Annotated in this window: 57 protein-coding genes (1 of these 57 running past the window's edge); 28 read left to right on the plus strand and 29 right to left on the minus strand. The window is 64.7% G+C overall.

Annotated features, from left to right (window positions below; all coding sequences use genetic code 11):
* Positions 1-520 precede the first annotated feature (520 nt).
* From AC1DCF_RS14425 to AC1DCF_RS14435, 3 genes are all read left to right on the plus strand, one after another.
* Positions 521-1,063 (plus strand): hypothetical protein, encoded by a 543-nt coding sequence (locus AC1DCF_RS14425; protein WP_477211626.1) that lies wholly within the window; start codon positions 521-523, stop codon positions 1,061-1,063.
* Positions 1,064-1,461: 398 nt separating this feature from the next.
* Entirely contained in the window at positions 1,462-2,232 is a 771-nt protein-coding gene (locus AC1DCF_RS14430) for an SDR family oxidoreductase (protein WP_477211627.1), read from the plus strand.
* Positions 2,233-2,284: 52 nt separating this feature from the next.
* The gene (locus AC1DCF_RS14435; RefSeq protein WP_477211628.1) at positions 2,285-3,430 is read left to right on the plus strand and encodes a low temperature requirement protein A; all 1,146 of its coding nucleotides are present in this window, start codon (positions 2,285-2,287) and stop codon (positions 3,428-3,430) included.
* Positions 3,431-3,500: 70 nt separating this feature from the next.
* Here the strand turns inward: AC1DCF_RS14435 and AC1DCF_RS14440 are convergent, their stop codons facing one another.
* The 5 genes from AC1DCF_RS14440 to AC1DCF_RS14460 all read right to left on the minus strand — a co-directional run bounded on the left by AC1DCF_RS14440 (position 3,501) and on the right by AC1DCF_RS14460 (position 7,453).
* Positions 3,501-4,544: a Mut7-C RNAse domain-containing protein gene (locus AC1DCF_RS14440; RefSeq protein ID WP_477211629.1), complete on the minus strand. Its 1,044-nt coding sequence runs from the start codon at positions 4,542-4,544 to the stop codon at positions 3,501-3,503.
* Positions 4,499-5,122 carry a YdeI/OmpD-associated family protein gene (locus tag AC1DCF_RS14445; RefSeq protein ID WP_477211630.1) on the minus strand — a complete coding sequence of 208 codons (624 nt, stop codon included), beginning with the start codon at positions 5,120-5,122 and terminating at the stop codon, positions 4,499-4,501. Before AC1DCF_RS14445 ends, AC1DCF_RS14440 begins: the two co-directional genes overlap by 46 nt.
* Positions 5,123-5,190: 68 nt before the next feature.
* Positions 5,191-5,610, minus strand: a complete 420-nt coding sequence (locus AC1DCF_RS14450) for a YciI family protein (protein ID WP_477211631.1) — start codon at positions 5,608-5,610, stop codon at positions 5,191-5,193.
* A gap of 173 nt (positions 5,611-5,783) precedes the next feature.
* A complete protein-coding gene (locus AC1DCF_RS14455; protein WP_477211632.1) occupies positions 5,784-6,659 on the minus strand; it encodes an alpha/beta hydrolase in 876 nt (291 codons plus the stop codon).
* A 335-nt stretch (positions 6,660-6,994) separates the two neighbouring features.
* Positions 6,995-7,453: a VOC family protein gene (locus AC1DCF_RS14460; protein WP_477211633.1), complete on the minus strand. Its 459-nt coding sequence runs from the start codon at positions 7,451-7,453 to the stop codon at positions 6,995-6,997.
* Between the two features lie 368 nt (positions 7,454-7,821).
* Between AC1DCF_RS14460 and AC1DCF_RS14465 the strand changes: the two genes are divergently transcribed.
* Positions 7,822-8,895 carry a DNA polymerase IV gene (locus AC1DCF_RS14465; protein ID WP_477211634.1) on the plus strand — a complete coding sequence of 358 codons (1,074 nt, stop codon included), beginning with the start codon at positions 7,822-7,824 and terminating at the stop codon, positions 8,893-8,895.
* 20 nt (positions 8,896-8,915) lie between these two features.
* On the opposite strand, the gene AC1DCF_RS14470 is transcribed toward AC1DCF_RS14465, so the two are convergent.
* Positions 8,916-9,824 (minus strand): arginase family protein, encoded by a 909-nt coding sequence (locus tag AC1DCF_RS14470; protein WP_477211635.1) that lies wholly within the window; start codon positions 9,822-9,824, stop codon positions 8,916-8,918.
* A gap of 136 nt (positions 9,825-9,960) precedes the next feature.
* Between AC1DCF_RS14470 and AC1DCF_RS14475 the strand changes: the two genes are divergently transcribed.
* Positions 9,961-10,395, plus strand: a complete 435-nt coding sequence (locus AC1DCF_RS14475; RefSeq protein WP_477211636.1) for a hypothetical protein — start codon at positions 9,961-9,963, stop codon at positions 10,393-10,395.
* A gap of 47 nt (positions 10,396-10,442) precedes the next feature.
* On the opposite strand, the gene AC1DCF_RS14480 is transcribed toward AC1DCF_RS14475, so the two are convergent.
* The 3 genes from AC1DCF_RS14480 to AC1DCF_RS14490 form a co-directional block, all read right to left on the minus strand.
* Positions 10,443-10,679 (minus strand): hypothetical protein, encoded by a 237-nt coding sequence (locus AC1DCF_RS14480; protein ID WP_477211637.1) that lies wholly within the window; start codon positions 10,677-10,679, stop codon positions 10,443-10,445.
* 82 nt (positions 10,680-10,761) lie between these two features.
* A complete protein-coding gene (locus AC1DCF_RS14485; protein WP_477211638.1) occupies positions 10,762-11,868 on the minus strand; it encodes a serine hydrolase domain-containing protein in 1,107 nt (368 codons plus the stop codon).
* Between the two features lie 182 nt (positions 11,869-12,050).
* Positions 12,051-13,031, minus strand: coding sequence for an NAD-dependent epimerase/dehydratase family protein (locus tag AC1DCF_RS14490; RefSeq protein ID WP_477211639.1), 981 nt, complete (start codon positions 13,029-13,031; stop codon positions 12,051-12,053).
* 17 nt (positions 13,032-13,048) lie between these two features.
* Between AC1DCF_RS14490 and AC1DCF_RS14495 the strand changes: the two genes are divergently transcribed.
* Positions 13,049-13,519, plus strand: a complete 471-nt coding sequence (locus tag AC1DCF_RS14495) for a MarR family winged helix-turn-helix transcriptional regulator (protein ID WP_477211640.1) — start codon at positions 13,049-13,051, stop codon at positions 13,517-13,519.
* Positions 13,516-14,445, plus strand: coding sequence for an alpha/beta fold hydrolase (locus AC1DCF_RS14500; RefSeq protein WP_477211641.1), 930 nt, complete (start codon positions 13,516-13,518; stop codon positions 14,443-14,445). Before AC1DCF_RS14495 ends, AC1DCF_RS14500 begins: the two co-directional genes overlap by 4 nt.
* Positions 14,446-14,592: 147 nt before the next feature.
* Here AC1DCF_RS14500 and AC1DCF_RS14505 read toward each other — a convergent pair whose 3' ends face one another.
* Positions 14,593-15,780: an alkaline phosphatase family protein gene (locus tag AC1DCF_RS14505; RefSeq protein ID WP_477211642.1), complete on the minus strand. Its 1,188-nt coding sequence runs from the start codon at positions 15,778-15,780 to the stop codon at positions 14,593-14,595.
* Positions 15,781-15,957: 177 nt separating this feature from the next.
* Here AC1DCF_RS14505 and AC1DCF_RS14510 point away from each other — a divergent pair, with 177 nt between their 5' ends.
* The gene (locus AC1DCF_RS14510; RefSeq protein ID WP_477211643.1) at positions 15,958-16,560 is read left to right on the plus strand and encodes a DUF1214 domain-containing protein; all 603 of its coding nucleotides are present in this window, start codon (positions 15,958-15,960) and stop codon (positions 16,558-16,560) included.
* A 1-nt stretch (position 16,561) separates the two neighbouring features.
* On the plus strand, positions 16,562-17,215 hold the full coding sequence (locus AC1DCF_RS14515) for a DUF1254 domain-containing protein (protein ID WP_477211644.1): 654 nt from the start codon (positions 16,562-16,564) through the stop codon (positions 17,213-17,215).
* On the opposite strand, the gene AC1DCF_RS14520 is transcribed toward AC1DCF_RS14515, so the two are convergent.
* Positions 17,210-17,839 (minus strand): TetR/AcrR family transcriptional regulator, encoded by a 630-nt coding sequence (locus AC1DCF_RS14520; RefSeq protein ID WP_477211645.1) that lies wholly within the window; start codon positions 17,837-17,839, stop codon positions 17,210-17,212. The two genes, AC1DCF_RS14515 and AC1DCF_RS14520, sit on opposite strands and share 6 nt — an antisense overlap.
* Before the next feature lie 121 nt (positions 17,840-17,960).
* On the opposite strand from AC1DCF_RS14520, the gene AC1DCF_RS14525 reads away from it, so the two are divergent.
* Positions 17,961-19,700 carry a CocE/NonD family hydrolase gene (locus tag AC1DCF_RS14525; RefSeq protein WP_477211646.1) on the plus strand — a complete coding sequence of 580 codons (1,740 nt, stop codon included), beginning with the start codon at positions 17,961-17,963 and terminating at the stop codon, positions 19,698-19,700.
* Positions 19,701-19,758: 58 nt separating this feature from the next.
* On the opposite strand, the gene AC1DCF_RS14530 is transcribed toward AC1DCF_RS14525, so the two are convergent.
* Positions 19,759-21,006: a S1C family serine protease gene (locus AC1DCF_RS14530; RefSeq protein ID WP_477211647.1), complete on the minus strand. Its 1,248-nt coding sequence runs from the start codon at positions 21,004-21,006 to the stop codon at positions 19,759-19,761.
* 219 nt (positions 21,007-21,225) lie between these two features.
* Between AC1DCF_RS14530 and AC1DCF_RS14535 the strand changes: the two genes are divergently transcribed.
* Together AC1DCF_RS14535 and AC1DCF_RS14540 are read left to right on the plus strand one after the other, a co-directional pair.
* On the plus strand, positions 21,226-21,720 hold the full coding sequence (locus AC1DCF_RS14535; protein WP_477211648.1) for a DUF1801 domain-containing protein: 495 nt from the start codon (positions 21,226-21,228) through the stop codon (positions 21,718-21,720).
* Between the two features lie 75 nt (positions 21,721-21,795).
* Positions 21,796-22,278, plus strand: coding sequence for a glutathione peroxidase (locus AC1DCF_RS14540; protein ID WP_477211649.1), 483 nt, complete (start codon positions 21,796-21,798; stop codon positions 22,276-22,278).
* Positions 22,279-22,310: 32 nt separating this feature from the next.
* Here the strand turns inward: AC1DCF_RS14540 and AC1DCF_RS14545 are convergent, their stop codons facing one another.
* On the minus strand, positions 22,311-23,855 hold the full coding sequence (locus tag AC1DCF_RS14545) for an FAD-dependent monooxygenase (RefSeq protein WP_477211650.1): 1,545 nt from the start codon (positions 23,853-23,855) through the stop codon (positions 22,311-22,313).
* 82 nt (positions 23,856-23,937) lie between these two features.
* Here AC1DCF_RS14545 and AC1DCF_RS14550 point away from each other — a divergent pair, with 82 nt between their 5' ends.
* Together AC1DCF_RS14550 and AC1DCF_RS14555 are read left to right on the plus strand one after the other, a co-directional pair.
* Positions 23,938-24,720, plus strand: a complete 783-nt coding sequence (locus AC1DCF_RS14550) for a TetR/AcrR family transcriptional regulator (protein WP_477211651.1) — start codon at positions 23,938-23,940, stop codon at positions 24,718-24,720.
* A gap of 75 nt (positions 24,721-24,795) precedes the next feature.
* A complete protein-coding gene (locus AC1DCF_RS14555; protein ID WP_477211652.1) occupies positions 24,796-25,341 on the plus strand; it encodes a dihydrofolate reductase family protein in 546 nt (181 codons plus the stop codon).
* Positions 25,342-25,949: 608 nt separating this feature from the next.
* On the opposite strand, the gene AC1DCF_RS14560 is transcribed toward AC1DCF_RS14555, so the two are convergent.
* A complete protein-coding gene (locus AC1DCF_RS14560; RefSeq protein WP_477211653.1) occupies positions 25,950-26,486 on the minus strand; it encodes a dihydrofolate reductase family protein in 537 nt (178 codons plus the stop codon).
* Positions 26,487-26,619: 133 nt separating this feature from the next.
* Here AC1DCF_RS14560 and AC1DCF_RS14565 point away from each other — a divergent pair, with 133 nt between their 5' ends.
* From AC1DCF_RS14565 to AC1DCF_RS14575, 3 genes are all read left to right on the plus strand, one after another.
* A complete protein-coding gene (locus AC1DCF_RS14565) occupies positions 26,620-27,042 on the plus strand; it encodes a DUF1801 domain-containing protein (RefSeq protein WP_477211654.1) in 423 nt (140 codons plus the stop codon).
* 159 nt (positions 27,043-27,201) lie between these two features.
* Entirely contained in the window at positions 27,202-27,828 is a 627-nt protein-coding gene (locus AC1DCF_RS14570) for a hypothetical protein (RefSeq protein WP_477211655.1), read from the plus strand.
* Entirely contained in the window at positions 27,828-28,589 is a 762-nt protein-coding gene (locus AC1DCF_RS14575; protein WP_477211656.1) for a PspA/IM30 family protein, read from the plus strand. The genes AC1DCF_RS14570 and AC1DCF_RS14575 overlap by 1 nt, the downstream gene beginning before the upstream one ends.
* A 43-nt stretch (positions 28,590-28,632) precedes the next feature.
* Here AC1DCF_RS14575 and AC1DCF_RS14580 read toward each other — a convergent pair whose 3' ends face one another.
* Positions 28,633-29,292 carry a dihydrofolate reductase family protein gene (locus tag AC1DCF_RS14580; RefSeq protein WP_477211657.1) on the minus strand — a complete coding sequence of 220 codons (660 nt, stop codon included), beginning with the start codon at positions 29,290-29,292 and terminating at the stop codon, positions 28,633-28,635.
* A 129-nt stretch (positions 29,293-29,421) separates the two neighbouring features.
* On the opposite strand from AC1DCF_RS14580, the gene AC1DCF_RS14585 reads away from it, so the two are divergent.
* Positions 29,422-29,838, plus strand: a complete 417-nt coding sequence (locus tag AC1DCF_RS14585; protein WP_477211658.1) for a nitroreductase/quinone reductase family protein — start codon at positions 29,422-29,424, stop codon at positions 29,836-29,838.
* A 39-nt stretch (positions 29,839-29,877) separates the two neighbouring features.
* Here AC1DCF_RS14585 and AC1DCF_RS14590 read toward each other — a convergent pair whose 3' ends face one another.
* Complete coding sequence (locus AC1DCF_RS14590) at positions 29,878-30,381, minus strand: ATP-dependent zinc protease family protein (RefSeq protein ID WP_441789238.1); 504 nt, start codon at positions 30,379-30,381, stop codon at positions 29,878-29,880.
* A gap of 24 nt (positions 30,382-30,405) precedes the next feature.
* Between AC1DCF_RS14590 and AC1DCF_RS14595 the strand changes: the two genes are divergently transcribed.
* Positions 30,406-31,602, plus strand: a complete 1,197-nt coding sequence (locus AC1DCF_RS14595; RefSeq protein WP_477211659.1) for a RimK family alpha-L-glutamate ligase — start codon at positions 30,406-30,408, stop codon at positions 31,600-31,602.
* 103 nt (positions 31,603-31,705) lie between these two features.
* Positions 31,706-32,662: an alpha/beta hydrolase gene (locus tag AC1DCF_RS14600; protein ID WP_477211660.1), complete on the plus strand. Its 957-nt coding sequence runs from the start codon at positions 31,706-31,708 to the stop codon at positions 32,660-32,662.
* Between the two features lie 74 nt (positions 32,663-32,736).
* Here the strand turns inward: AC1DCF_RS14600 and AC1DCF_RS14605 are convergent, their stop codons facing one another.
* Entirely contained in the window at positions 32,737-34,113 is a 1,377-nt protein-coding gene (locus tag AC1DCF_RS14605) for an NAD-dependent succinate-semialdehyde dehydrogenase (protein WP_477211661.1), read from the minus strand.
* A 208-nt stretch (positions 34,114-34,321) separates the two neighbouring features.
* The gene (locus AC1DCF_RS14610; protein ID WP_477211662.1) at positions 34,322-34,831 is read right to left on the minus strand and encodes a methyltransferase family protein; all 510 of its coding nucleotides are present in this window, start codon (positions 34,829-34,831) and stop codon (positions 34,322-34,324) included.
* A 204-nt stretch (positions 34,832-35,035) separates the two neighbouring features.
* Between AC1DCF_RS14610 and AC1DCF_RS14615 the strand changes: the two genes are divergently transcribed.
* From AC1DCF_RS14615 to AC1DCF_RS14630, 4 genes are all read left to right on the plus strand, one after another.
* Complete coding sequence (locus tag AC1DCF_RS14615; RefSeq protein WP_477211663.1) at positions 35,036-35,581, plus strand: PadR family transcriptional regulator; 546 nt, start codon at positions 35,036-35,038, stop codon at positions 35,579-35,581.
* A gap of 5 nt (positions 35,582-35,586) precedes the next feature.
* Positions 35,587-37,296 (plus strand): ABC1 kinase family protein, encoded by a 1,710-nt coding sequence (locus tag AC1DCF_RS14620; protein ID WP_477211664.1) that lies wholly within the window; start codon positions 35,587-35,589, stop codon positions 37,294-37,296.
* Positions 37,297-37,410: 114 nt separating this feature from the next.
* Positions 37,411-38,745 (plus strand): chloride channel protein, encoded by a 1,335-nt coding sequence (locus tag AC1DCF_RS14625; protein ID WP_477211665.1) that lies wholly within the window; start codon positions 37,411-37,413, stop codon positions 38,743-38,745.
* A gap of 9 nt (positions 38,746-38,754) precedes the next feature.
* Positions 38,755-39,702 carry a pseudouridine synthase gene (locus tag AC1DCF_RS14630; RefSeq protein ID WP_477211666.1) on the plus strand — a complete coding sequence of 316 codons (948 nt, stop codon included), beginning with the start codon at positions 38,755-38,757 and terminating at the stop codon, positions 39,700-39,702.
* A gap of 67 nt (positions 39,703-39,769) precedes the next feature.
* Here AC1DCF_RS14630 and AC1DCF_RS14635 read toward each other — a convergent pair whose 3' ends face one another.
* The 3 genes from AC1DCF_RS14635 to AC1DCF_RS14645 all read right to left on the minus strand — a co-directional run bounded on the left by AC1DCF_RS14635 (position 39,770) and on the right by AC1DCF_RS14645 (position 41,966).
* Positions 39,770-40,156, minus strand: a complete 387-nt coding sequence (locus AC1DCF_RS14635; RefSeq protein ID WP_477211667.1) for a UBP-type zinc finger domain-containing protein — start codon at positions 40,154-40,156, stop codon at positions 39,770-39,772.
* 259 nt (positions 40,157-40,415) lie between these two features.
* Positions 40,416-41,183 (minus strand): COG4705 family protein, encoded by a 768-nt coding sequence (locus AC1DCF_RS14640; protein ID WP_477211668.1) that lies wholly within the window; start codon positions 41,181-41,183, stop codon positions 40,416-40,418.
* A 147-nt stretch (positions 41,184-41,330) separates the two neighbouring features.
* Positions 41,331-41,966: a TetR/AcrR family transcriptional regulator gene (locus AC1DCF_RS14645; RefSeq protein ID WP_477211669.1), complete on the minus strand. Its 636-nt coding sequence runs from the start codon at positions 41,964-41,966 to the stop codon at positions 41,331-41,333.
* A 122-nt stretch (positions 41,967-42,088) separates the two neighbouring features.
* Between AC1DCF_RS14645 and AC1DCF_RS14650 the strand changes: the two genes are divergently transcribed.
* The 3 genes from AC1DCF_RS14650 to AC1DCF_RS14660 are packed head-to-tail and all read left to right on the plus strand — an operon-like array spanning position 42,089 to position 45,179.
* Entirely contained in the window at positions 42,089-42,880 is a 792-nt protein-coding gene (locus AC1DCF_RS14650) for an SDR family oxidoreductase (RefSeq protein ID WP_477211670.1), read from the plus strand.
* A complete protein-coding gene (locus tag AC1DCF_RS14655) occupies positions 42,877-44,100 on the plus strand; it encodes an acyl-CoA dehydrogenase family protein (protein ID WP_477211671.1) in 1,224 nt (407 codons plus the stop codon). Before AC1DCF_RS14650 ends, AC1DCF_RS14655 begins: the two co-directional genes overlap by 4 nt.
* Positions 44,097-45,179: a phosphotransferase family protein gene (locus AC1DCF_RS14660; RefSeq protein WP_477211672.1), complete on the plus strand. Its 1,083-nt coding sequence runs from the start codon at positions 44,097-44,099 to the stop codon at positions 45,177-45,179. Before AC1DCF_RS14655 ends, AC1DCF_RS14660 begins: the two co-directional genes overlap by 4 nt.
* 212 nt (positions 45,180-45,391) lie before the next feature.
* Here the strand turns inward: AC1DCF_RS14660 and AC1DCF_RS14665 are convergent, their stop codons facing one another.
* From AC1DCF_RS14665 to AC1DCF_RS14700, 8 genes are all read right to left on the minus strand, one after another.
* Positions 45,392-45,817: a thiolase C-terminal domain-containing protein gene (locus tag AC1DCF_RS14665; protein ID WP_477211742.1), complete on the minus strand. Its 426-nt coding sequence runs from the start codon at positions 45,815-45,817 to the stop codon at positions 45,392-45,394.
* Positions 45,818-46,633, minus strand: a complete 816-nt coding sequence (locus AC1DCF_RS14670; protein ID WP_477211673.1) for a thiolase family protein — start codon at positions 46,631-46,633, stop codon at positions 45,818-45,820.
* 139 nt (positions 46,634-46,772) lie between these two features.
* Positions 46,773-47,957, minus strand: coding sequence for a thiolase family protein (locus AC1DCF_RS14675; RefSeq protein ID WP_477211674.1), 1,185 nt, complete (start codon positions 47,955-47,957; stop codon positions 46,773-46,775).
* Positions 47,954-49,690, minus strand: coding sequence for a class I adenylate-forming enzyme family protein (locus tag AC1DCF_RS14680; protein WP_477211675.1), 1,737 nt, complete (start codon positions 49,688-49,690; stop codon positions 47,954-47,956). Before AC1DCF_RS14680 ends, AC1DCF_RS14675 begins: the two co-directional genes overlap by 4 nt.
* An 85-nt stretch (positions 49,691-49,775) precedes the next feature.
* Complete coding sequence (locus tag AC1DCF_RS14685; protein ID WP_477211676.1) at positions 49,776-51,242, minus strand: carotenoid oxygenase family protein; 1,467 nt, start codon at positions 51,240-51,242, stop codon at positions 49,776-49,778.
* Between the two features lie 18 nt (positions 51,243-51,260).
* Positions 51,261-53,003 carry an aldehyde dehydrogenase family protein gene (locus tag AC1DCF_RS14690; RefSeq protein WP_477211677.1) on the minus strand — a complete coding sequence of 581 codons (1,743 nt, stop codon included), beginning with the start codon at positions 53,001-53,003 and terminating at the stop codon, positions 51,261-51,263.
* A gap of 58 nt (positions 53,004-53,061) precedes the next feature.
* Positions 53,062-53,517 (minus strand): PaaI family thioesterase, encoded by a 456-nt coding sequence (locus AC1DCF_RS14695; RefSeq protein WP_477211678.1) that lies wholly within the window; start codon positions 53,515-53,517, stop codon positions 53,062-53,064.
* The gene (locus AC1DCF_RS14700) at positions 53,510-54,709 is read right to left on the minus strand and encodes a thiolase family protein (protein ID WP_477211679.1); all 1,200 of its coding nucleotides are present in this window, start codon (positions 54,707-54,709) and stop codon (positions 53,510-53,512) included. The genes AC1DCF_RS14695 and AC1DCF_RS14700 overlap by 8 nt, the downstream gene beginning before the upstream one ends.
* Positions 54,710-54,748: 39 nt before the next feature.
* Between AC1DCF_RS14700 and AC1DCF_RS14705 the strand changes: the two genes are divergently transcribed.
* On the plus strand, positions 54,749-55,690 hold the 5' portion of the coding sequence (locus AC1DCF_RS14705) for a class I adenylate-forming enzyme family protein (protein ID WP_477211680.1). 747 nt of this gene lie beyond the right edge of the window; only the first 942 of its 1,689 coding nucleotides appear in the window; it begins with the start codon at positions 54,749-54,751; its stop codon lies beyond the right edge, outside the window.

Consider the following 55,690-nt stretch of genomic DNA (forward strand, 5'->3'; position numbering starts at 1 on the left):
GACTCCTAATGCGACTGGAACTCCCCGGGCGATGAAGCGCCGAGGGAACTTCACAGCACGTAAGGGACGATTTGCGCTTTGGTCTCGGGGCGACCCAGGCACCGTCGACGCGCGAGAATGCAACACGCCAAAGGAAACGATGAACATAACGGGCTCAACCATCGTCAGGTTGTACCTGACCCGTATCTCATTCCGTTACGTCGAGACGCGCGTGCCGGTGAACAGGCACGGCCAGATTCCCGCTGTGCTGGTCGACCCGAAGAGTGTTGCTGGATCGGTCATCGAGGGAGTCTGGCTTGGAGAAAGCCGCGATTATGGCCCGGACGGAATCAACTACGTTCGCATAGGAGCGGGAGCGTCTTGAAGTTTCCATCAAGCCGAAGTCAGCGATGATTTCCTGCTTGGTGGATGCTGTCCAGCCTCCTGGCTACTCAGCGAGCGCTTCTCAACCTCTGCCGACCCGAAGATCCTGGCTCTGCGCGTCAAAGCTGACTGCCAGCAGCGAGATACGATCAAATTCATGGGGACAACCGCTCAGACACGTTTCGCTACCGCGCTTGTCTTAGCTCTGGGAACTGGTGTCTCTGGATGCGCCACCCTGACTCAACCCGACCTAGACGCTGAAAGCGCGTTGACAAGTTGTGACGAGATTATGCCGGAGAAAGTTGCGGCGGATATTCTCGGGGTGGGCGGTCATCTTGTGCAAGTCGAGGCAGAGGAGCCTAACGCTGTCAGTCCACTCGTCGACAGAATGGTCGCCGACGGAATAGCGTGCGGTGGCAGTGTCAATGGCACTGTGATTTTGGATGGCGCCGTGGTGATTGGCCAGCTTGCAACGAACGAGGAAGAGTGGAGCTCGATCCAAACTGAGTTCGCGGCCGACGGGCATCTGGTGACCGATGATTTCGGAATCTCAGGTTGGGTACCCGTCTCAAAGCCCAGCGACGACCCAACGTTGGGCAGTGGATTCGCCTGGCGCGACGGAGTGCTCTACTACCTGATGAACCCGATGATGCTCGCGTTCGTGCCAGCATTCGCTTCGGAATTCGCCGAAGCGTGGTGACCCCGCCCCCGTGAGCCCGGCTCCGCCGCGCGACTAGCCCTTCAAGTTCGACCTCTGCGGTGGCGTCGTGGCCGGGTAGGGACGCTGTGCGGATGACGCAGATGCGAGACGAGCTGGGCCAACTCAAGAGCTTGGTGGGAACGGCTCCCATGTTCGATATGGAGCACATCCCTCTCGACCCGCGCGCGCTTTGTTCTGGAAGACAGCGGAGAGTGCCGCTGTCGTGACGAGGTGAGACTTCCTCGGATGCAATGACGAATTGTCTCCGCCGGAAGCTCTCCAACTCGGCTCGTCCACGATGAGATACGGCAGTTCTCCGCGATGAATCAGAGAGTACGATCACGTCGATGTGTTCGGCCGTTCGGGCGCAACTCAGATCTGGCGGGAGGGGACACCCAATGGACTTCACCGGAAAGAATGTGGTCGTCACGGGATCCAGCAAGGGCATTGGCCTCGCTGTGGTTGAGGCATTTGTCGAGCTTGGTGCGAATGTCGTCGCCAGCGCACGGTCATCATCGGAACGAATTGACAGCCTCGTAGAGTCGGGGAAAGTCACATTCGTGGCCGTCGATTTGGGCGACCCCAATGGGCCGTCTCGCCTTGTCGAGGGTTCAGATCAGCCAGTTGACGTACTCGTGAACAACGTGGGTGCCGCGGCGGCCCGCCTGGGAGGGTTCCTTTCGATCACAGACGAGGAGTGGGTGCGATCGCTCGAACTCAATTTCCTCGCTGCGGTTCGAACCACGCGAGCCGTTATCCCGAAAATGATTGAGCATGGCGGGGCGATTGTGAACATCGTCTCCGTCAACGCGGAGCTACCTGATCCGACAGTTTTGGACTACGGGACCGCAAAAGCGGCGCTCGCAAACTTCACCAAGGGCATTTCCGCCGAATATGGTCCGCAGGGCATTCGCGCCAATGCCGTCAACCCTGGGCCAGTCGGAACGGACCTGTGGCTGGGCAGCGGTGGCATCGCCGAAACGGTCAGTCGCGGTTCGGGTTCCTCGGCGGCTGCCGTGCAGAACAACGCTGTCGCCGGGACCGCGACACGGAGATTCAGCACGGCGCAGGAGGTCGCGGCTCTTGTCGTGTTCCTCGCGAGCGACAGTGCCGCGAACATCACCGGGGCTGGATTCCGTATCGACGGCGGGCTTGTCAGCACGATCTAGCTCAACCAAGAAACCGGCGCCTATTTCATCTGGTTGGGATCAGAATGAGGTCATGACCGCTGCCAAGTCATCCGGACCTGTCGCGCGGACCGTGCGGATCGCATCGCGAGTGTCGACACTGGAGCTGCTGCTGGATCTCGTGTTCGTGTTCACGATCAGTCAGGTGGCGGAGATCATCGTCGCGCAGCCAACGTGGGAGGCCGTCGCGCAGGCCGCAGTAACGATGGCGCTCGTGTGGTGGATGTACGACGCATTCGTCTGGCTCACCAACCAGTCCACTCCCGATACGACGCTGATACGTCTGCTACTCATCGCCGGGATGGCCGGATTCCTCGCCATGTCGCTCGCGATCCCCGATGCGTTCGGCTCGGCCGGGCTCTTGTTCGGAGTCTCGTATCTCGTCGTCGTCCTCATACACGCAGGCATCTTCATCGCCCACGGAGGAACAGGGGCGCGCACGATGCTACGCGCGGGTCCGATCAACCTGGTCGTCTCCGCTCTGCTGATCGCATCCGGATTCGTGACTGGCCCGCTCGACTGGGTATTCTTCCTGCTGCCGCTCCCGCTCTGCTTTCTGGCGAGCACCCTGTCGACGCGGATCGGGCTACAGGTCGGCGCGGCCCATTTCGTCGAGCGGCACGGCCTCCTGATGATTATCGCCTTCGGGGAATCCATCGTCTCGGTGAGCGCCGGACTTACGGCGCACGAGGGGCAGCTTCAGCTCGCGCTTTCCGCGGTCGCGACCGTCGCGATCGTCGCTGCCCTCTGGTGGTGCTATTTCACTGGCGACAATGTCCGCGCTGAGCGAGCCTTCGGCCTGACGAAGACGCGTGAGCGTACGACCCTCACGCTGACCGCATTCTTCGTGTGCCACCTGGTGATGATCCTCGGCTTGGTCGGCCTTGCCGCCGGCCTGCGGCTCTCCCTCCCGCACGCGTTTGAGCCAGCATCCACGGCCGCCGCCTGGCTCATCGCGGGAGGTGTCGCGGTGTACCTGGTCGGCCATGCAGAGTACCGGCGGGAACTTGATCTCGGGCCATGGCATTGGCGTTTGATCGGCGCCGTCATCTGCCTCGCCTGCGGTTTTGTCGGGCCGCGCATCCCGGTGCTGGAGCAGTTGGCCGTGCTCACGATCGTCGTGGCAGCGATCCCTATGATCGAATCGATCCCACGAGCCCGCTCGTCGGAACGTACTTAGGTGCACATCGCGGGGAGCTCGGCGGAAAATGCGTCTCCTGTTCCTCTCCATGGGTCGACGATCTTGTCGGCTACCGTGAGGAACTCACCCCTGGCTCGTGTCTGGTTGCCCGACGCACGAGCGCCTCAAGTCGTTGGCTGTGCGCGCCGCGCCAGTACACCCAATCACAACTGGTGCACCGCGAAAACGAGCGATAGGTGCGGAGCGTTCCTGGCTCGAGCTGGGCCGCGACCTCTGCGGCGGGCACCTCCGCGAGGAGCGCCCCGCAGCGCAGGCACCGCGTCCACGGCGCAAGTCGCGGGGCGAAGCGACTGAGAACGTCATCCAGCTGCGCGTCCACGTCGCCTGAACGGATGAGCGCACCATCGTGCACGCTTCTGCGGAAGAGCAGTCCGCGGTCTCGGGTGAGCAGCTCCCGTTGCTCGGTTGCGGAACGGGCGGCCAGCTTGAAGTCATCGTCCTCAGGTTCATAGGCCGCATCGAGGCCGAGGAGCCGCATCCGGCGCGTCAGCGTGCCGAGGTGTACGTCGAGCAGGAAGAGACCGGAGCTCGGCTGCGGTCGTTCCCGAGCTTCGACGTCGATCGCTGACGAGGCTCCGATGTGCGTCGTACGAAGTGCCTCGTGACCGATCCTGTGGCCGTCCACGGATGCGGCCCCGACTTCAGTCACCGGCACGCCCAAGACTTGCAGGAGATGTGCCACCGTTTCTGTGGGAGCGGCGTCACGGACGACATGGTCCCCCCGGTCTCGCCTGGGCAGCAGGGACCGAAGTGTGGGATCGACCTCGACGATGACTTGCGGCACCTGGACATCGTGCCTGCTCAAGTTGGGCGCTCGCTGGGCCAACTGGCTGAACGGTTCGTCGCATCGGGCTTCCGATGCGCGGCTCAGCGATTTCAGTGGGCTTTGGGCGCGTCCCGGCGGCCGGATCACGAAACCACGTCCCCCAACTCGCCTGGTGTGACCAGTCAGTGAGTAGGTCCTTGAGCCTTGCTCCACCGGCTTCGGAAGAAACTGCGGTCGATTCTGTAGTTGCGTCTGCCCCAGAACGCGAACACAGAGCCTTTCTACTTTTCGTATTTCCAGAATCGACCCTTGCCTCCGGCGATCCATTCCAGGGCTTCATCTATTCGCCGTTGTCGTGTGCTTTCAGTCTTGGCACTTTCAAGCCAAACGATGTAGTTCTTGCGGAATGACGCTGATTGGTTTTCGAAAACCTGTTTGGCACCGGAGTTTGTCGAAAGTGCTTCTAAGAAATATGCCGGAGTCTCCACTGGTTTGCTGTTCGGTGCAGCCTTGGCTGTCTTGTCGAGTTTTATGCCTTTGTCATTTAGATCCATCGCTTCTTTGAAAAAGCCTGCGAGCTCTTCATCTGATGGCAGCTCGGACATACTCGTGATTCTGCTCAAAAATCGCTGGCCCGGCTTTACCTTTTTGCCGCCTGCAAACCGGGGATCGTTCATGAATTCAGACTTTATGAATGTGAGCGAACAGTGGTTCTTAGCTGAAGCCAGCACGCACATGAAATCGTCTTTGTAGTCAAAATGCGGGATAGCCCACTTAATTGACTCCATTACATCGGGGCAGTTTTCATGTGTCTGCTCTCTCAGATAATTGAGGATTGGTCTGGCGAAATCCTCAGAGTTATCGATGTACTGGGTGACTTGAGGGTCAGCATTCTTGAGTGACATTTTGTATATTCTCATTCCGGTACATTGTTGATTTGCTAACTTGAGCGACGCTCTGCGGGCCGACTCGATCAGAGCTGCCCGGTCTGCTCGCGCCAGGCCCGCTCTTTCTGAATCCACGGGTTGTCCTGCGGAAACTCGTCGATCGACGGCACGCGGCGGATCTCGGTCTTGCTGCCCGCCGAGAGGGGTGCCCGCTTGGCCCATTCGACTGCCTCCTGAATCGACGCGACATCGAGAATGTAGTAGCCGTTGAACAGTACTTTGGTCTCTCCGTACGGGCCGTCAGTCACGACCGGCCTCTCGCCAGTGAAGTCGACCACGACCCCGTTATTCGCATCGTCGAGGCCTTCGGCGGCCAGCAGCACGCCTGCCCGGATCAACTCGTCGTTGAACTTGCCCATCGCTTCGAGGGTCTCGGTGAAGTCGACGCTCATGAAGCTGGCGAACGATTCGTCAGTCGCGCGCATGATCAGCATGTATTTGGCCATCGTGTACTCCTCGCTTCTGGAAGGTCGCTGTTCGACCTTCTCACCAAGAGGTCGATCGGCGCGGCCCCAGATCGACACACGCGGAAGAATTCTTTGCGCTTTCCGAGCGCGACGGTTCTCAACCCGGCAAGCGACGGCTAGCCCGGGCCCAGCTTGGCCTCTATCGCCGCCGGTCACGCGTGCCTCGCCTCTATGTGCCGGGCCCACTCGACGATCAGACCTAAGCCGTCCGTAAAGTTCGGGTCTTGCGGACGGTTAAGGAAGGCATGGAAAGCCCCGGGGAGCACGTGGTAATCCACTGCGACTCCTGCCTCAGAAAGCTCCTGGGCGAACTGGCCGCCAGACGCGCGCATTGAGTCGCGATCAGCGTCAATCATCAGCGTCGACGGGAAGCCTTGCAGGGCGTGTCCGCCGGGAAACGCGTCGGCTTCAGCCAGGGCGGTTCGCTTCCCCGCGTAGTGGAGATTCGTCAGGTTGAGAAGCGGTGGCGTGTGAACGAAACGGCGCTTGCCACGAAGGCGACTTCGCAAATGGCGCGATCGTTTCGGAAGCACGGCGTGGAAGAAACCGTAGGCGAAGAAGACGCCTGCGAGATCGTTAGCTCCGTCCTCCGCCAGACGAAGTACCGCGCCGGCTGATAAGCACGCACCGGCGCTTGCGCCGCCCAGAATCACCCCGTTGGGCGCCTCGCGCTGCACGTCCCGTACCACGGCAACGACATCGTGAATTGGGACCGGATAGTGGACGGCCGGGACTAGCCGGAACCCACTCGAAGACAGTTGAAGCTTCGAGATCGTCGCGAGCCGATATGCAACTGTGACGACCCGAAATCCCACTGCGGCCAGCAGCCGTGCGACGTCGTGCGACTCTGGTTGGTCGAGGCCGCCTTTGAAGAACCCGCCTCCGTGGATCCACACGATCGGCGTGGAACTTACGGGAGTCGTGCCGCTTGGCGGCGAATACCAGCGCACAGGTATCGGGCCGTGAGGTCCTTGGATCGTGCTGTCGATCGCGTTGACAGATTTCGAGATCTGGCCGAGTGGCTTCACATTCTCACTTTTCTTGTGCTGTCGTCGGCTCAACGGTTCTGACGCGAACTCGAGATGCGCTGGCCAGAAGAACAATCAATCGGGTAGATGCACGACGGGCGAGGCCGTGCTCGTTGAGCGGCCCCAGCCATACCGACGATGAGTCCGCCGATGAGCAGGACCATACCGAGGCCCCAATGGCGAAGGGAAAAATGAAAGTCGGGGGCGATGCTGGCAAAGGCCCAGCCTCATCCAACCAGGTTCCATACTCGGTGCCATAGAAGGCGAGCAAAACTAGTACAGCCAACCCGATCGCAGCGGTAAGCCAACTCGAAATTGTTTCGATTCCGTGGCGATCAGTTCGACGAGTGTAACCATGCGGACCAATCACCTTCTGGGTCGGTCGTTTGGCCTACCTCGATCAGATGTCCGTCTGGGTCGCGGATGTAGCACCGGATCTCGAACTGGTGCTGTTTCGGCGGCGTCAGGAAGTGGGCACCACGGGCGCTCCATTCGGTGTACTTGGCGTGGATGTCTTCAACACGGATATTGAGAAAACTGCTGACCCGGTCGGGGTCGCGTGGCGTCTCCAGGGTCACGGTCGGCTTGTCGTCGGTCGGGCCGCCGCCGATGTTGATGATGATGAAGGTATTGGCCAGCGCGACGTAGGTCAGCTCTCCGGATCTGAAAGCCACCGTGCCGCCGAGCACTTCGGTGTAAAAGCGTCGCGAGCGTTCGACGTCGTCCGACACGATGAAGTGGGCAACCATGATTCCTTCGCCGGGGCCTTTTCCGGGTTGCGTGATTTCGGCCATGTGACACCTCCACTTGTTGGGCCTCACACCCCACTTTCGGCGAGGCCTGAAGCCGATCTGCGATGACTGATGATTCCCCTCTTGTGCCGCTTCCACAAGAGTCGAGTTCGACTACGTGTGCTGACAGTCACTCCCTCAGAAGTTCAAACCGGCCTATCGTTGAGTGTTGGCCAGCGCGGAGATTCTGGTCCTCACTGCGAATGTCGCTTCAGGGCTGGGGCCAGTGGTCTACATGAGAGCCGTCGCTTTTGGTGCCGCCGCCGCCTTTCTCCAGATCTGATGCGGATGTGGCCAGCGGGTCGCCAGCTCGGTCGCCAGCTCGGTCGAGAGCCGATGCTTGCGACGGAGAATCGGGGCACACTAGTGGCGTGAGCGGAATCCCATGGGTGCTGCACGTCGATCTTGACCAGTTCATCGCGGCCGTCGAAGTGCTCCGGCGACCGGAGCTTGCGGGCAAGCCGGTCATTGTCGGCGGTCGGGGTGACCCCACGGAACGAGCTGTGGTGTCGACCGCATCCTACGAAGCCCGGGCGTTTGGCGTGGGTTCCGGAATGCCCCTACGTATTGCGGCCCGGAAAGTGCCCGACGCGGTGATCCTGCCCGTCGATCAAGAGGCCTACCTCGAGGCGTCGGAAGCGGTGATGGCCACCCTGCGCGCGCGGCCCGACGCCACCGTGCAGGTGCTGGGTTGGGATGAAGCCTTCATCGGCATTGAGTCAGAGGACCCGGAAGCCTACGCCCGGCAGGTGCAGGCCGCTGTTCTGGAGCGAGCTCAGCTGCATTGCAGCGTGGGCATCGGCGACACGTTGGTGAGAGCCAAGGTCGCCACCGGTTTTGCCAAGCCGGCCGGCGTCTTCCGTCTCACGGCAGGAAACTGGCTGGATGTCATGGGCAGTCGGCCCACCAAAGAGCTGTGGGGCGTGGGAACCAAGGTGTCGGGCCGGCTGGCAAAACTCGGCATCAAGACGGTCGCTGAGCTCGCCGCGTGCGACCCCGAGGAACTGGTCCCAGAATTCGGCCCCAAGATGGGTCCTTGGTACGCGGAGCTCGGACGCGGGGATGGCGCCAGCGTTGTGGACGACACCCCCTGGGTTGCCCGCGGGCATAGCCGAGAGATGACTTTCCAGCGCGACCTGACCGACCCCGCCCTGGTGGATGACGCCGTGAGGGAGCTGGCAGCGCACGTGCTTGAGGATGTTGTGGCCGAAGGACGGCCCGTGATTGGGCTGACCCTCAAGATTCGTTACGCGCCATTCATCACCACGACCCGCGCGAGGAAGATTCCCGACACTTCCGACGGGAACGAAATCCTCGCGCGGGTCTTAGACCTCGCAGCCGAAATTGAGGAGGGGCGTCCGATCCGACTCCTGGGTCTGCGGGCAGAAATGGCCATGCCCGACGATGCCCGAAAGGGACATACGCCGACGCGCGGCGGTTGGTGACGGCGCAAGATGGAAGGCGCTCAGGTGAGCGCGGATCCGATTTCCCGGGCGAACCGAACGATCCTCGCGGCATCCTTGCGATTCACGTCCTGATCCGGGTCGTAGATGGCGACGCTCCAGCCGCGGCATCCTTCCATTCCGGCTGCGGTCACGGCGACGTCGGTGAGTTGCTTCCAGCTGAGTCCGCCTGGCTCGTCCTCGACGCCAGGGACGCCCTGGGACGTGAACTCGTTCGGGTTGAGCACGTCGAGATCGATGTGCAGCCACCAGTTCTCCGCGGTCGCTCGCACATGAGCAACCGCCTCCCGTGCGACTCTCGACGGGTCCGCGGCGATCTCCTCGACGCTTCGCTGCCAGATGCCGCGTTCCCGCAACGATCCCACGTTGAACTGGCGCCGCCACTCTTCGTCCCGTGGGCCGAGCATCGCGAGGGCATCCGGCTCGATCGCCGGCAGCCTCGCTCTGAGCGATTTTGGCGCGAAGCGACCGGTCAGCCCGAGGAGCAGACCGATCTCAGCGTTCGCTGCTTCCCCATCCTCGGATACGTCGAGCGGCATGGTGTCTTCATGCCCGTCAATGAACAAGAGCCCGCCGGTGCCGACCGCGTCTCTGAGTGCGGTGACCGAGCCCAGCAGCGTCGAACAGTCGGCTCCGTAGACCACGGGACAGCGCCCGCCCCTGACAGCGCGGGCCACCCGATCGTTGAGCGCATCGGTCATGGCGGTGAGGGCGCCCTCATTCATCAGCCCCGAACCGGGAGCTCGGTCGGCGTTCGGCTCGGGCAGGTCAAGGTCTCCCGCGTCGTTCACACGGTGCATCTCGAAGGCATCGACGAAGCCTGCCGCTCGCAGTGCGCGTGACGCTCGTGTCAGATTGCCGGGCCGGCCGTACCCGTCGAATGGGACGCCGATCAGTTCCAGCTCCGCCATGGGCAACATCCTTCCGCGCAGGCGACTTGTCCCTACCGGCGGAATCGATCAGGATTCGAGAAGTGCGCCCTGGGCCGCGAGCCGTAGTGTGATGGTAGGCCGGGAGCGGCCACCCTACAACGACAAGGAGCAAGACATGGCTGAGAAGACCGCGGGGCTGTCCACCGAAGAACGTGAGGCCGTCAAGCAGCGCGCCGCCGAACTGCGAGCGCAGGAGAAGGCCGGGAAGAGCCGTGCCGCAGGGGAGCAGGCGGTCCGCGAGGCGATCGCCGCGCTACCGGATGAGGACCGAGCTCTCGCCGAGGGGATCGATCGGATCGTCTCCGAGGTGGCTCCGCATCTCGTTCCAAAAACCTGGTACGGCTTCCCGTCTTATGCCGACGCGGATGGGAAGGTCGTCGTGTTCTTCAAGGCAGCCTCGAAGTTCACTACTCGCTATGCGACGCTCGGGTTCGAGGAGTCAGCACAACTTGATGACGGCGACCTCTGGGTCACGTCATTCGCTGTGCTCGCACTGACCCCGGAGACGGAGCGGACGATCGCAGAGCACATCCGCAAGGCAGCTGGCTGACCTGTCGGATTCTCTGGGGGAACAGCACGGTCCTAACACGGGCCCGACTACTCGTCTCCGGAACCCTCATCGTTCGCCGTTTTCTCGATCCAGTCGATTGCCTCATCCGAGAGGAAGAACCCCTCCGGAAGGTTGTCCCCAACCCAGGAAGCATCGGCAGCGGGTTCGCCTGCCACGGCCGTGATCTGGTTCAGAATGCTTGGCGGCACGACGTCACCGTTGTTGTCGATCAACCATTGCTGGGTTGACGAGTCCAGAGATGGCCACCAGTCTTCAATGCGCATGGCGTCATTCTGACACCGCACGTGCGGTTGGGGACTCTCAGCGGGAAAATGATCCCATCAGTTCGTTCTACCGGGACGGAGTTTAAGAACCGCTCAGCCCCTGCAGCTCGCCGAGCAGTGCGAAGATCCGCTCGTCCATCTCTACCTGCGTCATGACGATGCAGATCGTGCCGTCGGGATCCACGAAGAAATCGGTGCCGAGGCCGCCGGACCAGCCGAACCGGCCACGGTGCGCACCATCCGTCACGACGGACACGCCGTATCCCCAACCGGTGTTCTCCCAGAAGCCGGGGAAGAAGCGGTCGGGTGCCTTCGCTGCGCTCTGAATTTGGTCGCGGCGCAGTTCGTTCCGCAGATCGGAGCCGATCAATCGGCCGTCGAGCAGCGCCCGAAGGAACGCGTGATAGTCGGCGATGGTCGAGACCAACTCGGAGTGACTCACGTCGAACGGTGCCGGTGCCACGTAGAAGCCGGCCCCGGCGGGTTCGGACTGCTCGAGGCCGTCGGCCCCGTGCCGGAATGCTGCCGGCAGCCGACGCGCTTGCTCGAGCGGGACGGTGAACCCAGTGTCTGTCATGCCCGCCGGCGTGAACACCGTCGCTTCCAGCACGTCCTGCGTGCTGCGATCGGTCACGCGGCCGAGCAGAATGCCCAGCAGTCCGAACGAGTGGTGGTAGCGCCATCCGTCGCCCGGATCGAACGCGAGCGGCAGAGCAGCGAGTGCGTTGAGCCAGTCTTGTGCACCGCGATCCACCGGCTCGGCGCCGGCCTCCACCCCGGCGTCGACCATCGCTTGCCGTAGGGGGGAGTCGGTGGTCATCATGCCGTAACCGGACTGGTTGGTGAGTAGATGCCGCACGGTGATCGGGCGGCGTGCCGGTCTCGAGTCCTCGAGCGGAGCGTCGGGGCGGACGAGCACGCGCGGCTCGGCCAGCTCGGGCAACCAGGTGGCGACCGGATCGTCCAGGGCGATCACGCCGTCTTGCACCAGACGCAGGGCCGCTACGGCGGTGATCGCCTTCGTCATCGACTGGATTCGAAAGATCGCGTCGGTTCGCAGCGGCATCCCGCCCGGAGCAGCGAGGCCGACCGCGACCGGCTCGCACTGCGCCCCGATAGTGGCGACGGCGCCGGGCATCGTGCCCGCCTCGACGTGACGGGTGAGGAGGTCGTGCAGGGCGTCGGACACGTGGTGCTCCTTCGTTGGAAGACGTTGCGTTGGCCCAGGATACATTTGCCCACAAGCCGGTTCTCCACAAGACACATCCCGTGCGGCGCAGTCCCTGAAACGGACTCACTACTGAATGGGAAACAGTTCAGCAACCGTTCGAAGTGCGAATCCGCCGTGCACGTCTCCAGGAGTCCCGGACCCTAGTCGGCGTGAGGTTTCGCAAAACCAGCACGCCAGCTCGGGATGCTCGGCTTCCATCCCAGAACCTGCTCGGCGCGCGTATTGTCGGCGCCGCGCAGCCGAGTCGTGTAGGCCACGCCCCAACCGCCGACGGCTAGCCGGGCGATGGCAGCCGGGAAATGTTTCGGCTCGGGCGCTCCAAGTTGCTCGGCGAAATAGGGAAGCCATGTGCTCATGGGCGCGGGTTCGTCGTCGACGATGTTGAACGGCCCCATTGCGTCGGATTCCAACGCTGCGAGAAGAGCGATTGCGGCATCGTGGGCGTGGATGAAGGAAAAGGTGGCGGTTCCGCCGCCCACGATGGGTAGCTTTCCGGCGCGGACATCGGCAGCGAAGGAGCCGTCCAATGCATACATGGTCCCGGGGCCATAGAGGTGGCCGAACCGGAGGATCACGCCGTTGGACTCCCGAGTCCGCGCCTCAAGCTCCTGCAGGGAGTTCAGAACGGGGCGGAACTGAGCCGGCGGCCGGGCCCAGAAGTCGTCGTCCTCCACTGCCAGGCCGGCAGCATCCGGGTCGTAGCCATAGGCGAGGCTTTGGGTGATCACGCGCCGCACTCCGACCTTGTCCGCCGCGTCTAGTAGGTTTCTTGCGCCCTTGGTTCGCAGGAGGTTGGTCGCCTCGAATTGGCGGGCCATCTTTCGAGGATCTACCTTGGGCGGGATTGCGGTGGCGAGGTGGACGACGGCTTCGGGGCGCGAACGCTCAAGCGCCTGCACAACCGCGTTCCGATTCAACAGGTCGGCGATCGCGGCCTCGCCACCGAGCTCGCGCACTCGCGTTGCCCCTTGTTCTGTTCGAACCAGCCCGATGGTTTCGTGCCCGCTCGAGGTGAGAAGGGGCAGGATTTGACCACCAAGCACACCGCTCGCGCCAGCAACAACGATCTTCATGGGGTCCTCACTTTCTTGCCGAACCTTTGATGTCAGGGTGACTGACATGTGTTACGCTAGCACACATGTCAGATATGCTTACAACTCAGGTGCTGGATGGCCCTGGTCCAGACGCGAATCTGGGGTACCTGTTTCGTCTTGCCCATCAGCGTTTCCGCGCGCGGCTGGGCGACGCATTGGCAGACGTGGGGCTGTCCACGCAGGAGTACTCGATCCTGAGCCTGTTCGAGACCCGCGAGGAGCTCTCCACGTCCGAGCTCGCCCGCCTCGCACAGGTCACGCGGCAGACGATGCACACCGCGACCCGAGCGCTCGAGCAAGCCGGTCTACTTGAGCGACGAGCGGTGAACAAGAGGCTCGTCTTGATGTGGCCCACGCGCAAGGGCCGCGCCCTGCTCGCGTCGGCGACCGCACAGGCCAGGGCGATCGAACATGCGGCATTCGTCAGCGTCAGCGACGATGACGAACGAACGATTCGGGCGTGGTTGTCCCATCTCGCCGTGGTGTCTGCCGCCGATGAGAGCAGCGCGAAATGAGCGGGCACAACCACCTGGACGACCGCATCCGTGAGGCGGAGCGGGAGCTTTTTGCGAACCTCGGAGTCGAGGTGGACGAGTCCATGCATCGGCTCTCACGAAGCGGAGTGCGAGTGCGGATGCTCTCACATGGGAGCGGCCCCTCGGTCGTTCTGCTGCACGGCGTGGCATTGAGCGCCGCGGTTTGGGCCCCCTTGTTCGTCGCTCTCCCCAACCTCCGCCTGCACGCCGTGGACCTGCCGGGCCACGGCCTGTCCGACCCGATGACCTTCACGCGTGGAACGGTGCGACAACAAGCCCGGGGGTTCGTCGAAGACATCCTCGACGCATTGGAACTGGACGCAGCGCCTGTGGTCGCCCATTCCCTGGGCGGCATGTTCGCGCTCTGGCACGCCGCCACCGGCTCACGGCGGATCTCACGACTGGTCGTGACCGGTGCCCCAGCCGTCGCGCTTGCGGGCACGCAAGTGCGGATGCCGCTCGCGCTGCTGGACGTCCCCGGGCTGGGTGAGGTGATACTTCGGACGCCGATGCCGGCACGCGCCTATCAGCTCTTGCTGAAGCGAGCCCTCGGACGGGCCGAGTCGGCGGCACTGCCAGAACAACTCGCCGCGGCCCTCTCGCTCTCCTCGCGCCGTGCGGGGAACGCGCGATCGGTGGCGAGTGTCATGCACGCGATCAACCACTTTCGCACGCCCCGCGCCGAGAGCGCGCTCAACGAATCGGAACTCGCCGCGATCATGACGCCGACGACCTTCGTCCTTGGGCAGAACGACCCTTACCTCACCATCGAGCGCGCACGAGCCTCGATCCGGCGGATTTCGAACTCCACCCTCCACCAGATGAACGCGGGGCATGCACCCTGGCTCGCCGACCCCGCGGGCGTTGCACGGCTCATCGGCCACGCCCTCGCGACCCAGTCCTAGTAGCACTGTGTTACCTCGGCGCTCGACGCTGGCGCTCGGAGTCTGGACGGCGCGTGCACTTGCTCGGTCGATAGCCGAGGACGAGAGCTTCATTCTGCCCGTGAGCGGAACCATGTGGGTAACAGCACGCCCGGATCGGCCGGGCTTCTACGTTTTGGGCGGCTTCGGAGGGTTGGGATGCACCACACCGTCGGTCGGCGCGGGAAGCACACTGCCGTCCAAAGTCACGAGCGCCGGTAGTTGAACATCCAGCTGTCCCGGCCATGGTTGTGGTGCACCGGGTGTAGGTGTCGGCTGCGGCGTGGTGGGCTGGCTGATCGTCGCGCCCGGCACCGGAGGGATCGGTCTTCTCAGCGATGCGTCGACGAGGTGCGCTAGTGAAGGCGCGTCATCCACCCGGGGCACCCCCATCGACGGCAGGCCCAGGAGATCGATGATCGTTTTGGGAATGGATGCGTGCGAATGCCATTCCGGGTCGATGCGCTGTGGCACCATGCCGCCGAACATGACCAACGGAATCCGCGAGCCGCCGATGATGGAGAATCCGTTCGGATGCAGCTGATCGGGAACCGTTTCGATGACCGGGGTCGGGACCGAGTCGGCGTAACCACCCCAATCGTCCCAGGTAAGGATGAACGTGGTTTCTTCCCAGCCGCCCCCGTCAATGACCGCCTGGACTCGGGACCAGACCAGGTTCTGCCCTTTGGTCACATAGCCGGGGTCGCTCACGTGCGGCGGATGCTCGTCGTAGCCCGCCGGACTCCAGACGTAACAGACCTGCGGCAGGGTTCCCGCCTTCGCCATCGGAATAAACGCGTTCGGTGGAAACACGTTCGCATTGCCCGGTGCTTCACTCAGGCTCTTATAGAACTTCGTCGGGTACCCGCTTTGGTCGGGGAACGCAGCCCAGGACACCTTCGCCGCTTCCGCGACTGTGAAGATCGAGGGGATATCCCAAACCGGGCCCGGGCCGACGAACGGCGGATTCTTCAGCGTCGGCATCTGTCCGCCAACGGCGAGCATATGCCCCGGCGTGGAATTCGAACCAGGCCCGAAATGGTGATCGCTGAACACGAATTGCTTCGCCAACCAGCTGTAGAAGGGGATCACCGAGTCATTGTCAATCTGTGCGGCCACTGCTGGATAGTCGCCCATTGCATAGTGCACCCAAGCGTTGCGATCATGTGGCTGATCAAAATTCGGCGGTATGGCCAGAAGGTTGCCGTGATCGGCCACGTCGGCACCCCATGCCGCCATGGTCGGAAAATAGAAATCCGTGGTCTTGTTCTCCTGGAGGAACACGATCACCCGATGCCCAGATTTTTCCGCAGACATCACATCCCCTTCATACGGCCCGGCACGAGCGGTCCGCGATCCCAGCGAACCATGCCGGGCCGCAGATGGCCAGAGTGTGAAGGCTAAAAGCGAGGACGCTCGTTGGCTCGTCGAGAATCAGAAGCCGTGGCTCAGTCGCCAGGGCACCGCGATGTGGCGCAGTGCTACTGTGCCGAGATGGCAAGTGTCCTCGCATGGGTCTCACAGTCCGGTGTTGTGCAGGGGGTAATCATCGGCGCCACCCTCGCATTTCTGACGGCGATCGTCATCTTGAACCTCGCGGCACGGGCCATCACAACGACCGTCAATGGCTGGAGCAGCATCCGCACATGCGGCCAGCCCGGGAACGGGATCCTCGTACGGGCCGCCAGTGCGAAAGCACTCCCTGCCGTCAACGTGTTCGAAGAGGCGGCGTACTGGACGACCATGAAGGACGGCTCAGGGCAGACGCTCAGCGGCGGGCACGAGTACGTGCTGCATTTTGCGGCCGGGCAACTCCCACCGAATGATGCTTTCTGGTCGCTCACGATCACGGATGTCGTGGGATACATGGTGAGCAATCCGATCGGCCGCTCGAGCTTCAACGATCGTTCGAATCTCGCCGAGAATGCGGATGGTTCGGTCGACATCTACCTTCAGCACGCGGCTCCGACCGGGCACGAGCAGAACTGGCTGCCCACTCCTTCCGGCAAATTCAAGCTGATGCTCCGCGCGTATCTGCCCGGAGCGGCAGTTCTCGATGGCACCTACCGAGTGCCACCAGTGCTCAAGGCAGCGTGAGATGAACCGCCTCATTCTGAAATACGGATACCCCCTCACGGCCGTGATCCTGGTGGTCTTCGCGTGGGTTGTCTTTCAGCGGATCACTCACGGGAGCGACTTGACCCTGCTGATCGTCGCGGCAGTGATCGTGTGGGTATTCGGCACGTTGGCCTTCATCTACTTCTGGCCACGAATCACTGTCACGGGTTTCAAGAGAGCAATTGTCAATCGTGGATTCGGTGGCGGCCCGATCCCCGTGAACACCTTGTACGCCGAGCCCACGATCTCTTCAACGTCGGCGTCGACCGGGAGCTTGATGGGAACCGGGACCGACGACGTGCTCTACGTCGCAGGCTGGCTCGATGTGGGGGAGGGGGCGCTCGTTCTGCATGTGCCCGAGATGGATGGCCGGTACTACAGCGTGCAATTCACTGATCCGTCGAGCAGCGCCAATTTTGCCTATGTCGGCAAACGTACGACGGGAACCAAGGCCGGCGACTACCTTCTCAGCGGACCCGGTTGGACGGGAACGGTGCCGAACGGCATGACCCAGATCGCTTCGCCACACAATTCCGTGCTCGTCATCGGTCGCGTCTTCGTCGAGAGCGACAGCGATCACCCGACCGCGTACGCGCTTGCGCAACAGATACAGCTCGCTCCGCTGACTTCATAGCGGCTCGTCGTGATGGGGAACGAGGATCGCCTGAATCGCGGGTGCGACGACGGCGACGAGCCTCTCGGTATCGGCTTCGACCAGGACGGGGACGCCGATGATGCGCCGGCTGGTGACCAGACCGACGAGCATCGACGAGGCGAGGCCCGCCCTGAGGGCGGCGTCGGAGTTTTGGCCGGCGCGCCCTTTCGTCCCGTCCAGAAGCCGGGATTGGATGAAATCGGCCAACTGCGCGGCGGCCCGATCGTGGACGATCGCGCCGCGCAACATCGCCATGAGTGGCTCCGATTCGTCGGCCGGGCCCTCCCACGCACTCAGATAGGCACGCACAACACGCTCGCCGAGATGCGCATCCGGTCCCTCGAAGGCCGTGTCGAATCTCTCCAGTGCAGACTGCGGAACGGCCATGACAGCGGCGAAAAGTTCGTCCTTGGAACGGAAGAACTGCATCACCTGGGACGCGTCGACGTTCGCATCCGCTGCGACAGCGCGGATGGTCGTGCCGTCGAATCCGTCGACTGCAAACCGCGTCCGGGCCGCCTCGAGCACCGCCTGACGTGTGTTCGACGTTCCGGGGCGCCGGCCCCGACGCTGCTTGGGGGCGGAATCCTCCGGAATCGTCATGTGTCGAATATAGCGCTACCTGTGACGTTTCTCAACGCTTGTTGAGTTTAATGCGCAGGGAGCGTACGCTCGCATCGTTGGAAGAGCCCGAACCGGGCGAAGGAGACAAGAGGAGCTCGTTGTGAGCGAAGACCAGAAGATCTACACACCGTCCGGCCCGCTGCCGCCCGCGAGGACAGGGCTGTTGACCGAGTTCGATCCCGGCACCCGAATCCTGGAGGCGGGATTCCAGATCGCACCACCATTCCTTCCACTCCCGGTCGACATTGTCTTCGAGAAGGACGTTGCCGTTCGGATGCGAGATGGCGTGACGATCTACGTCGACATCTTCCGTCCGGCTGGCACGGAAAAGGTTCCCGTGATCGTGGCATGGAGCCCGTATGGCAAGGCGCAGGGCACCTCCCCGAGCGTCATGGGCGTCTTCGGACTGGTTGGCCTGTCGAACGGCATCGTCTCGGGACTCGAGAAGTTCGAGGCTCCGGACCCCGCGTATTGGGTCGCCCAGGGATATGCGATCTGCAACCCCGACATCCGCGGCACCGTGGATTCAGGAGGCGACAGCGTGCTGTGGGATCGTCAAGATGGCCATGACGCCTACGATCTCATCGAGTGGCTCGCGGAGCAGGAGTGGAGCGACGGCAAGGTTGGCATGAGCGGTACCTCCTACCTCGCCGTCTCGCAGTGGTTCACCGCCGCCGAGCAGCCGCCGCACCTCGCAGCGATCAACCCGTGGGAGGGTGTCAGCGACGTCTATCGCGACCTCGTGATGCGCGGCGGGATGCCCGACACTGGCTTCGCACGCCAGCTGCAGGAGGGCAGCTTCTTCGGCAAGAACCAGAAGGAGGACATCCTCAGCGAGGTCGAGCGGTACCCCCTCGTCAATGAGCTGTGGCAGAACAAGATCCCCGAATTTGACAAGATCACCGTGCCTGCATACGTCGTCGCCAGCTATTCGAACACGCTGCATACCGCTGGCACGTTCCGCGCTTGGCGGCGCATCGCCTCGGAGGAGAAATGGCTACGCATCCACAACGGACAGGAATGGCCCGACTACTACGACGAGGCGAACCGGGAGGATCTGCGCCGCTTCTTCGACCGCTACCTGAAGGGCGAGGACAACGGATGGGAGCAGACGCCCCGTGTGCGCTACTCGGTCCTCGACCTCGAAGGCGGTGACCAGGTCGGCGTCGTCGCCGACGAGTTCCCGCCTGCGAACGTCGTCTCGACGAAGTTCTACCTCGACGGCCGCACCCGTCGTCTGATCACGGAGGCCCCGACGGACAAGGTTCCGGCGGCCTATGTCGTCGCGTCGAACCCGAACGCCGTCTCGTTCATCACTGCCTTCGACACCGAGACGACGCTGGTCGGCTACCCGAAAGCCCACCTCTTCGTCGAGGCACGCGATTCCGACGACATGGACCTCTTCGTTCTCGTGCAGAAGCTCGACGCTCACGGCACTCCGCTGGAAGCATTCACCACGCCCAATCACAGTGCGATGATCCACGACCTCACCGACCACGGCGCCACGATCCTGAAGTACAAGGGATCTGACGGGCGTCTGCGTGCGTCGGCCCGTCATCTCGACGAGACCCTCTCGACCGATGAGGTGCCGGCTCACACCTTCGACCGGGTCGAGAAGCTCTCGCCCGGGGAAATCGTGGAGATCGAGATCGACCTCTTACCGGTCGGCCTGAAGTTCTACCCCGGAGAGCAACTCCGATTCATCGTCAGCTCGCGGAACCTCCTGGGCACGCTGATGCCCGCGATCGAGGAGTACGTCGGAGCGAACAGCGGGCAGCACGTCATCCATACCGGTGGCGAGCACGCCTCCTACCTGCAGCTACCCGTGCAGAAGGCCTAGTCGATATTGGCGCTTCGCGCATCCGGACTCACGATCCTCGAAACGCTTCAACGCGGGCCTAGGCGGCCGGCCCCGCCCCCAGCGTGACCGTCGCCGTGGCGGTGGCACCGGACGCATCCACCCAGGTGAGGGTCACACTCTGGCCCGGGGCGCAACCGGCCAGCAGCGAGGTCAGGTCGGATGCCGAGGTGATTGCCGTGCCGTTCAAACCCGTGATGGTGTCGCCGGCTGCCAGTCCGGCGTTCGCGGCCGCCGTTCCTTCGATGACCCCGCCGATCGTCGCTCCCGGCACGGTCGACCCCGGCATGCCAGCGTTGTCGCCGAAACCGTTTCCATCACCGGATGCCGAGGCGCCCGTTGACGGCATCACCTCGACGCCCAGGAATGCCGGGTAGCCGAGCGTGACCTGAGACGAGGCTTGCCCCGCCTCAATCTGGCCCGCGATCGACAGCGCGGTGGAAATGGGAATGGAGTAGCCGGCTACAGCGCTGCCTCCTGTCTCTGCAGCAGTGTCCATCCCGATGATCGAGTCGCTCGCGTTGTAGAGCGGCCCACCCGAGTCACCGGCCTGGATGTTGGCGCTGGATTCGATCAGTCCATTCAGGGTTTCGGATGCCGCTGACCCCTCCGCCTGCGTCGTGATGGTCTGGTCGAGGGCGGTGATCGTTCCGGTAGCGGCTGAGGGCGTCCCTCCGACTCCGCCGGCATTGCCGACCGCGGTGACGGCGCTTCCGACCGAGACGTTCGCAGAACCGTCGAAGGCGGCGGTCTGCAGCCCGGAGGCCCCCGAGAGTTGTAGGACCGCGATGTCGTCCGTGGCATCCGTTCCGACGACGGACGCCGTGTAGATCGCGCCCGTCGAGACGACAATGACGCTAATGCTTGTCGCTCCCGCCACGACGTGGTTGTTGGTGAGGATCTCACCGTTAGGCGTGACCACCATGCCGGTCCCCATGCCCTCCGCGTTGTCGTAGGTGAGCTGTGAGGTCACGTCGACGACGCCGACCTGTTGTGTGGCGGTGGCGGCTACGGGGGAGGTGCTGTCCGACCCGCCGGTGCCCGCGCCGGAGTAGGGATCACCATACCCGAACGAGAGACCGCCATAAGACGGCTCGCTGTAGAGGGCGGCGCTGCTGAAAACGGTGCTCGTGGTGGGCGGGACTGCGCCGAAAGCTGTGGCAACCCCGACCCCCGAACCCATGGCGAGGGCGGCTGCGGCCACAGCCGAGAGTACGGCCAGTTGGCCGGGCCGCCGAAAGCTCGTGCGCATGCGCGTGCTGGTGAGATCGTCCGTTGTGTTCATCATCCTGACCCATTCGCGCTCGAGGATTCTTCATTGATTGCGTCAGCACACTCCCCGACGCTATGCGAACCCTATGAGCGGGTTTCAAATTGGTTGGGAAGTACCCACCGGCACGCCTGATGAGAGCCAGGACCGATTCTTGTTCTCGCCGTCGGTTTCGTCGTTCTTAGATTTCCGCTTTGTCTTGACTATCCCGCGATGTATGAGGAATAGGATTCCGCCATGACCAGCGAGGAGATCGGCAAGAGCGAAGTTCAGAAGCCAGCCACGGGCGCCGCGTCACACGTCGACGCCGCCTGGGCGCTGCCGGAAGCCATGACCGGCAGGGCAAGCCCCGCGAAAGCGGCGGTCGGCGACAAGCCGGTCTTCGCCTACATCGCCAGCCTGCCGCAGCCGCAGCGCGGCATCGCTGAAGCGGTCGATGCGCTGGCAGCCAAGACGCTGCCCAACCTGCAGCGCTCCGTGAAGTGGGGCATGTCGTACTACGGCGTCGGCGACGGATGGAGTTTTTGTTGCGGAGGATTCGCCGGCCACGTCAAGCTCATGTTCATCAACGGAGCGGCGCTCGAGCCAGTACCGCCGGTGACGCCGGTGGGAATGGGTAAAACGACGCGGGGTGTGGAGCTCGAGTCCGTCGATGACCTCGACGAACGCCAGATCGCCGCGTGGATGAAGCAGGTCGCATCCGTGCCCGGTGTTGGCGGTAAGAAGCGCTAAACCCTGGGCGAAGGGTCGAAAGCATACTTTGTGCGCGGACGGAATGTCGAGCCTTCGCCTGATGTTGCAACTGACATGACCATTCGCGACATTCCCTTCATGACTATGGAGGGCAACGAGACCTCGCTCGCCGCATTCGACGGTAAGGCGCTGTTGATCGTCAACGTCGCGTCGCGATGCGGGCTCGCCCCGCAGTACGAAACGCTCGAGACGCTGCAGCAGCAGTACGGCGAACGCGGACTCCAAGTTCTGGGCTTCCCAAGTAACCAGTTCTTGCAGGAACTCGGTTCGAACGACGCCATCAAGGAGTACTGCTCCACGACGTATGGCATCACTTTCCCGATCTTCGATCGTGTGCGAGTGAATGGGCGTCATGAGCACCCTCTCTATGCCGAGCTGAAGAAGACCCCGGATGCGGACGGCAAGGCGGGCAAGGTGCAGTGGAACTTCGAGAAGTTTCTGGTGACTCCTGCCGGTGAGGTCCACCGCTTCCGCCCGCGCACGGTGCCCGACGCCCCGTCCGTCATCGCTGCGATCGAGGCGAGTCTGCCCTCCTGAACCGCCGAGTGAGTCGCGGGTGATCGTCACGTTCAGGAGAAAATGCGCCGGGCGGACTCGAGCGTTGCCGCCCATTCGCTCGTAGCAATGGCCGCGATGTAGCCGTCGGGGCGCACGAGGACGATCGCGTCGCTGGTGACGCCGTAGCGCGAACGCACGGTGCCGACCTCGTCGACGAGGGCGCCTCCACGGTTCGCTGGCCCCGAATCGACAATCTCGAACCGCCGCAGATCAGCGCCCAGGGGCGCCCACGAGACCGCGTCGACCGCCAGCTTCGCGCGCTCGCCGAAGACGAGCAGAGTGAAGTGCGGACCGCGGAAGGCGTCGAACAGGCGATGGACTTCCGCGCCAGCCTGAGTGCCGGTGTTCACCCCGAGGCATTGCGCGTCGGGCGCCCGGTCGCCGACGTGCAGAGTCGTCGTGGACATCGCATCGATGCTCGCGAGTGGCCCGCCGAGGTAGCTGAGCGACAGCTGCCGCTCCTCGTCGCCGCGCTTCAGCCCGCTCACGCTGCTGACGCCCCCGCGTTCGATACCGTCGTAGAGCTGGCTCGACCGAGCGAGTACGTGCGCCGCGATGGGGCGACGTTCCTCCTCGTAGCTGTCGAGCAGCGCTGTCGGGGCGCCGGCGATGACCTGTCCGAGTTTCCAGCCGAGGTTGTAGGCATCCTGCACGCCTGTGTTGAGACCTTGGGCACCGGCCGGCGTGTGGACATGCGCCGCATCGCCGACCAGGAATACCCGGTCGTTTCGGTAGTGCTCGGCCAGCCGCACATTGGGTCGGAAGACCGACGTCCAGGTGACGTCTCGAAGCGTGTAGCCGGTGAGCGAACGGAATCGCTCGACGAGGGCGCTCTCGGCGAGGTCGACTTCCTCGTCGGGATTCAACCGCATCATGATCTGGAACTGATCACCGTGTGGCAGGGGGCAGGCGCCGACGCCGCGACCTTTCGACTTCGCCCACATGTGCCACCGGTTTTGTGAAAGCCCCTCGACGCTCGCGTCGACGATGAGAGTGCGGTCTTCGGCGTTGGTGGAACCGATGAAGCCGATGCCGGCACCCTTGCGGACGACGCTCGAACCGCCGTCGGCTCCCACGAGATAGCGAGAGCGAACTGTCTCGCCGGTGCTGAGAGTCGAGGTGACGCCAGCCTCGTGCTGCTCGAATCGTTCGAGGGCAACTCCGAAATCGGGGGAGACGCCGAGACGTTCGAGTGCCCGGTGAAGGATGGCGTCGGTGCGGAACTGGGGGAGGAGCAGGATGTTCGGATACGGGATATCGTCGGTCGCCGTCGTGTGCTTCTGCATGCGCCAGGGGATGGTGAAAGGACCCAGGTGGAGGCCAGTGAGCGGGTAGTCCGAGCCCTGTGATTTGGCGTCGGTGATGGCGCCGAAGTCGTCGAGTATCTCCTGCGTGCGCGGCTGCACGCCTTTCGCGCGTGAGCCGTCGAAGGCGTGTGCCGCCTTGTCGATTACGCGGACATTCGCGCCGCGCCTGAGGAGGTCGACCGCGAGCGCCGATCCACTCGGTCCGGCCCCGGCAATGAGTACGTCGATGTCGTTCGTGGCGTTCTCCACGATGGTCCCCCTTTTTTGGCTACAGTGTATCCGTATTGGCTACACTGTATCCGAAAAGGACGGGATGCGGAAGGATGGGGTAATGCAGATCGATGGTCCGGACGCCGCCGAAACCTCCAGGCCCGGTCGGCCGTCGATGCCACGCGAGCAGATCGTCGCGGCAACGCTGGAACTCGTCGACGAATACGGCGCCGATGACTTCAGTCTGCGATCCCTTGCAAAGCGCCTGCACTCGAGCACCGCGACCCTGTACCGCCACTTCGCCAGCAAGGAGGTGCTGCTCTCCGCCGTTGGCGAACTTGTGCTCGGCGAGGTGAGTGAGGCGCTCTCGCGGCAGCCTGGCGGCGGAACGGACGGAACCGAGTCGGGCGATGCGCCCCGGTCCGACTCCCTGTCCGGCATCGCTGGCGACTCCACGGACGACCGCTGGAGGAAGGATCTCGTCACCGCGGCAGATGCGCTCTACCGCGTGTTCGAGGCGCACCCGCACATGGTCGCGGTGCTGGGTGACGGCATCGCGCTCGGTCCGAACGCCCTCGTGCTCCGGGAGCATGTGCTTGCAGGGCTCATTAGCGGTGGATTCACGCCGCAGATCGCGAGCAAGGCATTCACTTCGGTCATGCATTACACAATCGGGTTCTCCGCCCAACTGGGACGACCGGACCCGTCGTCCGGCGATTCCGGTCGTGAGTTGCAAGAGTTCTTCGCCAAGCTCGACCCAGTCGTGTTCCCTGCGGTCACGGCGTCAGCCGCGTTTCTCCCCGTCGTGCTGCGCGATGAGTTCCACTTCGGGCTGACCTGCATCATCAGTGGGCTCGAGCCTCTGCGGCGCCGCGAGGGGGCGCATCCTCGGAACCGCTCCTGAGGTGCCGCCGTTCGGAACCGATCTCGGAGAAAGACAAGTCAGCGAGTAGCATCGACGCCAATCGGAGGTGTCGGCGTGCGAAAGATCGTGGTGTACGAGTTGTTGTCCCTCGACGGGGTTGCCGAGAACCCAGACAGTTTTTTCGCCGACTGGGATGACGCGATGGACGCCAACCTTGCCGCAGTGATCGCGACACAAGACGCGGTCATTCTCGGTCGGCGGAGCTACGCCGAGTGGGCGCAGTTCTGGCCGAGCAGTGAGATCGAGCCATTCGCGACGTTCATCAACGGGGTCAGGAAGTACGTCGCGACGTCGACCCCACTTGACCAGGACTGGGCCAACGCGACTGTGATCGATGACGGGCTGGTCGATTTCATCCGAGACCTCAAGCAGCAGGATGGAGGCGATGTCGGCGTGCACGCAAGCATCTCGGTCGCGCAGTCGTTGCTCGCCGCTGACGTCGTCGACGAACTCCGGCTCGTGATCGCGCCGAAGATTGCCGGCCGCGGACGACGCCTCTTCGATGGCTTGCCGTCGATTCCGCTCGAAACGATCAGAAGCGAGATGTCGCCGACTGGCTCTCTGCTCGTCGACTATCGCGTTGTGAGGCTGGTGATGTGATCGAAGCTGCCGCTTTCGAGATTCGTGCATGGCAGCATGTCGTGCACTTAGTCACGGAATCCTTTCCTCCGGCAGACCCAGTGGCTGCCTTGCAGGCGGCGATTCGCGGCGACAGGCAGGACTCGTCGCTGATGGTGCCCTTGGTTTTCACAGGCATATATGCGGGCCCCATTGACTTGACTGTCGAGGCCCTCGATGCGAGACCGGAGACAACCGCGCCAGGGTGGGAAGACATCCACGAGCTGTCCCTGATGCTCCCGGAAGGACGGGCCTACTTCAGTGATTTGGCAGACTTCGAAGAGAAGGATGTCGGGACAATCAGGGGTGATGAGAAGGGCAGCTACCGTGCGCGGCTCCACGCCACCGGGCGGGACGCGGCCTATGACGCCGTCGTGGAATCAATCTTCGAGCGGCACCTAGTGCAGTTTTGGAAGGAACCGCCATCACCCGTGTCAGTTCTGTCGTCGGAATCAAAGCAGGGCCGGACCCTTCCGCGTTTCATCGAAATGTGGCAGGCACCGCCCGCCGCCACGCACCGCACCGAATCGCTACCCATTGCCGTGCGTGCTTCGGAATCGCCTGGCCCTCCGCGTGAGGCCCCCAGCGTGTCAGCGAACCGGTACGTACTGAGCGGCGATGATTCCCGAGTCGTAGCTCTGCACCTCGAGTAGGCGTAGGCCGACGGGATGGGGTGTGCGCAGCCGAATCTCGGCGTTGCCCACCATGAACGGATGGATGCCGGCGTGAATCTCGTCGACCAGCCCGGCGTCGACGAGCGTGGCGGCCAATTCGCCGTAGCCGTGGGAGACGATCGAGTCGTACTGGTCGCGGAGGCGCCGCACCGTCTCGGCCACGTCTCCCTCGATGAGTGTCGCGTTCCAGTCGAGCGGACCCGAGAGCGTGCGGGAGGCCACGTACTTGGGGAGCGCGTTGTAGTGCGCGGCGAAGCCACGGTCGTCGGTCTGTGCCGGCCAGTACTCGCGAAAGAACTCGTAGCTCTCCCGACCGAGCAGGACTGCGTCGGCACCGAAGACAAGTCTGTCGGAGGCTCGCTGCACCCCGGGGTCATTCGGATCGAACCAGCGCTCCATCTGGTCGAACACCCCGTCGAGAGTCATTTCAAAGGAGACCGTCACTTTTCCCATGCGCCCAGTATTTCCCGATCCTCTCCGGATGTCTTGGCTCTTGCGCCGACCAGCCCAGGCAGCCACATCCGCCGCGGCACAGCTGTGCCACCGCAGTACGCTGGGTCATCCAACACGATCGTGAGGAGCCCCCATGGCAGCGAAGCAGCCCGCGATGTCGCCGTCCGACCTGCCGGTCACGGAGGTGCTCGACCGGGCCACGGGTCCCCGGCGTGCCGAAGCCGACGAACTGCTTGCTCTCTTCAGCGAGATCAGCGGTGAGCCGCCGGTCGTGTGGGCGGGCCGCATCATCGGTTTCGGTGAGTTCGAGTATCGCTATCAGAGCGGGCACGGCGGCCGCTCACCGTTGCTCGCCTTCGCACCAGGCCCGACAAAGCACACGATCTACCTCCCCGAGAACTTCTCGGAGCGCTGGCCTGATCTCGTGGCCAGGCTCGGCAATGCTCGCGCGAGCAAGGTCTGCCTCTACCTCACGCGGTTGACGGGAGTGGATCGCGGCGCGCTGCGCACGCTGCTTGAACTCTCGCTCGCTGAGGCGCGATCGCAGGCGCTCTGAGCAGCAAGCGTTGCGCGTGTGCGATTCCGCGGATGCGGTTCACTTCGTCACTGAGGATCTGTCGAGACTTCTTTCATTGGCGCCGCCACGCGCGTAAGTTGAGTTATATCGCGATTGCGACAGTGCGGCCGCGGCGGAGACTTCACGGAGGTGCAACTCATGGACATCCTGTTCGGGATGCTGTTCTCATTCGCAGCCATCATTGCCATCGCCGCTCTCTCCTGGATTGCCTTCTTTTTGATCGTGCGGATGCTGTATCGCCGCATCCGCCGCAGTCGCGCGGTCAACGGGGCGGTCTTGAAGAGTCGCGCGCAGATGAGTTGGGGTCCACGACGCAAGGTCTTCGCGTTGCAGCTGCAACTCGACGAGGCCCTCGACAGCGGACGGGCGGCCATCGATCTCGCCGTTCGCAGTAACGGCCGTCGCGGCGACCTTCCCCGGTTGTTCCGGCGCATCGAGGCGGAGGGGGCCGCGCTGCAGGCGCAGCTACTTCTGATGGAGAGCGAGACGGATTCCGGCGCACTGACCGATGAGCTTGCGGCAGCGGGCCTGGCGGTCGACCAGATCTCCGACATGATCCGCGAGCTGCGGGCAGCCGTCGCCGACGGGCTCAGCGACTCCACCGGGGCTGCGCTCTCTTCCCTTCGTGCCGAGGTCGACCTCGAGGTGACTGCCCTGCACGCGGGTCTGGTGGAGTTGGCGCACCTGAATGGCGGCGACGCACGCGCCGACACCACCACCCAGTACCGATCGAATGATCCTTTCCAGACCAGAGGAGTCCAGTGATGAGCGACAACACCGCACGGATGCGCACCATCTTTCGCACCAAGACCTCCAAGGCACTCAACCGCATGGAGGACCCGCGCGACGCCCTCGACGACAGTTACGAGCAACAGGTGAAGCTGCTCCACCAGGTGCGCCAAGCCGTCGCCGAAGTCGCCACGGCGAAGAAGCGGATCGAGCTGCAGGGCGAGGAGATGGGCGCGCGCTACGGGCGCCTGGGCTCTCAGGCTCAGGAAGCGATGGAGCAAGGGCGCGAGGATCTCGCTCGCGCTGCCCTCGAACGCCGCGCCGGGCTCGAAGGACAGGTGGGCAAGCTGCAAGCGCAGCACAGCTCGCTGCAGAACCAAATGTCCCAGCTGCAGGAGCGGGAACGTCGGCTGGCCGAGCAGATTGCCGCGTTCCGCGTCGAGAAAGAGACGATGAAGGCCACCTACAGCGCCTCCGAAGCACAGGTTCGGGCGAACGAGGCAGTTGCGGGGATCGGCGCGAACATGAACGATATCGGCGCCAGCCTCGATCGGGCGCGTGATCGCGTCGCCCAAATGCAGGCCCGAGCGCAGGCCACCGACGAGCTGCTGTCCAGCGGCGCCCTCCAGGACCTGACGGCGGCGCCGGATGCCGACATCGAGCGCCAGCTGGCCGAGTTGGCGTCACGTTCCGACATCGAGCGTCAACTCAAGGCAATGAAGTCGAATGGGACCAGTGCGCCGGGAGGTTCTTCCGACGGATGGCTCAGTATCGGGCAGGGGCCGACGGCGCCGTAGCGGCGCCACGGAACTACGCAGAAGAAATCGCTCCTGTTACTCGTCAGGGGCGATTTCTGTTTCGTTGGAAAGTGACATGGATGATGCCACTCTCCGCGACCTCGGAACTGACGTCGTAGTTCGACTCGAGTTCCCGGAGGTCGTCCCAGAGGCGAATGCCCCGGCCCAGCAGAATGGGGTTGATTGCGACGTGGAGTTGGTCGATGAGTCCCGCTTTGAGGAAGTCACGCACCACCGTTGCACCACCGCCGATCCGCACATCCTTGCTGCCGGCCGCATCCCGTGCCCGTGCGAGCGCGTCGATCGGTGTGGCGGAGAGGAATTCGAACGTTGTGCCGCCGGCCATCTCGATCGGTGGGCGTTCTGTGTGCGTGAGCACGAATACGGGCACCCGGAATGGTGGCTCGTCGCCCCACCAGCCGCGCCAGTCGGGGTCGTCCGGAAAGTTGTGGAGTCCAAACATCCCGGCGCCCATGATCTCGGCGCCAACCTCGGCGAAGTAGGCCTGTGCGTAGCGGTCGTCGACTCCGGTCGTGCCCTCGCCGCTCTGGTCGTGCAGCACTCGCTCGCGGAAAGTGCGAGTCGCCGTGTAGGCGTCGACGAGCCGGCCCCAGTCGAGGCCGAACGGATTCTCGGGGGTTTGATCGGTGGTGGTAGCGAACCCGTCGAGCGAGATGTTCAGGTCGGCGCGGACAGTCATCATTTCTCCTTCGAGTGTGGTTGCAAGGCTGCACTCACTGTAGTTGCGGAAAATAGTCAGTCAAGGAGCGGAATGGATGCCGCAGGCCTCGGCGTTTGAAATATCTGCGGCGCTCGCCGGGTTGAGTTCTATATGGGGAATTGGAACACACCGATTATCGAGGAATTCCGAGCGAACGACGGCAAGGTCGGTGGCTACTTCGCCGGGGCGCCGATCGTGCTCGTGCATCATCGCGGACGCAAGAGTGATCGTGAGTTCGTCACACCGATGATGTACTTGGCCGACGAGCAATCGGACACTATTTATGTCTTTGCCTCCAAGGCCGGCGCACCCACCAACCCGGACTGGTATTGGAATTTGGTTTCTGCCGGCCAGGGTGAAGTCGAGATCGGCGTCGAAACCTACCCCGTCACAGTGCACGAGCTGACGGGCGAGGTGCGCGATCGGGTTTATGCCGAGCAGGCACGTCGCTACCCAGGATTCGCGGAGTATGAGGCGAAGACCGCCGGCATTCGCACGATCCCCGTTTTGGCGCTCAACCGCGCATAGCTAGGAGGACGTGGTCATTCTCGGATGCCTCAGACGGCGTCACGAGGCGCGAGGAGCGCGATTGCGGCGGCGCACCTCTTTCGGTGCTCGTCCAGCGAGAAATGACTTGCCGGCATCCACCAGGAATCCCTGGCTCAATGCCTCCCGGCCGATGAGCATCCGGAAGCCCATCTGATCGCGATTGCTCAGCGTCGTCTCGGCCGTGATCGTGCGCCCGAAGAGCTGGATGTCGAGCAGCACGACGATGCGTTCCTCGCTGTGCCCCGAGGAGCTGCGCACCACGCGGCGATCGTGCACCGGGCGTTCGACAACGGCGACGTCGTTCACGGACCGCTGCCAGGGTCGCACCCGAAAGCGCACCCAGTCGACGGCCGCGCCATCCGTTTCGCTCGTGCGGACGAATTCCTCGACGTCGAAGGCGTGCAGGGCCGAACTGCGTGCGCCGGTGTCGAGCTTCGCTTTGATCCAGGGCACGTCGATGCCGGGTAGGCCGACCCACTCTCGCCAGCCCGCGATGGTGGTTGAATAGATCGGTTCGCTCACTCGTTTATTTTGGCAGGTTCATCGATGAAATTGGCTATCCTCTCGCGCGCCCCACAGTCGTATTCGACCCAGAGGCTCAAAGCGGCAGGATTGCAGCGCGGTCACCAGGTGAAGGTGCTCAACACGCTGCGCTTCGCGATCGACCTGTCGGGCCCGGAGCCTGACCTGCAGTACCGCGGTCGGCTGTTGTCGGACTACGACGCCATCCTGCCCCGCATCGGCAACTCGATCACCTACTTCGGCACCGCCGTCGTTCGCCAGTTCGAACAGATGGATGTCTACACACCCAACACCGCGAACGGCATCACGAACGCGCGCGACAAGCTGCGGGCCAGTCAGATTCTGTCCCGGCACGACATCGCCATGCCCGCGACCGCGTTCGTGCACAGCCGAGCCGATGTGCGCCTGGCCATCGAACGAGTGGGCGGGGCCCCCGTGGTGATCAAGCTGCTCGAGGGCACCCAGGGCATCGGCGTGATCCTCGCGCCGGAGGTGAAGGTGGCCGAGGCGATCATCGAGACACTGCACTCGACGAAGCAGAACGTGCTGATCCAGAGCTTCATTTCGGAGAGCCGCGGTCGCGACATCCGTGCCCTCGTCGTCGGCGACCGCGTGGTGGCGGCGATGCGCCGGGTGGCCAGCGGCGATGAATTCCGCTCGAACGTGCACCGTGGCGGCACGGTCGAGCCGGTCGAACTGACCCCGGAATACCATCGGGCCGCCGTGCGGGCCGCGCAGATCATGGGCCTGCGCGTCGCCGGTGTCGACATGCTTGAGGGCAACGATGGCCCGCTGATCATGGAGGTCAACTCGTCGCCGGGTCTCGAGGGAATTGAGCGGGCGACGAACCTGGATGTCGCCGGTGCGATCATCGACTACATCTCCGATCAGGTCGGCTTTCCCGAGATCGACGTGCGCCAGCGTCTCAGCGTCTCAACGGGATATGGCGTCGCCGAGATCATCGTCTACAGCAACGCCGATTTCGTCGGAAAACGGTTGGCCGACTCCGGATTGGGGGAGCGCGACATCACCGTGCTGACGCTGCACCGCGGGGCCACCGTCATGCCCAACCCGAAGGGGGATCTCGTGCTGGAAGACAGCGACAGGCTGCTCTGCTTCGGCAAGCTCGACGAGATGCGCTCGATGGTGCCCGAACGACGTCGTCGCCGCACCAAGGTGCGGAAGCTCCCCACCGAGCCCATTCCCGCCGCCGAGGTGTAATCCGACGTACCGCGGGTGAGGCCAAAATCTGTCAGCAATCGTCGTACGTTCGGAGAGAAATGTGACAAGTCCGGATCCTGATGCCATCGAGGTTCGGCCTCCGGTGAGCAGTTCGACAGTCACTCGGGCCGACGTCGTGCTCGTCTGGGCAGCCCGGATTGTGTCCACGCTCGGTGTGATTGTGACAGCGTGGGCGGCCGCTGCCACGGGATCGATGCTCGTGCACGGGCATCCCGCGTATGTGGTTCTGCTTGCTGCCGTTTTCCTGGCCAGCGCCGTGTCTGCTGTGCGTTTCTGGCTGAAGCCCGCTGCGACCCACCGAAAGCTCAAGGTTCTCCGGTGGGCTGCGATCGTGGCATTCTCCGGGATCCTGGCTCTTGTCTGGTGGATCGTCCCGTCCGCGGCAATTGAGCCGGCCCTCGCCGCCATGAAGTCGGATGCCACGGTCACCGTCACCGAGACTCCGACCCAGATCGTGATGACTCCGACCAAGGACGCACGGGATGTCGGGGTGTTCTTCCAGCCCGGGGCCCGCGTCGACGCCCGGGCCTACGCGGCGGTTCTGCGGCCGCTCGCGGAGAACGGTCATACCGTCGTCATCCCGAAGCAGCCGTTCGGCATCGCCTTCTTGTCCACGGGCGCATTCGCCGCCGCACGTGCCGACCACCCTCCGGTTGACCGGTGGGTGGTCGGTGGCCATTCGCTGGGAGGCGTCGTATCCGCGATAGACGCGGAATCCTTCTCGGCAGCACCGATTGATCCGGTCGTCGGAGTGTTCTTCTATGCTTCCTATCCGGCAACCGACATGAGCACGCTGGAGGCACAGGTGCTCTCGCTCTCCGGTTCGAATGACGGGCTGGCAACACCGGAGAAGATCGATGCTTCGAGAGAGTTGCTGCCCAAGGACACCACTTTCACCGTCATCGAAGGTGGTGTCCATGCGAACTTCGGGGACTACGGACCCCAGGCGGGCGACGGCCAGCCGACGATCACCCGCAACGCCGCACGCACAGAAATCACTGATGCGACCCTCGCGTTCGTGGATTCGTTCAACACGTAACGCCTGACGGTCAGGCGGGAAATAGAACGAGGGCCGCAGGAATCCTGCGGCCCTCGAAATGCTTCTACTGCGGGTTATGCGGAGACGAAGAACAGTCGCTTGTTGGCGAACTCGCCAATGCCGACCGGACCCATCTCACGGCCGAAGCCGGACTGCTTCACGCCACCGAACGGCAGTTCGGCCGACTCCGCTGCGATCGTGTTCACGTGCGACATGCCGACCTCAAGCTGCGAGGCAACGCGCGTCGCGCGAGCGACATCGGTCGAGAAGACCGAACCGCCGAGGCCCAGCGCGCAGTCGTTCGCGAGCTCCAACGCTTCTTCATCACTCGACACCTTGTAGACGGTCGCAACCGGCCCGAAGATCTCCACGCCGTACGACTCCGAGTCGCGCGGTACGCCGGTGAGCACGGCCGGCGAATAGTACGCGCCCGGACCGTCCGACAGAACGCCGCCCGCCTCAAGCGTCGCTCCTTCTGACACGGCCTTCTGCACCTGGGCGTGGACCGTCTCGGCTGCGACGCGCGACGACATCGGTGTGAAGGCGCCCTCGGGGAGGTTCAGCTGATCGCCCGGCACCAGACCCGTGGCGAGCTTCTTCAGCTCGGCGACGAACTCGTCATAGATGTCATCCATGACGATCAGGCGCTTGTTCGAGTTGCACACCTGGCCGACGTTGTAGACGCGGAAATCCCACGCCTGCTTGGCCACGGCCGCGACGTCGTCAGAGTCGAGCACCACCATCGGGTCGATGCCGCCGAGTTCGAGCACGCACTTTTTGAGGCTCTTGCCTGCCTGCGCACCGATGATCGCGCCGGCACGCTCGGAGCCGGTCAGCGAGACGCCCTGTACGCGCGGGTCCGCAATGATCGTTGCGATCTGATCGTGCGAAGCGAACACGTTCTGGTACCCGCCGACGGGCACGCCGGCATCCTCCATGATCTGCTGGATAGCGAGGGCCGAGCCGGCACAGATGTCTGCGTGCTTGAGCAGGATCGTGTTGCCGAGCACGAGGTTCGGCGCTGCGAAGCGGGCGACCTGGTAGTACGGGAAGTTCCACGGCATCACGCCGAGCAACGTGCCGACTGGGCGGTGCTCGATGTAGGCCTTGCCCGGAACTGTGCTCGGGATCTCGTAGTCGGTGATCAGGCTCGGGCCGTGCACCGCGTAGTAGTCGATGATGGATGTCGCGAACTCGACCTCGTCGATCGATTCGGCAATCGACTTGCCCATCTCGACCGCGATGAGGCGCGCTAGCTCGTCCTTGCGTTCCTCGAAGAGCTCGGCAACTCGTTTGACGACGGCGGCGCGCTCCTGCACGCTGCGCTCCCGCCACTCTTGGTACACGGCGTCGGCGCTAGTCAGCGCCTCTTCGATCTGCGCATCGGTCGCGTTCTCGAATGTCTCGAGAACTTCGCCCGTGGCAGGATTCTGCACCCGGTACTTGGACATGCTTATCTTTCCTCCAGATAGGGGCACGCACGACACGCGACGAACCATGGCTATCGCCGGTTGCTGTCGCTTCTCTGCGGCTGCGTGTCTTGTGCGTACCGATGGTTTGAGGTTAGTGGAAGAACGACATCGGCCTTGCAACCGCTGCTCGATTGGTCCCGATGTTTCCGGCGTATTCCCCATCGACGCCAGGCTCGCGAGTGCGCGGTCACCCTTGCCACGGCGTGACCCGCGGCCACCACCCCGGCACATTGCGCCGGTAGTCGAGATACTGTTCGCCGTAGGTGCGGGTGAGGGTCGGCTCCTCGTAGCCCTTCACGAACGCAAAGACCGTGCCGAACACCATCGCGGCATAGAGCAGGAGCCACCAGTTGCCGAACAGCAGCGCTTGACCGAGGATGATCGCCAGCACCGCCAGGTACATCGGGTTGCGCACAAAGCGGTAGACCCCGGTCACAACGAGCGTCTCGGTCGGGGCGAGCGGAGCAGGCGTTCCGCGGTGCAGGGCGAAGAGTGCGAAGGCGTGCAGGAGGAAGGCCACCCCGACGGTGATCGCGATCCAAGCGATCGGCACGACGACCCACGTCGCACCGCCCCATGTGAACCGTTGCCAGTCAGAAATGAGCCAGGGAATGAGGCCCGCAACGACGCCAGGCGCGAGGAAAAGGAAGACAATCGTCCCGATCCATGCTCGTGCGGGCGAGGCTGCCTGGACCATATGCATCACGCTAGCCCGATTCCTCCGGCCTAGTGCAGCACCTAGTGCAGCACCTAGTGCAGCACCTAGCGCTTCGCGCCACGACCGTGCGCGGTCGAGGCCCGACACGAGTAGACCTTCTCACACGCCCCTATCGCAAAGCCGCCTCGCGACATAGCGTTAAGTATCGTTCGCAGTTCACGGAGGAATTCACGGGAGGTCACCATGGGCAGTTCGTTCCCAACCAGCGGGTTTTCACCCGGCGGTCGCGGTGAAGGGATGTGGCAAATGATGGAGCAGCTGCGCTCAAACTTCGAGAAGCGTTCGGGCAGTCGCATGGGCCGGGGCGACGTGCGCGCGGCAGTGCTCGCGCTGCTCGCCGAACAGCCGATGCACGGCTATCAGATCATTCGCGAGATCGAGGAGCGCAGCGGCGGCCGGTGGAAGCCCAGCGCAGGTTCCGTCTACCCGACGCTGCAATTACTCGCTGATGAGGGTCTGATCAGCGCGGAGGAGTCAAACGGTCGCAAAACATACGCACTCACCGACGCGGGTCGCGCGGAGGCTCCCGCAGCAAGCGCAACGGCGCCGTGGGCGACCATGGGCGCCGATGACGGCTCCGGATTCACTGCTCTGCCGAAGGCCGGTTTCGAACTCGCCCAGGCGGCAGCCCAGGTTGGTCGCACCGGGACGCCGGAGCAAATTCAGCAGGCCGTGACAGCGCTCGACGAAGCGCGTCGTCGGATCTACTCGATTCTCGCGCAGGACTGACGAGGGTGGCGTCGGTTCGCCGGGAGCGCGCAGATTCGATCCCCGGCGCCGGAAACACCCGCGCTCGCTACCGCCGCATCCTGCGCTTTGCCGGCCGGTACCTGGCGCAGACCTGGTGGTATGAGCTGGTCCTCCCGCGCATCGGACTCGCGAGCGTCGCCGAACGCACGCGCACGAAGCGGTTGGGGGGCTTCGCGCAGCGGTTCCATCTGCTCGCGGTTGACCTGGGTGGGCTGATGATCAAGGTCGGTCAGTTCATGTCATCGCGGCTCGACATCCTGCCGCCCGAGATCACAAAGGAGCTTGAAGGGCTGCAAGACGAAGTGCCGCCGGTGCCGTTCCCGGCCATCCGTGCGCTCGCCGAGGCGGAGCTGGGTATGTCGCTGGAGCGCGCGTTCGCAGCGGTCGACGAGACGCCGGTGGCCGCGGCATCTCTCGGTCAGGCTCACCGCGCCTGGCTCGCGCCGCTTGATGCCGCCGAGACCGGCATGGACCGGGTGATATTCAAAGTGCAGCGGCCGGGCATCGACAAGATCGTCGATGTCGACTTGGCGGCATTGCGCAAGGTGGCCGGCTGGCTCAGCCGGGTGCGACTGGTCTCCGACCGTGTCGATATGCCTGCCCTCATCAAGGAGTTTGCGTCGACGAGCCTCGAGGAGATCGACTACCTGCACGAGGCGACGAGCGCCGAACGCTTCGCGGCCGACTTCGCCGGTGACGATCGGATGGCCGTGCCCGCGGTCGTCTGGGAGCGAACGACCCGGCGTGTGCTCACCCTCGAAGACGTGACGGCGATCAAGATCACCGATGCCGCGGCACTGCGCGCGGCGGGCATCGACCCAGCCGAGGTGGCTCCCGCTTTCGCGACGGTGATGTTCGACCAGCTGTTCACCAACGGCTTCTTCCACGCCGATCCGCATCCCGGCAATATCTTCGTCACCCCGGCTGCCCACGGAGCCGGCGGCCGGCCGTGGAAACTGACATTCATCGACTTCGGCATGATGGGTGAGGTGTCCACCGGCACACGCAGAGGCCTGCGGAAGCTGCTGATCGCCGCCGCCTCGCGCGACGGCAAGGGCTTGGTGGATGCGATGCGCGACATGGGAGTGCTCATGCCCTCCGCCGAAACGACAGAGCTCGAGCGGGCGATGGTTCAGCTGTTCGCCCGTTTCGGCGGTATGGGCTTCGCCGAGCTGCGCGATGTCGACCCGCGCGAGTTCCGCGACTTCGCGATGCAGTTCGGTGACATGGTGCGCTCGCTGCCGGTGCAACTGCCCGAGAACTTTCTGCTGATCATCCGGGCGATGTCCCTCACCTCCGGCGTGTGCAGCGCCCTCGATCCCCAGTTCAATGTGTGGGACTCCATCGAGCCCTACGCGGCACAGCTGCTGCGGGAGGAAGGTGGCAACGTGGTGTCGGATGCCGCGAAGCAGGCAATGGAGATGGCCGGCGTGGTGTGGCGCCTGCCGAAGCGAATCGATGGGATTCTCACCCAGCTCGAGGACGGCACCTTGTCGGTGGCGATCCCCAGCATCGACCGCCGGATCGACCGGCTGGAGCGCACCGCACGGCGGGCGGTGTCGGCGCTTCTCTTCGGAGCGCTTCTCGTCGCCGGCTCCCGGCTGCGCGCCGACGACATCGTGTTCGGCACGGTGGTACTGGTGGCGTCGATCATCCCGTTGATGCACACGCTGTTCTCGGGTCGCCGCAGCTGATCCGATCGCCAAGCAAAATCAACCGAACTAGCGCAACACGTGCACAGAGGGGTTTATCGGTCTCACGCGAAGTGGGTGATGGCGGGCCACGCACCGTCTGGATAGGGTCACTCCGTGTCTTCGACCACGACCCCGTCGCCTGATCCGATCGCCGTACTGAGATCCAAAAGCTATCTCGGGCTGCTTGTTTTGGCGGCGCTCATCGGTGTTCCCATCTCGGCCGTGGCCTACTACTTTCTTGCGCTCGTCGCGGCCTTGCAGAAGCTGTTCTTCACCACGGTTCCCGAAGCGCTGGGCTCCGGCACCGCGCCCATCTGGTGGCCGTTCATTCCCCTCGCGGTCGCCGGGGTGCTCGTCGCGCTGGCGATCCGCTACCTGCCCGGCAAAGGCGGGCATTCCCCGGCCGACGGATTCGTTATGGGAGGCCCCCCGAGTGGGCGAATGCTCCCCGGCGTCGTGCTCGCCGCACTGGCGACCCTGAGCCTGGGCGTTGTGCTCGGCCCCGAGGCGCCATTGCTTGCCCTCGGGGCGGGACTCGGCGCTCTCACGGTCAGGCTCGTCAAGCGCGACGCACCGCCTCAAGCGCAGACGATGATGGCCGCCGCGGGCAGCTTCGCCGCCATCAGCACACTGCTCGGCTCGCCGCTCACCGGCGCGTTCCTGCTCATGGAGGCGTCGGGACTCGGCGGCGTCAGCCTGGGTCTCGTGCTCATGCCTGGCCTCCTGGCAGCGGGGATCGGCTCGCTGGTCTTCATCGGCCTTGACGCCTGGACCGGCTTGGGAACGTTCTCGCTGGCGATCACCGACATCCCACCCTTCGAGGCCCCGAACGGTGTGCAATTTCTCTGGGCTGTGGTGATCGGGCTGCTCGCCGTGCCGGTCGGCGCCGGAATCCGCTGGCTGGGTGTCGCTCTTCGTCCGCACATCGAACGTCGGATGGTGCTGCTCATGCCCGTCGTCGGCCTGGGCATCGCGGCGCTGGCCGTCGGTTATGCCGTGATCAGCGGAAGGAATGCGTCGGAGGTGCTGTTCTCGGGACAAAACGCCCTCGGACCGTTCGTCGCCAATGCGTCCGACTACACCGTCGGCGCGTTACTCCTCCTTATCGTGTGCAAGGGGCTCGCCTACGGCCTCGCACTCAGCAGCTTTCGCGGCGGGCCCACCTTCCCCGCTCTCTTCATCGGAGCCGTTGGCGGGGTCGCCCTGTCACACTTGCCGGGATTGCCCATGATCACGGGCGTCGCCATGGGCATCGGGGCGATGTCGGTCGTCATGCTCAAACTGCCACTCACCTCCGTCTTGCTCCCGACGCTGATCCTGGCGGCGGACGGGCTGACGCTCATGCCCCTCGTGATCGTCGCGGTCGTCGTTGCCCATGTCGCTTCTGCGCGGTTCACACGTCGGCCGCCCGACGGCCTCGAGAAGCAGGCTCGCGTCGCCGCGACGTAAGATCGACCGGTGCCTCCTCGTTCCCCCTTGCCGCAGCGTCACGGCCTCGACGCCGCGTGGATGCGCACCCCCGATCACGACATCGAACGACCGCGCCCGTGGGCGACGATGGGGGAGTGGCTGCTGTCGCGGCTGCACGAGTTTGTGGATGTCGATGGCCTTCTCCGCGACGGCCGCTTCGTCTACGAGAATGGCCGGGTCGTGACCGTCCGCGACGAATACGGCCCGCACACGTTCGTCTGGTTCCATCGTGACCTGTCTGAGGAGAAGCACGTCCCCGGCGACATCCATGTCGTGCATCGCGACGAGCGGATCGTCGTGATCGACAAGCCACCGTTTCTCTCCACCATCCCGCGCGGCCGCCATGTGCAGCAAAGCGTCGTCGTTCGGCTGCGGCACGAACTCGGGCTGCCCGAACTGGCGCCGCTGCACCGGCTCGACCGGGTGACCTCCGGTCTGCTGTTGCTCGCCACCGAGAAACGCTGGCGGGCGCCATATCAAACGATGTTCCAAGACGGTGTCGTCACCAAGACCTACCGAGCTCAGGCACCGCTCCGCCCCGAACTCGCGTTGCCGGCAACTGTGCGCAACCACCTCGCCAAGCATCGCGGCCAGCTGCAGGGCGTGGTCGTACCGGATGCCCCGGTGAACGCAGAGTCGCTCATCGAGCTGGAGTCAGACCTGGGCGACGGTACCGCCGTCTACCGGCTGAGCCCGCGCACCGGGCGCACCCACCAACTGCGTCTGCACATGCTGAGCCTCGGCATCCCGATCTGCGGCGACCCGCTCTACCCGGTGGACCGGCAGACTCCACTCGACGACTTCAGCACGCCGCTGCAGTTGCTCGCGAGCGACCTCGCCTTTGTTGACCCGATCGACGGGAGCCCCCGTCAATTTGGGAGTGTGCGTGCGCTTCCGTTGCGGAGCGCGGATGGGCACTCCGAGCCGTGTAGCTAGCGCCAGTTTTTTGCCTCATGCGCGCCGGTCGAGGGAGGCCGACGGCGCTGCAGGCCACCGAGGACACTTACCGGTCCGGAGCCTCTCTTGCTGCCCGGTTCCGGTCGGCTGCGAGCTGCTCGCGCCAGTCGGAAGGGAGCCGGTCGGCAGGGCCCGGCACGGTTTGATCAGTCGGATGGCTGTCCGGGGGAGCGAGGTCGGGCCCGCCAACGAAATCGTCGGCGTCGTAGTCCCAAAACCACTCCTCGCCTGGTTCGAAACTTCGAATCAGGCGATGCCCTGTGGCGTTCGCGTGTGCTGTGGCATGGCGGTTCAGTGAGTCGTCGCAGCATCCGATGTGCCCGCACGATACGCACCGTCGGAGGTGCACCCACCAGAGCCCCTCTTGCTCGCACTCGACGCAGCCGGTACCGCTCGGGGGATTGGTGGCCAGGTTGGGGAGATCGTCAGTCATGATCGTGAATTCGATGAGTCTTGCCACCGGATGTCTGCTCTGTCACGATCGCCTTCTTCCTCGGTGAATGCAGGAGCAGCGAGCTGGGGCGCCGCTTTCGCAGCATACGTGTCATGCGCGGAGTTGACCATCGCAGTCGCCATGTTCGATGTGTTGGCTGTCGAAGGCTTTGATTCCATTCACCGCGATCGCGGGACCACCATTCCGGGGCGTCACCGATCGTGACGCCCCAGAGTGCGAGCGCATCCGCGAATTCGGCCTAGACATCGACTGCCTGCGCACGAACCTGCACGTCACGCCGGGTCACCGAAAGGTTGGCCACGAGCGCGGCAATTGCGAGCGTGAGCACGAGAGCCACCAGCCCGGACCCCACCCCGAGGCCACCCTCGGCCACGGGCTTTCCCAGCCAGTCGGCGACGGATGCGCCGAGCGGCCGGGTGGCCACATAGGCGAACCAGAAAGCGAAGATCGGGTTGAGGTTGAACCATCGATAGCCGATGGCGGGCAGCGCGATCAGAACGGCGAAGATGATCGCTGACGTCAGGTAGCCGAGGTGGAAGGCCACCGCGGTGAGGTCGCCGACAGCCGTGCCGAGGGCGAACGTGGCGATGACCGCGAGCCAGTAGAAGATCTCGCGCCGGAAGGTGTCGATGCTGTGGATTGAGAGGGTCTTCTCGGTCGCCCGCCAGGTGACGAAGACCGCCGCGAGAACCACGGCGAAGAAGATGCTGGAGGCCAGGTATCCCACTCCGAATCCCACATGCAATACGTCAGCGGCCATGGTGCCGAAGACGCCGACCATGACCACGGCGAGCCAATATGACCACGCCAGATACCGGCGGCGCGTCAGCTGAATGATCATCGCCACGACGAATCCGACGAATCCAAGGAGAACGGCCGGCACCGGTCCGATCGACCTGACCAGGAAATCACTGGTGGATTCGCCCATGGCGGTGGAGAGTGCCTTGACGATCCAGAAGTACGCCGTGATTTCGGGAACCCTCAGCATCGCCGTTCTTACGCTCACGCAGTCCAACCTCCATCGACCGCCCACGTGACGGTCTCGGCTTTGAGACTATGAGGCGTCACCTGTGCGGCATCCAATTCCGGTAGGTATCGCTCCTTCCAAGATTCTCAGAAAGCCGGATGCGACCTCACCGGATGGATGGGCCAACTACAACACTGGCGGGCCCGGCCGACGAACTATGCGGTGCGCAAAGCGCATGTAGTCTTCCGCGATCGCCGCGGCAGACAGCGGGCCGGTCGCGTCGAACCACTGGGACACCCCCGTGCACATGGTGATGAGCGCACGAGCAACTTGACGGGGGTCGGCCGCGTCAAAGACGCTGTGTTCAGCACCTTCAGCCAGAATCTCCACGAGAAGACGCTCCTGACGGTCACGCGCTGCGATGTGCTGAGCACGCGCGTCGGGTTCGAGACTGCGCAGCTCGGTCGCGGCGAGGAACGCGAGCTCTTTCCGGTGGGCATGGAATAGGGCGAGGCACTCGATGTGCAGGGCCAGCTGCCGCTCCAGGTCGGGCCCCGCCTCGGCCTGCGCCGCGCTGCTGCGGCACCAGAGATCGTCCATGGCGTAATCCATGATGGCCACGATGATCGCCTGCTTCGAGGCGAAGTGGTGGTAGAGACCGGGCACCGACATGTTCGCGGCTGCCGCCAGCGTGCGCGTGGTGGTTCCGTGATAGCCGTGCGTCACAAAGGTCTGCACGGCCGATCGAAGCAGCGGCGGCAGGGAGTCGTCATCGAAGTTGCGCCAGTCCACCTGCACGGCCGGCTCAGCGTCGCTGCCCATAGCTGCCCATCGCCATCCTCCGCCTGCCGGATCGAATCGTGCCGGGAACACATGCTTGACGCCTCGGCTGCGCCACTCCACACTTGAGCTTACCGAGCGCTCGCTCGGTTCGAGAATAACGGATGCTTATGAACAACGACAACGCAGTCAACGCTCATCGCCTGGCCGGCAAGACCGCCCTCGTCACCGGTGCCAGTCGTGGCATCGGCCTGGCCGTCGCTCAGCGGCTCGTCGCCGAAGGTGCCCGCGTGTGCATCACCGCGCGCAAACCGGAACCGCTCGCCGAAGCCGCCGCATCATTCCCTGCGGGGAGTGCGATCTGGGTGGCGGGCAAGAGCGATGACCCCGAACACCGTGCCGAGGTCATGGACACGATCGCGCGCGAGTTCGGCGGCCTCGACATCCTGGTCAACAACGCCGGGATCAACCCGGTCTATGGCCCGCTGATCGACCTCGATCTCAGCGGTGCGCGCAAGCTCGTCGAAGTCAACCTGCTCGGCACGCTCGCCTGGACCCAGGCCGCCTACCACCACGACGCCCTTGGCTTCACAGCACGGCGCGGGTCGGTGATCAACATTGCGTCGGTGACCGGAATCGTGCCCGCCGAAGGTATCGGCATGTACGGGATCACGAAGGCCGCGCTCATCCACCTCACACGCACGCTGGCCGTGGAACTCGGACCCGACATCCGTGTCAACGCTGTCGCACCGGCCGTCGTCAAAACCCAGTTCGCTCGCGTTCTGTACGAAGGCAAGGAAGACGAGGTTGCGGCCGCCTATCCGCTTGCCCGACTCGGCACGCCGGAGGATGTCGCCGGTGCCGTCGCCTACTTCGCCTCCGACGACGCGTCCTGGGTGACCGGGCAGACCCTGACTCTCGACGGCGGACTGCTGTCGGCCGGAGGAACAGCATGAGCGCCCTCCCTCCCGAATGGGAAGCGCTCCGCGTGCGCACGCGCGATTTCATCCGCACCGTCGTCGTGCCGGTCGAGCCCGGCCCCGACCTGCGCCTGAGCGAAGAACTGCGCGCCACGCTGATGGCGGCAGCCAAGGAAGCCGGCGTTTTCGCTCCACACGTTCCGCGTGAATTCGGCGGCCAGGGGATGCCGATCGAGCACTGGTCGGCCATCTTCCAGGAAGCCGGCTACTCGCCGATCGGGCCGATTGTGTTGAACTGCATGGCGCCCGATGAGGGCAATATGCACATGCTCAGCATCATCGCCACGGATGCGCAGAAGCAGCGCTACCTTGCGCCCCTCGCAGCGGGCGAGATGCGCTCGTGTTTCGCCATGACGGAGCCGCACCCGGGTGCGGGATCCGACCCCGAAGCCCTGCAGACCGAGGCGGTGCGGGTTGAGGGCGGATGGCTGATCAACGGCCACAAACGGTTCATCAGCGGCGCGGAGGTGGCCGACTTCTTGATCGTGATGGCCCGGAACGACGCCAGCGACGGTGTGCCGGCCGGAGCGACCATGCTGCTGGTCGACATGGACAACCCCGGCGTTCGCATCGGCGAGCAGATCTATGCCATCGACCGTGCCATTGCCGGCGGGCATCCGCATGTGCATTTCGAGAACTGTTTCGTCGCCGACGACGCCGTGCTCGGTATGCCGGGGGAGGGCTTCCGGTACGCACAGGTGCGGCTGGGCCCCGCCCGGCTCACGCACTGCATGCGCTGGCTCGGGCTGGCCCGCCGCGCCCTCGACATCGTGCTGGACCGCACGAACGAGCGCGAGATCTTCGGGCACCGCATCAATGAGCTGGGCATTGCGCAGGACATGCTCGCGCTGTCGGTCATCGACATCGAGACGAGCGATGCGATCATCGCCAAGACGGCGGCCCTGCTCGAGACCGACCCGAAGGCCGGATCGGCCCTGTCGTCAATTGCGAAGGTGCACTGCTCTGAGGCCATCTGCCGGGTGATCGACCGCGCGATTCAGCTCTGCGGGGGTGACGGCGTCACCGACAGCCTTCCGCTCGCCTCGTATATGAACGAGGTGCGGCCGTTTCGCATTTACGACGGTTCGAACGAGACGCACAAGTGGGCGATTTCCCGCCGGGCCTCCTCGCGCCGCCGCAGAGAGGTGGCGGCTGGCGCCGCACGGATGGACATCGTGGGTGGAGCGGGTTCGTGATCTCGACACCCGACGGGGTGGAGGTCGTGGCGACGCGAGCGGATGCCGTGGGCCTGGAGCATCCGCCGCTGCTGGTTCTCGACGCGCTCGCCGAGTTTCTGGATTCCGAGGGGCTCGGCTCAGGCGCGATCGCGTGGCAGCGCATCGGTGACGGGCACTCGAATCTGACGTACCTGCTGCGTCGCGGTGAGCGCTTGCTCGTGCTTCGTCGTGGTCCACGCCCGCCGCTGCCGAAGTCGACACATGACATGGTGCGCGAGTCGCGCATCCAGTTGCTGGTGAAGGCCGCGGGCATTGCGGTGCCGACCATCGTGGCGGTGTGCGTCGGCGAGTCGGTGCTCGGCGTGCCCTTCTACGTGATGGACTACCTCGACGGTGCCGTCATCACCGACATCGAGCTGGCGGGGTTCGACACTCCCGAGCAGCGTCGAGCGACAGCCTTCGCGGCGGTCGACACGCTCGTCACTCTGCACGCGGTCGACGTCACGCGCGGCGGCCTGGAAAGGGTGGGTCGGCCCGAGGGCTATCTGGAGCGGCAGGTCGCACTGTTCTCGTCGCTCTGGGACGCGACGACGCTGCGTTCTGTTCCGGAGATCAGCTCGGTGGCCTCCTGGCTCGCAGCGAATGTGCCGACCAGTCAGCGGGCCTCGGTCGTGCACGGCGACTTTCGACTGGGCAACCTCATGTTTGAACGCTTGGCTCCGCCCCGCGTGCTGGCGATTCTGGACTGGGAGATGGCGACGGTCGGCGACCCGCTCGCCGATCTCGGCTACTTTCTCGCGACCTATGCGGAGGCCGGGGCGACGAGCACTCCGCTTGAGCTCACGCCGGTCACCCGACTCGAGGGGTATCCGACGCGGGCCGAACTCGCGGAGCGCTACGGCACGGCAACGGGCCTCGACCTGTCGGAGCTGCGTTGGTATCAGGCCTTGGCGCTCTGGAAAGCGGCGGTGTTCTGCGAAGCGATCTACACGCGCTGGCTGAACGGTGAGCGTCCGGGCGACCGGTTCGCCCCGACCCTCGCCGATGGAGTGCCCGCGCTGGTGAGGGAATCGGCCCGCCTGATCGAGATGGGCTAAGGCTGCTCGGGGCGACCATGTCGTTGGTCGAGGAGGCCGCCCGCGGCCGTCTCGAGACCTCGTGAGCCGAACCTCAAACGTGACCCACGTCTGAACATCGGCTCGCGTGGTCACTTCGACAAGCTCAGTACACCGCTCGAGATGCGCGCTCCTTCGTCGCGAGCTCCTCGACCAACGAAATGGTGAATTGGGACGGAGGGGGAGGACGAGGGTTAGTCCCGACCCACCACGAAGCTGGCCACCGTCGCCACACTGCCGCCGAAGTTCAGGGTGGCCACATTCTTCGCACCCTCGACCTGCATGGCGCCAGCCCGGCCGATCACCTGACGACGCGCATCGTTCAGCATCCGTACCCCGGTGGCGCCCACCGGGTGGCCACCCGAGAGCAGCCCGCCGGAGGGATTCACCGGAATCGATCCGCCCATCTCCATGCGGCCGTCTTCAATCGCCTGCCAGGCTGCGCCCGGCCCGGTGATGCCGAGGTGATCGATCGCCAGGTACGAGCTGATCGAGAAACAGTCGTGCAGTTCGATGGCATCGAGGTCGTACGGGCCCGCGATCCCGGCGCGCCCGTAGCTGTCGGTGATGGCGGCCCGCAGATGCGGAAAGAGATACTCGCTGTCGGCGGATGCGCGCAGTTACTCGTCGAGTGCCATCGTGGAGGTCTTATGCCCCCAGCCCTTGATCCGCGGCGGCATGTCGGCGTGTCCGTGCCGCGCGCGCCAGCGTTCGGCATAGTCGCGGCTGGCCAGAATGACGGCACTCGAACCGTCGCTGATCCGGCCGCAGTCGCTCTTGCGCAGAGACCCCTGCACGAGCGGATTGGTCTCGTCGTCGTCGGCGAAGGAGGCCGCGGTTTCGATCCAGTCGCGTGTCTGCGCCAGCGGGTTGTTGCGCGCGTTGGCACGGCTGTTCTGCACGAGCCGGGCCAGGTGCTCGGTTGTCATGCCGCCGGAGCGCCGCGAGATCTCGTCGGCGACGCGGTCGAATGCGGTGGGCCAGGCCAGCTCGCCGAGGTCTTCTCGGGAACGCCAGCTCGCGCAGCCGAGGTTGTTCGCGGCGACGATGCCGGGGACATTGCGCATCTGCTCGACGCCGAGCACGAGAACGACGTCGTAGAAACCGGCCTCGATGTCGGCCATGGCGCCGAGGGCGGCCATGCTGCCGGAAGCGCACGCCGCCTCGTGGCGCGACGATGGCAACTCGCGCCACTCCGGCCGCACTGCCGGGAGCATGGCACCGAGGTGGGACTGCCCGGTGAAGATCTCGCTGGAGTGGTTGCCGACGTGCGCGCGCTGAACATCCGCTGGGTCGATCTCGGCATCCGCGATCGCACCGAGTGCCGCCTCCTGAATCAAGGAGAACACCGCGTCATCGACGCCTTCGGTGGCGAGGTTGCGTTTGAAATCGGTCTGGGTCCCGCCCAGGAGATACACGCCGCGCGAGTGGTTCATGTGCGATTCCTTCCTAGCTTCGGTGGTTGAGGAGCAGCCGACGGAGTCGGCCGCGTCTCGAAACCGCGTGAGCTGATCTCGTGGTTGTGATTGAAGGCTGGCTTGCGAGGTCTCGACAAGCTCGACCACCGGGATGGTTTTATGCGAACGCCTCGATGACGACAGCGGTGGCCAGGCCCAGCGCGGCCGGGATCGTCACGAGCCCGAAGCCGCCGCCCTGGCGGTACAACTGGTCGAGCGCGTTGGCGATGAGGATGCCGCCGGTGGCGCCGAGCGGATGTCCGACCGCGATGGCCCCGCCGTTCGGGTTGATCACGTCTTCCGACACGCCCAACTCGCGCATCAGCAGCAGCGGAGTCACCGCGAACGATTCATTCACCTCGACGATCGACAGGTCGCTCGCCCGCAGGCCGGCACGAACCAATGCCTTCTGGCTGGCCGGAACAGTGGCCTCAAGTCCGGGGGAGCGAACCGCAGCCTGCGCCCAGCCGAGAATCTGACCGCGCGGCTTCTGATCGTGCTCCTCGACCCACGCCGCCGAGGCGAGCACCACGGCCGCCGCGGCATCCGCGAACTGGGGAGCCGTGGCTACCGTGTGCCGGCCTCGCTCGTCGCCGCCGTTCATGTTGAGGCGGCGCTCCACGCGCTCCCAGAGTGGGTCGTCGGCGAACAACGGTGCAAGCGCCGCGACCGACTCGAGAGTGGTGTCGCCGCGTGCGCCCTCGTCGTGGGCGAGCACGGTACCGGATGGCGTCGTGACCGGCACGATCGATTCCCAGGTCGGCGCGGCGCTCGCGCGCTGCTGGGAGCGCACCCCATAGGCGTCGAGTTCGGCGCGGGAGATTCCGGCCCGGATCGCCGTGGCATCCGCCGAGACGCCGATCGAGACGAACCCGGTCGCCTCTCCGACCAACGGGTCGAGCGCAAATGCCGGCTGGTCGGCGAGCATCGGCACGCGCGACATCGACTCGACCCCGGCGGCGACGATCAGATCGGCGCCGCCGGAGACGATGTGTGCTGCACCGGAGCTGAGAGCGTCGAGACCTGAGCAGCAGAGGCGCGAGGTCACGCCGGCCGGTACCGCATCCGACCAGCCGGCCAACAGGGCAGCCACGCGCCCGACGTTTCCGCCCTGTTCCCCGACGGTTGTGCTCACTCCGACGATCAGGTCGTCAATGCGATCGGCGGGCAGCCCGCGCTCAGCAAGTTCGCGCAGCACGACGGCCAACAGCTCGGCCGGCGCCAGATCGGCGAGTGTGCCGCCGCCCCGCCGAACCCGCGCGCGCGGGGTGCGAACGGCGTCGAGGATCAGGGCGTTGTTCACGCCTGCGCCTCGGCCAGCACCTTGCGCAGCTCGTTCTTGACGACCTTGCCGACGGGGTTGCGCGGCAGAACAGCGATGATCCGCAAGTTCTCGGGCAGCTTGTACGACGCGATGTGTTGTTCGCGCAGGAACGCCACGAGTTCCGGCAGATCCAGGGTCGTGTCCGGGTGCAGCGCGACGAAGGCCGCGACCTTCTCGCCAAGCGTCTCGTCCAGATCGCCGACGACGGCGACATCCGCCACAGAGGGGTGACGCAGGATGAGCGTCTCCAACTCGACGGGAGCGATATTCATGCCGCCGCGGATGATGATGTCTTTCGCACGATCGACGTAACGCAGATACTGGCCCTGGTCGCCGGCGATCTCGAAGATGTCACCGGTCTTCAGATAGCCAGCCTCATCGAACGGGTGTGACAGTGTCTCCGCGTTGAGGTACCGCGCGAACAACTGCGGGCCGCTGATGTGCAGCTCGCCGGGGCGTCCGGGCTCGGTGATCTCCTCGCCGGAATCCAGGTCGAAAATCTTGACGTCTGCCCACTCCGACAGCTGCATCGACCAACTCGTCCCCTCCGCGCCGTAGCGGGGGAAGAACCGGGCGCGGTCGTCGGGGCTCGGCAGGTCAACGCTGCTGGAGAGCAGGCCGACGCCCTCGTTGGAACCGAAGAAGTTGATGATCGGGATATTGAACAGCTCCTGCCATCCGCGTACCATCGCCGGGTTGAGCGGAGCGGAACCCGAGCCGATGCGGGTCAGGCTGGTCAGGTCGATTTTGCTCAGCAGGTCTTCGTTGTGCAGCAGCATCGAGAGCAGGGCGGGCGGGGCGAGCGTGTAGGTCACGCGCTCGCGAGCGATCTGGCCGAAGAACGTGGGGGCATCGAACGGATGGTGCTGCACGAGCACGCAGCCCGTGCGCACCCAGGGCAGCAACATCGCACAGATCCCGGCCATATTGATCATCGGGAACGCATTCAGGATGACGTCGTCTTCGCTCGTCGCCGAGGCGTCTTGGCAGACCTGGCTGAACACGAGCCAGTCGTAGTGCGCCCGCATGACACCTTTCGGCACCCCCTCGGTGCCCGAGGTCCAGCAGATCGTCACGCAGTCGTTTGGGTCGTTCGGGTGGGTTTCGCGGTAGGCGGCCACGGTCGCTTCATCCGCGGCGGTGGCCGCGGCCGGGAAGAGGTGGGTCACGCCGGTGCTGTTCTCGCAGAGGGCGTCGCCGGGCAGACCGTAGCTGAACACGCCGCGCACGGTCGGGAGCTCGTCGCGCAGACGCGCGAAGTCGTCGGCCGGGTGTCGCTCGCCGAAGGCGCGGGCGGCGACCACCCAGGTGAACTGGGCGGCATTGCCCATCGTGGTGATCTCGTGGTCGCGGTACTGCATCGCGAGGGCCGACACCGTTGCGCCGAGAGTCCAGGCGGCGAGGAGCATCTCGGTGAGCTCGATGCCGTTGGCGAGCTGCACACCGATCGTGTCGCCACGACGCACCCCGGCCTCGGCCAGGTGTGCGGCCAGCGCCGTCACCTCGCTGTCGACCTCGCGCCAACTCAGGCGCCGCGCTGCGTCACCGGCCAGAGCAGCGCGGTTGGCAGGATCGACGAGTGCGAGCGCATCTCCGCGCCGCGCGGCGGTGGCACGGAACATCCCGTCGATGGTTTCGGATGTCCACTGGCCCCCGTCAACGAATTGGTCAACACGGGACTGGGGGTGCAGGTTCAGACGGCTGTCGGACATGGGTCTCCTTGCGTGTTCGGTGATGGTTCTGCCGGGCGACAGCCTTGTCGCCAGGCAGAACACGGTGATCAGGTGGTACGTCGGGTCAGGAAAGCTGCTCTGCTCGGATCCACGTGGCGTGGAACCCTGCCGGTACAGACTGGGGGAGCTTGATGCGGGCGACGGGGCCGGCGGCCAGGTCATCGGCGGCGAGCACGAGAATCTCGCCGCGCCCCTCGACCTCGTCGTTGACGAAAGTCACCAGGTAGCCATCGCTGTCGCTCGTGGATCCGTCGCGCGGGGCGAACGGGCTCTCCGAACCCCAGCGTCCGGCCCCGAACTGGTAGCTCTCCTTCTCGCCGGTCTGCGAGTCGTAGCGCACAATGCCGTCGAAGAGCAGAGTGGGCTCGTTCGCCAGGCTCATGTTGTAGGAGTAGCGGTGCTTGGTGCCGACGATGCGCTGGTCCATGCTGGGGAACTCGATGTTCTGATCATCGATCGGGCGCTCGGAGGTCTTGCCGGTGGCCAGGTCGAACTCATAGCGGTAGAGCTGCGCATCCAGTCTCATGTACGCGAGCATATTGGCCAGCGGGTGCTCGAAGGTCGACTGGTGCTGCGGATTCTTGACCCGGCACACCTCCATGATGATCTTCGTTCCCTCCTCCCATGAGTTGACGACGTGGTAGATGTAGCAGGGCTTGGCCTCGAACCATTTCACATCCGTTCCGCTGCCGTAGCGGGGGATCACGGCGAAGCGCGACACGAGTTCTTTGTCGTAGAAGATGCGGTACTTGCCGTTGCGCCGGGCTTCCTGATCCTGCACCAGCGGCAGGTCCATCAGCACGGTGTAGTTGTCGGTGATGGCCATGTCATGCGGCAGGCGCGGGCCGGGCAGGTCGACCTGCGCCAGGTGGGTCTGCGCGCCGTCGGCACCGATGATGCCGTAGCGCAGGTAGTCCATGTCGGGGCCGTAGTCGAACCACAGCAGTTCACCGGTGCGCTCGTCGGCCTTCGGGTGCGCCATCATGTCGCCGGCGAAGGTGCCGAGAAAGTCTTGTGCGCCCAGCGTCTCGAGCGAGAGCGGATCGACCGCGTACGGGTCTCCGCAGAGATACCAGGTGGCGAGCACCTGTCCGCGGTGAAAGATCACATCGGTGTTCGCCGAGTCCTTGATGCCGAGGCCGTGCCCGTTGCCGAACGGGTTGCCCTCCGGGTTCTCCATCAAGCCGGTCCAGAGCGATTTGCCGGCGGCGGATTCCTCGTGGAAGGCCTTGGTGCGGATCCAGCGATTGCGGTAGCGCACCTTGCCGTTGTCGAAGTGCACCGCATGGATCATGCCGTCGCCATCGAACATGTGGTACCGGCCCGGAGCGTCGAAGCGGCGGTTGGGCCCGTTGCGCAGGTAGACGCCGTTGAGGTCGCGCGGCACCTCGCCGATGACTTCGAGGTCTTCCAGCGACAGCTCGGTCTGCACGGGAGCGTAGACACCGAGCAGATAGGGATTGTCGAACGAGCTGTCGGGTGCGACGGCTCGGGCGACCGCGATGGGCTGGTCAGGGGTGTGCGTGGACATGAATCGTGACCTCGGATCTCAGTGGTGCGACGGGCGCAAGGGGCGACGGGACTGGACGACACGAAAGCGTCCGGTGATGAACGAGTCGTCGGTGAGGGTGGCGGTGCCGGCCGGGTTGAGGCCGGAGACATGAAAGTCGCTGAACGCGGCCGAGAAATTGATCGGCATCGCGCCGGTGACGTTGATCGTGAGCGAGGCGCCGGCTGCCGCAAAAGCGTCCTCGGCCGAGTCGATCAGGCTGTCATCGGTGGAATAGAGAAAAGCGGTGATGGCGCCGTGGGTGGCGGCATCGTTCGCCGCGCGCTTGAGCGCGGTGCGCGCATCCGGCACCCGGATGAGGAACACGACCGGGCCGAAGCATTCGTGGGTGAAGAGCTTCTCGTTGTCGAGGCCGACGCGTGCGATCAGGGGAGTGCTGGTGCGGGCATCCGCAAAATCGGGAGCAGCCCAGCCGCGCGGCTCGCTGAGTACCCGCACCTGGCCATGCGTATGCTCGTTCGCCTGGGCGCGCAGGGTCGTGGTGAGCGCGGCGATCTCGTCGATCGTGCGGGTGGACTGGATGGCGCCCAGCACCGCCGCGGCCCGCCGGGGGCTCTCGGCAATCGCCTCGACCGCGGCGACCAGGCCCTGTTCGACCTCGTCGGCCGAGAGGATGCCGCCCGGCGTGACCACGCCGGTTTCGGGGATGTAGATGTTCTGCGGCGCCGTGCACATCTGCGCCGAGAAGAGAGAGACGGCGCCGGCGATCGCGCGGAAGGCCGCGTCGGTGTCGCTGAACGAATCGAGCACCACCGAGTTGAGGCCGGATGTCTCGGTGTAGACGCGTGCCTGCCGGGCGTTCTCTTCGACCCAGGAGCCGTATCGGGCGGAGCCGGTGAAATCGACGATGCGTATGGCCGGGTGTGTGGCGAGTATCGACGTGATGGGCTTGGCGGCGGAGTCGACCGCGAGCTGTACGGCGTCGGTTGTGCAGCCCGCATCCGCCAACGTCTCGCGCATGAGGGAAACGGCGAGGGCCATCTGCAGCACCGATGAGGGATGCGGCTTCACGATGACGGGGTTTCCGGCCATGAGGTTGGCGAACACGGCGGGGTAGACGTTCCAGGCCGGAAAGCTGGCGCACGCAACGACGAGTGCGGGCCCCATCGGAACGATCCGATAGGTCTTTTCGAGGGCGACCAGCTCGGTGCCGAATGTCTGCTCCCAGGTCGCATTCGATGGCACGCGGGAGAGCACCTGCCAGGCGGCGGCGACGGCTTCGAGGCCCCGATCGAGGGCATTCGTTCCGCTGCCGGACTGGCTCATACCCCGGCCCTGGCCGGTGGTGTGCATCGCCGCGAGACCCAAAACGACGTTGGCTGCGAACATCCGCTCGATCATTTCGACACAGAGCCCCGCGCGCTCGTCGATGCTGAGCGAGCTCAGGGTGGTTTGCGCCCTCTGCGCGTTGTCGATCAGCGCGGCCGCCTCGGCCCGGGGGTAGCTGACGCCGAGGGGGAGCCTGGTCCACGGTGAGATCTCGTCGGTCTGCAGTGTGACGGTGCCATGGTGCCCGGGCAGATTCAGCGGCGTCTCGAGGAGTTGCTCGAAGCGCGCTGTCGCTTCATCGCCCTGCGGGCCCGACGGCGCACGATCGGCGAACGCGCTGAACGCGGCGCGGGTCGTGACCGCCTGTGCGGCCGCGGAGAGCAGGCGGCCGTGCCGGGCCGCAAGCTCGCTGGGCGTGCAGGTGGATGCCAGTGCTGGGGTGATCGTCGTCATTGAGAACTCCTCTGGCAAGTACCATAAGCGAAGTTAGGTGGCTGGGCAAGAGATTGTTTTAGGGCCAGAGCACCAGCTGTGTGCACCGGAACAGCGCAATGCGCTTGCCGGCGCCGTCGAAGACTTCGGCATCCCAGACCTGCGTGCGACTCCCGCCGTGCACGAGCACGGCCTCGGTGCGCACCGTGCCTGTGCGGGCCGTGCCGAGGTAGGAGGTCTTCTGTTCCACGGTTGTGAAGCCGGATGCCCCGGGCGGCAACGCGAGGCGGCAGCCGAGACCGCAGGCGGTGTCGGCCAGTGCGACGACCGAGGCGGCATGCAGGTAGCCGTTGGGTGCCAACACGACCGGTGTCACTTCCATTTGGGCCTCGATACGCCCCGCGGCAACGGCGGTGACCTCGATTCCGAGCAGGCCGGGCAGTCGCCCCACACCCAGCTCGGTCAGCTCGGCCGGGTCGGGGAATCCCTGAGCGGTGCTCGTCGGGGTGGGGCGCGGCGCGCGATCGTCACTCATCGTCGACCTCCACGGCGATCGCGATTCCTTGTCCCACGCCGATGCACGCGGTCATGATGCCGATGCCGCCGCCGCGCTCGCGAACCGCGGCGGCGCAGTCGACGAGGGCGCGGGTCGCGGAGGCGCCGAGCGGATGCCCGAGTGCGATCGCCCCGCCGTGGGGGTTGACCTGCACCGTTTCGGGCGGGGCCAGCTTCTGAAGGCAGGCCAGAACCACGGCGGCAAAGGCCTCGTTGATTTCAAGCACGGCGACGTCGCTGAGCGTGCGGCCCAGTCGATGCAGCAGCTTGTTGACGGCATCGACGGGAGCGAGAGCGAACCGCGCCGGGTCGACGCCGACGACGACGGAACCGAGGATGCGGGCAAGCGGGGGAGTGCCGGACTCGGCGAGCCGTCGACTCGAGATGATCAGGGTCGCCGCGGCGCCATCGGACAGCGGCGACGAGTTTCCCGCGGTGACCGAGCCATTGAGCGAGAATGCCGAACGCAGCCCGGCCAGGGCGGATGCGCTGGTGTCGGCGCGGATGCATTCGTCGCGCTGCAGTCCCGCCGTCGCGATGACCCGGTTGTCGTGAAACCCGGCGTTCCACGCGTCGAGGGCGAGGGTGTGAGACCGCAGCGCCCAGGCATCCTGCGCGTTCCGGTCGATGCCGACCTCGTCGGCGATCAGCTCGGCCGAGCGCCCCAACGAGTCCACCCACGGCGCCGGAAACAGCGGGTTGACCATGCGCCAGCCCACGGTTGTGGAGACCAGTTCGGGCCGGGTGGGCAGGCGCTCGTCGATCGGAGCCAGAACGTGCGGTGCCCGGCTCATTCCCTCGACTCCGCCGGCGATGATGACGTCGGCGTCTCCGGCTCGGATTGCTCGCGAGGCGAGAACGATCGATTCAGCGCCTGACCCGCAGAGGCGGTTGACGGTGGAGGCCGGGGTCGTGACGGGCAGACCGGCCAGCAGCACGGCCATCCGTGCCACGTTGCGGTTGTCTTCTCCTGCGCCGTTCGCGTCGCCGAGGATGACATCGTCGATGCCCGTTTGCAGGAATTCTGGGTTGCGCAGAGCGAGCTCACGGAGGGGAATCGCGGCGAGATCATCCACTCGCAGGCGGGAGAGCGAACCGCGATAGCGCCCGAACGGAGTACGGACGGCATCGACGATATAGGCCCGATTTTGTTCTGCAGACGTCTTCGTCATACTTCACCTCACTCTCAAACTTCGCTTATAGTACCGATCATGGCAACACTGGTGTTGGATGATGCGCTTTCGGTCGGAGACGTGCTTGAACGCGCCGCCGAGCGTTACGGCAGTCGACCGGCGGTGCAGGATGCGGCGGGCCTGCTGACGTTCGCCGGACTCCGGGACCGCGCGCGGCGCCTCGCCGACGGCCTGTTGAGCATCGGACTTCGCCCGGGCGATCGGGTCTTGGAGGCGCTGCCCAACAGCTGTGATCTGCTCGTGAGCGAGATGGCGCTTGCGTTGGCCGGACTCATCCGGGTGCCGCTGAATCCGCGCCTCGGACCGCGGGAATGGGCCGGAATCCATGCCGACAGTGGCGCGCGCGGGCTCATCGTCGACGGGCGTCTCGAGGGCGCCGATGGTGCCCGCATCATCGAGCACATTTCCTGCGAGATCACGGTTCGAACGGATGCGGGTGAGCTGGAATCGCTTGTTGCCTCGGGTTCTGTTGAGTCTCGTCTCCCGGCTGCGCAGCCGGACGACGTGGTGGGTCTCGCCTATTCCTCAGGCACAACCGGCATGCCGAAGGGCGCGCTGCGCACGCACCGGATGCGACTGGCCTCGATGCGCTCCATGATGCGCGACGTGGTGGAACCGACGGGGGAGGCCCGGGCCTATCTGCACGCGGGACCGGCGATTCACACGAGCGGACTCTTTGTTCTTCCAATGCTGGCACTCGGCATCCGCCAGGTGATGGCGCACCATCCGAGTCCCGCGGAAATCGCCGAGCTCGTCGAAGCGGAGGGAATCAGTCATCTCGCGCTTGTGCCGAGCGTGATCGACGCGCTCGCGCATCTTCCTGAGTCGGCGCGAGCGTCGTTTGCGCAGGTTCGGATGCTCGCGTATGCCGGTGCGCCGATGCCAGCGGCTCAGATTCGACGGGCTTCTGAATTTCTCACCGATCGACTCGTGCAGTATTACGGGCTGGTCGAGGCGATC

Source organism: Leifsonia sp. 10L418, assembly GCF_056395445.1.

Excerpts from the sequence above, each read along its gene's own strand:
- AC1DCF_RS14425 (WP_477211626.1), top strand. The coding sequence starts at position 521 with ATGGGGACAACCGCTCAGACACGTTTCGCTACCGCGCTTGTCTTAGCT.
- AC1DCF_RS14430 (WP_477211627.1), top strand. The coding sequence starts at position 1,462 with ATGGACTTCACCGGAAAGAATGTGGTCGTCACGGGATCCAGCAAGGGC.
- AC1DCF_RS14435 (WP_477211628.1), top strand. The coding sequence starts at position 2,285 with ATGACCGCTGCCAAGTCATCCGGACCTGTCGCGCGGACCGTGCGGATC.
- AC1DCF_RS14440 (WP_477211629.1), bottom strand. The coding sequence starts at position 4,544 with ATGGATCGCCGGAGGCAAGGGTCGATTCTGGAAATACGAAAAGTAGAA.
- AC1DCF_RS14445 (WP_477211630.1), bottom strand. The coding sequence starts at position 5,122 with ATGTCACTCAAGAATGCTGACCCTCAAGTCACCCAGTACATCGATAAC.
- AC1DCF_RS14450 (WP_477211631.1), bottom strand. The coding sequence starts at position 5,610 with ATGGCCAAATACATGCTGATCATGCGCGCGACTGACGAATCGTTCGCC.
- AC1DCF_RS14460 (WP_477211633.1), bottom strand. The coding sequence starts at position 7,453 with ATGGCCGAAATCACGCAACCCGGAAAAGGCCCCGGCGAAGGAATCATG.
- AC1DCF_RS14470 (WP_477211635.1), bottom strand. The coding sequence starts at position 9,824 with ATGGCGGAGCTGGAACTGATCGGCGTCCCATTCGACGGGTACGGCCGG.
- AC1DCF_RS14475 (WP_477211636.1), top strand. The coding sequence starts at position 9,961 with ATGGCTGAGAAGACCGCGGGGCTGTCCACCGAAGAACGTGAGGCCGTC.
- AC1DCF_RS14480 (WP_477211637.1), bottom strand. The coding sequence starts at position 10,679 with ATGCGCATTGAAGACTGGTGGCCATCTCTGGACTCGTCAACCCAGCAA.
- AC1DCF_RS14490 (WP_477211639.1), bottom strand. The coding sequence starts at position 13,031 with ATGTCAGTCACCCTGACATCAAAGGTTCGGCAAGAAAGTGAGGACCCC.
- AC1DCF_RS14495 (WP_477211640.1), top strand. The coding sequence starts at position 13,049 with ATGTCAGATATGCTTACAACTCAGGTGCTGGATGGCCCTGGTCCAGAC.
- AC1DCF_RS14500 (WP_477211641.1), top strand. The coding sequence starts at position 13,516 with ATGAGCGGGCACAACCACCTGGACGACCGCATCCGTGAGGCGGAGCGG.
- AC1DCF_RS14505 (WP_477211642.1), bottom strand. The coding sequence starts at position 15,780 with ATGTCTGCGGAAAAATCTGGGCATCGGGTGATCGTGTTCCTCCAGGAG.
- AC1DCF_RS14510 (WP_477211643.1), top strand. The coding sequence starts at position 15,958 with ATGGCAAGTGTCCTCGCATGGGTCTCACAGTCCGGTGTTGTGCAGGGG.
- AC1DCF_RS14515 (WP_477211644.1), top strand. The coding sequence starts at position 16,562 with ATGAACCGCCTCATTCTGAAATACGGATACCCCCTCACGGCCGTGATC.
- AC1DCF_RS14520 (WP_477211645.1), bottom strand. The coding sequence starts at position 17,839 with ATGACGATTCCGGAGGATTCCGCCCCCAAGCAGCGTCGGGGCCGGCGC.
- AC1DCF_RS14530 (WP_477211647.1), bottom strand. The coding sequence starts at position 21,006 with ATGATGAACACAACGGACGATCTCACCAGCACGCGCATGCGCACGAGC.
- AC1DCF_RS14535 (WP_477211648.1), top strand. The coding sequence starts at position 21,226 with ATGACCAGCGAGGAGATCGGCAAGAGCGAAGTTCAGAAGCCAGCCACG.
- AC1DCF_RS14540 (WP_477211649.1), top strand. The coding sequence starts at position 21,796 with ATGACCATTCGCGACATTCCCTTCATGACTATGGAGGGCAACGAGACC.
- AC1DCF_RS14550 (WP_477211651.1), top strand. The coding sequence starts at position 23,938 with ATGCAGATCGATGGTCCGGACGCCGCCGAAACCTCCAGGCCCGGTCGG.
- AC1DCF_RS14560 (WP_477211653.1), bottom strand. The coding sequence starts at position 26,486 with ATGGGAAAAGTGACGGTCTCCTTTGAAATGACTCTCGACGGGGTGTTC.
- AC1DCF_RS14565 (WP_477211654.1), top strand. The coding sequence starts at position 26,620 with ATGGCAGCGAAGCAGCCCGCGATGTCGCCGTCCGACCTGCCGGTCACG.
- AC1DCF_RS14570 (WP_477211655.1), top strand. The coding sequence starts at position 27,202 with ATGGACATCCTGTTCGGGATGCTGTTCTCATTCGCAGCCATCATTGCC.
- AC1DCF_RS14575 (WP_477211656.1), top strand. The coding sequence starts at position 27,828 with ATGAGCGACAACACCGCACGGATGCGCACCATCTTTCGCACCAAGACC.
- AC1DCF_RS14580 (WP_477211657.1), bottom strand. The coding sequence starts at position 29,292 with ATGATGACTGTCCGCGCCGACCTGAACATCTCGCTCGACGGGTTCGCT.
- AC1DCF_RS14585 (WP_477211658.1), top strand. The coding sequence starts at position 29,422 with ATGGGGAATTGGAACACACCGATTATCGAGGAATTCCGAGCGAACGAC.
- AC1DCF_RS14595 (WP_477211659.1), top strand. The coding sequence starts at position 30,406 with ATGAAATTGGCTATCCTCTCGCGCGCCCCACAGTCGTATTCGACCCAG.
- AC1DCF_RS14605 (WP_477211661.1), bottom strand. The coding sequence starts at position 34,113 with ATGTCCAAGTACCGGGTGCAGAATCCTGCCACGGGCGAAGTTCTCGAG.
- AC1DCF_RS14610 (WP_477211662.1), bottom strand. The coding sequence starts at position 34,831 with ATGGTCCAGGCAGCCTCGCCCGCACGAGCATGGATCGGGACGATTGTC.
- AC1DCF_RS14615 (WP_477211663.1), top strand. The coding sequence starts at position 35,036 with ATGGGCAGTTCGTTCCCAACCAGCGGGTTTTCACCCGGCGGTCGCGGT.
- AC1DCF_RS14635 (WP_477211667.1), bottom strand. The coding sequence starts at position 40,156 with ATGACTGACGATCTCCCCAACCTGGCCACCAATCCCCCGAGCGGTACC.
- AC1DCF_RS14645 (WP_477211669.1), bottom strand. The coding sequence starts at position 41,966 with ATGGGCAGCGACGCTGAGCCGGCCGTGCAGGTGGACTGGCGCAACTTC.
- AC1DCF_RS14650 (WP_477211670.1), top strand. The coding sequence starts at position 42,089 with ATGCTTATGAACAACGACAACGCAGTCAACGCTCATCGCCTGGCCGGC.
- AC1DCF_RS14655 (WP_477211671.1), top strand. The coding sequence starts at position 42,877 with ATGAGCGCCCTCCCTCCCGAATGGGAAGCGCTCCGCGTGCGCACGCGC.
- AC1DCF_RS14670 (WP_477211673.1), bottom strand. The coding sequence starts at position 46,633 with ATGAACCACTCGCGCGGCGTGTATCTCCTGGGCGGGACCCAGACCGAT.
- AC1DCF_RS14680 (WP_477211675.1), bottom strand. The coding sequence starts at position 49,690 with ATGTCCGACAGCCGTCTGAACCTGCACCCCCAGTCCCGTGTTGACCAA.
- AC1DCF_RS14685 (WP_477211676.1), bottom strand. The coding sequence starts at position 51,242 with ATGTCCACGCACACCCCTGACCAGCCCATCGCGGTCGCCCGAGCCGTC.
- AC1DCF_RS14690 (WP_477211677.1), bottom strand. The coding sequence starts at position 53,003 with ATGACGACGATCACCCCAGCACTGGCATCCACCTGCACGCCCAGCGAG.
- AC1DCF_RS14695 (WP_477211678.1), bottom strand. The coding sequence starts at position 53,517 with ATGAGTGACGATCGCGCGCCGCGCCCCACCCCGACGAGCACCGCTCAG.
- AC1DCF_RS14700 (WP_477211679.1), bottom strand. The coding sequence starts at position 54,709 with ATGACGAAGACGTCTGCAGAACAAAATCGGGCCTATATCGTCGATGCC.